Origin of the sequence: Barnesiella sp. B2-R-119 (genome assembly GCF_023656675.1) — a bacterium.
GTDB lineage: Bacteria > Bacteroidota > Bacteroidia > Bacteroidales > Barnesiellaceae > Barnesiella > Barnesiella intestinihominis.
The window spans coordinates 519,045-576,715 of the sequence record NZ_JAMOKL010000001.1 but is presented as its reverse complement, the minus strand read 5'-3'; the positions used below and the strand labels follow the sequence as shown (position 1 = coordinate 576,715).

48 protein-coding genes and 1 tRNA gene (1 of these 49 only partly in view) are annotated in these 57,671 nt (G+C 44.1%); 21 read left to right on the top strand and 28 right to left on the bottom strand.

Annotated elements, in window-relative coordinates:
• Positions 1-57: 57 nt before the first annotated feature.
• The 6 genes from NBH06_RS02115 to NBH06_RS02090 form a co-directional block, all read right to left on the bottom strand.
• The gene (locus tag NBH06_RS02115; protein ID WP_021891880.1) at positions 58-621 is read right to left on the bottom strand and encodes an FKBP-type peptidyl-prolyl cis-trans isomerase; all 564 of its coding nucleotides are present in this window, start codon (positions 619-621) and stop codon (positions 58-60) included.
• A gap of 48 nt (positions 622-669) precedes the next feature.
• Positions 670-1,368, bottom strand: coding sequence for a DUF4919 domain-containing protein (locus tag NBH06_RS02110; protein ID WP_021891879.1), 699 nt, complete (start codon positions 1,366-1,368; stop codon positions 670-672).
• A 203-nt stretch (positions 1,369-1,571) separates the two neighbouring features.
• Positions 1,572-2,240, bottom strand: coding sequence for a phosphate signaling complex protein PhoU (phoU, locus tag NBH06_RS02105; protein ID WP_021891878.1), 669 nt, complete (start codon positions 2,238-2,240; stop codon positions 1,572-1,574).
• Between the two features lie 525 nt (positions 2,241-2,765).
• Positions 2,766-3,317, bottom strand: coding sequence for a BamJ family beta-barrel-assembly machinery protein (gene bamJ, locus NBH06_RS02100; protein WP_008861087.1), 552 nt, complete (start codon positions 3,315-3,317; stop codon positions 2,766-2,768).
• Between the two features lie 16 nt (positions 3,318-3,333).
• Positions 3,334-3,912, bottom strand: a complete 579-nt coding sequence (locus NBH06_RS02095) for a LemA family protein (protein WP_008861086.1) — start codon at positions 3,910-3,912, stop codon at positions 3,334-3,336.
• Positions 3,913-3,929: 17 nt separating this feature from the next.
• Positions 3,930-5,474 (bottom strand): glycine--tRNA ligase, encoded by a 1,545-nt coding sequence (locus NBH06_RS02090; protein WP_046411998.1) that lies wholly within the window; start codon positions 5,472-5,474, stop codon positions 3,930-3,932.
• Positions 5,475-5,722: 248 nt separating this feature from the next.
• Here NBH06_RS02090 and NBH06_RS02085 point away from each other — a divergent pair, with 248 nt between their 5' ends.
• From NBH06_RS02085 to NBH06_RS02065, 5 genes are all read left to right on the top strand, one after another.
• Positions 5,723-8,365 (top strand): DNA gyrase/topoisomerase IV subunit A, encoded by a 2,643-nt coding sequence (locus tag NBH06_RS02085; protein ID WP_284703172.1) that lies wholly within the window; start codon positions 5,723-5,725, stop codon positions 8,363-8,365.
• A gap of 2 nt (positions 8,366-8,367) precedes the next feature.
• Positions 8,368-9,231, top strand: coding sequence for a DUF3316 domain-containing protein (locus tag NBH06_RS02080; RefSeq protein WP_250792544.1), 864 nt, complete (start codon positions 8,368-8,370; stop codon positions 9,229-9,231).
• Between the two features lie 13 nt (positions 9,232-9,244).
• Positions 9,245-10,267 carry a S41 family peptidase gene (locus NBH06_RS02075; RefSeq protein WP_195492309.1) on the top strand — a complete coding sequence of 341 codons (1,023 nt, stop codon included), beginning with the start codon at positions 9,245-9,247 and terminating at the stop codon, positions 10,265-10,267.
• Between the two features lie 85 nt (positions 10,268-10,352).
• Positions 10,353-10,434 (top strand) — tRNA-Leu (locus tag NBH06_RS02070).
• A gap of 205 nt (positions 10,435-10,639) precedes the next feature.
• Positions 10,640-11,923 carry a cellulase family glycosylhydrolase gene (locus NBH06_RS02065; RefSeq protein ID WP_250792542.1) on the top strand — a complete coding sequence of 428 codons (1,284 nt, stop codon included), beginning with the start codon at positions 10,640-10,642 and terminating at the stop codon, positions 11,921-11,923.
• A gap of 303 nt (positions 11,924-12,226) precedes the next feature.
• Here NBH06_RS02065 and NBH06_RS02060 read toward each other — a convergent pair whose 3' ends face one another.
• The 3 genes from NBH06_RS02060 to NBH06_RS02050 all read right to left on the bottom strand — a co-directional run bounded on the left by NBH06_RS02060 (position 12,227) and on the right by NBH06_RS02050 (position 17,010).
• Positions 12,227-13,672, bottom strand: coding sequence for a glycoside hydrolase family 125 protein (locus NBH06_RS02060; RefSeq protein ID WP_046411988.1), 1,446 nt, complete (start codon positions 13,670-13,672; stop codon positions 12,227-12,229).
• A gap of 76 nt (positions 13,673-13,748) precedes the next feature.
• A complete protein-coding gene (locus NBH06_RS02055; protein ID WP_250792540.1) occupies positions 13,749-14,687 on the bottom strand; it encodes an endonuclease/exonuclease/phosphatase family protein in 939 nt (312 codons plus the stop codon).
• Positions 14,688-14,724: 37 nt separating this feature from the next.
• Entirely contained in the window at positions 14,725-17,010 is a 2,286-nt protein-coding gene (locus tag NBH06_RS02050; RefSeq protein ID WP_250792538.1) for a GH92 family glycosyl hydrolase, read from the bottom strand.
• 272 nt (positions 17,011-17,282) lie between these two features.
• On the opposite strand from NBH06_RS02050, the gene ruvX reads away from it, so the two are divergent.
• The 4 genes from ruvX to NBH06_RS02030 are packed head-to-tail and all read left to right on the top strand — an operon-like array spanning position 17,283 to position 20,250.
• A complete protein-coding gene (gene ruvX / locus NBH06_RS02045) occupies positions 17,283-17,699 on the top strand; it encodes a Holliday junction resolvase RuvX (protein ID WP_250792536.1) in 417 nt (138 codons plus the stop codon).
• Positions 17,700-17,702: 3 nt separating this feature from the next.
• Entirely contained in the window at positions 17,703-18,269 is a 567-nt protein-coding gene (gene def, locus NBH06_RS02040) for a peptide deformylase (RefSeq protein ID WP_021891014.1), read from the top strand.
• A 29-nt stretch (positions 18,270-18,298) separates the two neighbouring features.
• Positions 18,299-19,984, top strand: a complete 1,686-nt coding sequence (gene ettA / locus NBH06_RS02035; RefSeq protein ID WP_040295831.1) for an energy-dependent translational throttle protein EttA — start codon at positions 18,299-18,301, stop codon at positions 19,982-19,984.
• Positions 19,981-20,250, top strand: a complete 270-nt coding sequence (locus tag NBH06_RS02030; protein ID WP_215664386.1) for a hypothetical protein — start codon at positions 19,981-19,983, stop codon at positions 20,248-20,250. The genes ettA and NBH06_RS02030 overlap by 4 nt, the downstream gene beginning before the upstream one ends.
• Before the next feature lie 258 nt (positions 20,251-20,508).
• Here the strand turns inward: NBH06_RS02030 and NBH06_RS02025 are convergent, their stop codons facing one another.
• Genes NBH06_RS02025 through NBH06_RS02015 form a run of 3 tightly spaced genes read right to left on the bottom strand, consistent with a single transcriptional unit; the run spans position 20,509 to position 24,083 of the window.
• Positions 20,509-21,696: a D-alanine--D-alanine ligase family protein gene (locus NBH06_RS02025; protein ID WP_008861073.1), complete on the bottom strand. Its 1,188-nt coding sequence runs from the start codon at positions 21,694-21,696 to the stop codon at positions 20,509-20,511.
• A 48-nt stretch (positions 21,697-21,744) separates the two neighbouring features.
• The gene (locus tag NBH06_RS02020) at positions 21,745-23,307 is read right to left on the bottom strand and encodes a UDP-N-acetylmuramoyl-tripeptide--D-alanyl-D-alanine ligase (RefSeq protein ID WP_250792534.1); all 1,563 of its coding nucleotides are present in this window, start codon (positions 23,305-23,307) and stop codon (positions 21,745-21,747) included.
• Entirely contained in the window at positions 23,304-24,083 is a 780-nt protein-coding gene (locus NBH06_RS02015) for an alpha/beta fold hydrolase (RefSeq protein WP_021891018.1), read from the bottom strand. Before NBH06_RS02015 ends, NBH06_RS02020 begins: the two co-directional genes overlap by 4 nt.
• A gap of 238 nt (positions 24,084-24,321) precedes the next feature.
• Here NBH06_RS02015 and ligA point away from each other — a divergent pair, with 238 nt between their 5' ends.
• The 6 genes from ligA to NBH06_RS01985 all read left to right on the top strand — a co-directional run bounded on the left by ligA (position 24,322) and on the right by NBH06_RS01985 (position 32,580).
• Positions 24,322-26,331: an NAD-dependent DNA ligase LigA gene (gene ligA, locus NBH06_RS02010; RefSeq protein ID WP_250792532.1), complete on the top strand. Its 2,010-nt coding sequence runs from the start codon at positions 24,322-24,324 to the stop codon at positions 26,329-26,331.
• A gap of 11 nt (positions 26,332-26,342) precedes the next feature.
• Positions 26,343-26,924, top strand: coding sequence for a DUF6913 domain-containing protein (locus NBH06_RS02005; RefSeq protein ID WP_046412224.1), 582 nt, complete (start codon positions 26,343-26,345; stop codon positions 26,922-26,924).
• Between the two features lie 33 nt (positions 26,925-26,957).
• A complete protein-coding gene (dapA, locus tag NBH06_RS02000; RefSeq protein ID WP_046412225.1) occupies positions 26,958-27,851 on the top strand; it encodes a 4-hydroxy-tetrahydrodipicolinate synthase in 894 nt (297 codons plus the stop codon).
• A gap of 262 nt (positions 27,852-28,113) precedes the next feature.
• Positions 28,114-28,359 (top strand): RNA-binding regulator, encoded by a 246-nt coding sequence (gene rbp / locus NBH06_RS01995; RefSeq protein ID WP_021891022.1) that lies wholly within the window; start codon positions 28,114-28,116, stop codon positions 28,357-28,359.
• A 281-nt stretch (positions 28,360-28,640) separates the two neighbouring features.
• Positions 28,641-31,631, top strand: a complete 2,991-nt coding sequence (locus NBH06_RS01990; protein WP_250792530.1) for an AAA domain-containing protein — start codon at positions 28,641-28,643, stop codon at positions 31,629-31,631.
• A gap of 1 nt (position 31,632) precedes the next feature.
• A complete protein-coding gene (locus tag NBH06_RS01985; RefSeq protein ID WP_008861065.1) occupies positions 31,633-32,580 on the top strand; it encodes a DNA-methyltransferase in 948 nt (315 codons plus the stop codon).
• A 116-nt stretch (positions 32,581-32,696) separates the two neighbouring features.
• On the opposite strand, the gene NBH06_RS01980 is transcribed toward NBH06_RS01985, so the two are convergent.
• The 5 genes from NBH06_RS01980 to metA all read right to left on the bottom strand — a co-directional run bounded on the left by NBH06_RS01980 (position 32,697) and on the right by metA (position 38,311).
• Entirely contained in the window at positions 32,697-33,110 is a 414-nt protein-coding gene (locus NBH06_RS01980) for a hypothetical protein (RefSeq protein ID WP_021891024.1), read from the bottom strand.
• A 29-nt stretch (positions 33,111-33,139) separates the two neighbouring features.
• The gene (locus tag NBH06_RS01975; RefSeq protein ID WP_021891025.1) at positions 33,140-34,843 is read right to left on the bottom strand and encodes a S1 family peptidase; all 1,704 of its coding nucleotides are present in this window, start codon (positions 34,841-34,843) and stop codon (positions 33,140-33,142) included.
• A gap of 90 nt (positions 34,844-34,933) precedes the next feature.
• The gene (locus tag NBH06_RS01970; protein WP_250792527.1) at positions 34,934-35,506 is read right to left on the bottom strand and encodes a Crp/Fnr family transcriptional regulator; all 573 of its coding nucleotides are present in this window, start codon (positions 35,504-35,506) and stop codon (positions 34,934-34,936) included.
• A gap of 61 nt (positions 35,507-35,567) precedes the next feature.
• Positions 35,568-37,397 carry a peptidase U32 family protein gene (locus NBH06_RS01965; RefSeq protein ID WP_250792525.1) on the bottom strand — a complete coding sequence of 610 codons (1,830 nt, stop codon included), beginning with the start codon at positions 37,395-37,397 and terminating at the stop codon, positions 35,568-35,570.
• The gene (metA, locus tag NBH06_RS01960; RefSeq protein WP_155012188.1) at positions 37,394-38,311 is read right to left on the bottom strand and encodes a homoserine O-acetyltransferase MetA; all 918 of its coding nucleotides are present in this window, start codon (positions 38,309-38,311) and stop codon (positions 37,394-37,396) included. Before metA ends, NBH06_RS01965 begins: the two co-directional genes overlap by 4 nt.
• Before the next feature lie 272 nt (positions 38,312-38,583).
• Between metA and NBH06_RS13515 the strand changes: the two genes are divergently transcribed.
• Entirely contained in the window at positions 38,584-38,715 is a 132-nt protein-coding gene (locus tag NBH06_RS13515; RefSeq protein WP_262483652.1) for a hypothetical protein, read from the top strand.
• 221 nt (positions 38,716-38,936) lie between these two features.
• On the opposite strand, the gene NBH06_RS01955 is transcribed toward NBH06_RS13515, so the two are convergent.
• The 6 genes from NBH06_RS01955 to NBH06_RS01930 all read right to left on the bottom strand — a co-directional run bounded on the left by NBH06_RS01955 (position 38,937) and on the right by NBH06_RS01930 (position 46,740).
• Positions 38,937-39,230, bottom strand: a complete 294-nt coding sequence (locus NBH06_RS01955) for a Dabb family protein (protein WP_021891029.1) — start codon at positions 39,228-39,230, stop codon at positions 38,937-38,939.
• Positions 39,231-39,245: 15 nt separating this feature from the next.
• Positions 39,246-40,862 carry an ABC-F family ATP-binding cassette domain-containing protein gene (locus tag NBH06_RS01950; protein WP_195342450.1) on the bottom strand — a complete coding sequence of 539 codons (1,617 nt, stop codon included), beginning with the start codon at positions 40,860-40,862 and terminating at the stop codon, positions 39,246-39,248.
• Positions 40,863-41,033: 171 nt separating this feature from the next.
• Positions 41,034-42,218: a T9SS type A sorting domain-containing protein gene (locus NBH06_RS01945; RefSeq protein ID WP_250792523.1), complete on the bottom strand. Its 1,185-nt coding sequence runs from the start codon at positions 42,216-42,218 to the stop codon at positions 41,034-41,036.
• Between the two features lie 260 nt (positions 42,219-42,478).
• On the bottom strand, positions 42,479-44,470 hold the full coding sequence (locus NBH06_RS01940; protein WP_250792521.1) for an AlwI family type II restriction endonuclease: 1,992 nt from the start codon (positions 44,468-44,470) through the stop codon (positions 42,479-42,481).
• Positions 44,471-44,473: 3 nt separating this feature from the next.
• Positions 44,474-45,412: a DNA adenine methylase gene (locus NBH06_RS01935; RefSeq protein ID WP_229033652.1), complete on the bottom strand. Its 939-nt coding sequence runs from the start codon at positions 45,410-45,412 to the stop codon at positions 44,474-44,476.
• Positions 45,397-46,740, bottom strand: coding sequence for a DNA adenine methylase (locus NBH06_RS01930; protein WP_250792520.1), 1,344 nt, complete (start codon positions 46,738-46,740; stop codon positions 45,397-45,399). Before NBH06_RS01930 ends, NBH06_RS01935 begins: the two co-directional genes overlap by 16 nt.
• A gap of 134 nt (positions 46,741-46,874) precedes the next feature.
• Between NBH06_RS01930 and trmD the strand changes: the two genes are divergently transcribed.
• Positions 46,875-47,549 (top strand): tRNA (guanosine(37)-N1)-methyltransferase TrmD, encoded by a 675-nt coding sequence (trmD, locus tag NBH06_RS01925; protein ID WP_008861052.1) that lies wholly within the window; start codon positions 46,875-46,877, stop codon positions 47,547-47,549.
• Here trmD and pgl read toward each other — a convergent pair.
• From pgl to gnd, 3 genes are read right to left on the bottom strand one after another with little or no spacing between them, the layout of a single operon-like run.
• The gene (pgl, locus tag NBH06_RS01920) at positions 47,538-48,272 is read right to left on the bottom strand and encodes a 6-phosphogluconolactonase (protein ID WP_008861051.1); all 735 of its coding nucleotides are present in this window, start codon (positions 48,270-48,272) and stop codon (positions 47,538-47,540) included. The genes trmD and pgl overlap by 12 nt on opposite strands.
• 16 nt (positions 48,273-48,288) lie before the next feature.
• On the bottom strand, positions 48,289-49,794 hold the full coding sequence (zwf, locus tag NBH06_RS01915) for a glucose-6-phosphate dehydrogenase (RefSeq protein ID WP_250792518.1): 1,506 nt from the start codon (positions 49,792-49,794) through the stop codon (positions 48,289-48,291).
• 21 nt (positions 49,795-49,815) lie between these two features.
• A complete protein-coding gene (gene gnd, locus NBH06_RS01910) occupies positions 49,816-51,273 on the bottom strand; it encodes a decarboxylating NADP(+)-dependent phosphogluconate dehydrogenase (protein ID WP_250792516.1) in 1,458 nt (485 codons plus the stop codon).
• A 169-nt stretch (positions 51,274-51,442) separates the two neighbouring features.
• Here gnd and NBH06_RS01905 point away from each other — a divergent pair, with 169 nt between their 5' ends.
• The gene (locus NBH06_RS01905) at positions 51,443-52,948 is read left to right on the top strand and encodes a potassium/proton antiporter (RefSeq protein WP_195632955.1); all 1,506 of its coding nucleotides are present in this window, start codon (positions 51,443-51,445) and stop codon (positions 52,946-52,948) included.
• Between the two features lie 8 nt (positions 52,949-52,956).
• Here NBH06_RS01905 and NBH06_RS01900 read toward each other — a convergent pair whose 3' ends face one another.
• Positions 52,957-53,862, bottom strand: coding sequence for a metallophosphoesterase (locus tag NBH06_RS01900; RefSeq protein WP_229090866.1), 906 nt, complete (start codon positions 53,860-53,862; stop codon positions 52,957-52,959).
• A 169-nt stretch (positions 53,863-54,031) separates the two neighbouring features.
• On the bottom strand, positions 54,032-54,544 hold the full coding sequence (gene fldA, locus NBH06_RS01895) for a flavodoxin FldA (RefSeq protein WP_195632959.1): 513 nt from the start codon (positions 54,542-54,544) through the stop codon (positions 54,032-54,034).
• Between the two features lie 268 nt (positions 54,545-54,812).
• Here fldA and purH point away from each other — a divergent pair, with 268 nt between their 5' ends.
• The 3 genes from purH to mreC form a co-directional block, all read left to right on the top strand.
• Positions 54,813-56,336: a bifunctional phosphoribosylaminoimidazolecarboxamide formyltransferase/IMP cyclohydrolase gene (gene purH, locus NBH06_RS01890; protein WP_195632961.1), complete on the top strand. Its 1,524-nt coding sequence runs from the start codon at positions 54,813-54,815 to the stop codon at positions 56,334-56,336.
• A gap of 26 nt (positions 56,337-56,362) precedes the next feature.
• Positions 56,363-57,382 (top strand): rod shape-determining protein, encoded by a 1,020-nt coding sequence (locus NBH06_RS01885; protein WP_008861043.1) that lies wholly within the window; start codon positions 56,363-56,365, stop codon positions 57,380-57,382.
• A gap of 103 nt (positions 57,383-57,485) precedes the next feature.
• Positions 57,486-57,671, top strand: partial view of a rod shape-determining protein MreC gene (gene mreC / locus NBH06_RS01880; protein ID WP_195632963.1) — the 5' end (the start) only. 660 nt of this gene lie beyond the right edge of the window; the window shows 186 of its 846 coding nt (coding positions 1-186); its start codon is at positions 57,486-57,488; the stop codon falls past the right edge of the window.

The following is a 57,671-nucleotide window of genomic DNA, read 5'->3' as shown; positions in this document are numbered from 1 at the left end:
GAGGGCGGGTCGCAGCCATGCACCCGCCCTCGCTCTTATGTGTCTGTTTGTTTTTATTTAATGACAACCGTCGCAGCAATCTCCACAGCCGTCACCGCAACTGCCATGATCGTGACCGCAACCACAACCGCAACTATGGCGGGGGTGAAGTTCCTCTTCCGTGGCATCGCGTACGAGCTTGACCGTACCTACGTAATGCAGATTTTCACCGGCTAACGGGTGATTGAAATCCATCAAAACTTTGTCGTCTGTAACTTTTAGTACGGAGCCGTTTATACGGTAGCCCTCCGATGTCATCATCGGCACGGTATTTCCTTCGAATACGGTTTGGTCGTCAAATTTTCCGTCTACCATGAAAATCTCCTTGTCTAACTCCATGACGTGTTCTTCGTTGCGTTCTCCGAAGGCCTCTTCACAAGAAAGTACAAAATCGAATTTGTCGCCTTGTTTTAATCCTTCGAGCCGTTTTAACATGGAAGGAAGAATATTTTGGTCCACTCCGAACACGAATTGGTCGGGCATTTCGTCGGTAGCGCGCATCATTAATGTTTCTTCCGGTTCGCCTGCGCCTGCGTACAGGTCGTAGGTCAGAACTACAAATTTACCGGGTTTTATTTCCATAATGGTTTTATATGATTAAATGATTAGTATAATTCGAATAGGGTTAGATTAACGCTCGTAGAATTTACGGTTGTATTCTTTGAGCAGTTTTTTTACATTGAAATAGAACCCTTCGATTTTAAGAGGGTTCTTCTCTATCGATATGTAATCGAAATAAGGCTCGACGAATGTAAATTCCGTAGCGGTAAATCCTTGTCGATTTACGATATTATATTCGTCGGCAGGATAAATGACAAACCAAGCTGTTTCGGGCGCTTTTCCGTCGCCGGTCGAAAGTATGGCTTGTATGATACCTTTCAGTCGGTATTCCCATAGGTTGGCTTCTTCTGTCTCTCCTTTTTGTCGAAGTCCGTAGATCAAGAAATTTATTTGTCGTAAATCGAAAGGTATATCGGATAAGGCGATTCGCGCGTATTGGATAAGCGAATCACATTCCGATTCGGTATGAACGGTCTGAGCATAAAGTTTTTCTATCCTTTCGGGAATCTCGACTGTGCGATAGGGATTGTAATCTTCTTGGCTGGCATATCCCAAGTATAAATGTCTGAAATCCTGCAACGTCATTGTCGTGTCGTTGCCGAGGTATTTTTTCATTAGGTCGGGATAATAATAGGGCGAGCGGCTATCTCGGACGGCATTTTCTATTTTCTCCATATCGGGAATTTCTACTGTGGCTGTCTCAGCAGAATAGATATGCATGGAGGAGATACCGAAGAAAAGTATGATAGCTATGATAAAATGTTTCATCTTTTTAATTATGTACTCGAAGTTTCTTATGGCTTCTGGTAAAAGAAACGGCTGTCATTACCTTGTCGGCTAACAAAAAAATTACGTCTCTGTTTTTACCTAAACAAAGATATTATTTTCTTCTGACAGTACCCCGCTTTTTTACTGTAAAAGATGATAAAAACATTTTATTTTGTCAGACCTTTCTCCTTCCTGCAATGTGATTAAGAACGTTTTCCGGCGTGCTTCAATATTTTTGCGTCCAAGTAAAATACGATTTCTTCGGCTATATTGTTGCAGTGGTCGCCAATGCGTTCGAGTCGTCGGATAATGCTGATGAGATTAAGGCACTCTATGGCTCTTTCGGGGAACTGTTGTAAATATTCGGCGATGATGGGGACTGCGGCGTGATTCAGTTCGTCCACCCGGTTGTCTTTGTTGAAGACGGCTATCGCTTCGGACGATTTTTCTTCGATAAGAGCATTTTCGGCTTGCAACATCATGGCTTTGACAATGTCGAGCATTTCTTTAATACCCGTTTTTTCGAATAGCTCCGATTCAATATTTACTTCGGGATAGTCGATAACGAATCGGGCTATTCCATCGCAAAAGTCGGCTATGCGTTCGAGGTTATTACTTGTCTTCATCATGGCCAATGTAAAGCGCAAATCCAAAGCTACGGGATTGTATAATCCGATGATGTCTTCGCAATCGCTGTCTATTTTCAGCTCGAATGCGTTCACTCTTTTTTCCCGGTAGGTTACCTCGTGCGCCAGCTCTTTGTCCATAGACAAAAGGGCTTCTCCTGCACGGTTCAGCTGAGAATTAACCAAGTCCCACATTTCGAGGACTTCTTTTTTCAGATCGTCGAGTTCTTTTTCGATGTATATCATTTTCGTAGATTTTTAAAAGTATGAAGATTCCTATTTATTGAAACAAAGAAACGTCATTCATGTTTCCTTTGTGTTACATTTGCTTTACAAAAATAGTGCAATTCGAGAAAAGAAATTCTGGCGATGTGCAGCTTATTTTCATATTTACATACAAATATAGCGAAAGGTGAGTGCAAAGGCAAGCGAAATTTACATTTCCGGCTTGGCTCTACCGAACTGCTCCTATGTTCTACAAATATACGAATAAGCGAGAGCGGAGCAAAACAAAGCTCGCTTTAATTTTATTCAGCCGAGCGAAAGTATCTTCGAGCTTCAACTCAAATATAGTGAAAGGTGAGTGCAATGGCAAGCGGAATTTACATTTCCGACTTGACTCTGCCGAACCGTATCCTATATTCTACAAAGATAGTGAAAAGAGAGCAGAGGAAAAGTGGCCTCGATTTTTTATCTTGAACCATATTGTAAAACGAGACGGCTGTTTTTTTAACAGCCGTCTCGTTTATAATAATAGGAAAGAGAATGCTTTTATTCGGTCACCGGTTTATCTAACCCGGGAATATCGACTAATTTCATGTCGAATACCAAAGTCGTGTAGGGAAGGATCAGAGACGACATATATTGAGCTCCGTATCCTAATGTTTGAGGAATAATCACACGGCAACTGTCTCCCACCTTCATTTGTTCGAGAGCTATGATCCAACCTTTGATGTTTTGTTTTACCTGTGTACGATAAATACTGTCGGTTCTCAGATAAGAAGAATCGAAAGGAGTTCCGTCATACAACATACCCTTGTATATCACATCTACCGTACTGGTTTGGTAAGGCGATTGGGCATCTCGGTTGAGACTCGTATCGTTGTAGTATTTCATCAATACATAAATACTGTGGTCCCAGCTTGGGACTACTTTGGTGTAAATGGGATTTCCTTTTTCATCTTTGGCTCCAAGTTGTTCGATGAACCATGATTCGTTGGTCTCTCGCCATTGCTCGTACTGCGTCCAATAGTCTTCTGTCTCCTTGCAGGCGACAATGCCTATCAAAAGGCAGATAAGTAAAAAAATAGGTAACTTTTTCATTGTATATTGCTATTCATTAAAATTCCACGGTGGGAGCTTGCGCAGCACTCGCTTCGGCTTTGAATTGAGGTTTTGCGTCGAATCCGAAAATCTTTGCCGTAATCAAAGCAGGGAATTTACGGATTTTTTTGTTATAGGCATTCACTGCGTCCGTGTAGCGAGAGCGTTCTGTCGCAATGCGGTTTTCAGTTCCTTCGAGCTGAGCTTGTAATTCCAAGAAATTTTGATTGGCCTTCAAATCGGGATAGTTCTCGGTGATTGCCAACAATTTTCCCAAAGCACTCGACAATTCTCCCTGTGCTTCTTGGTATTTTTGTAAATTCTCTTCTGTCAAGTTCGCCGGATCTACGGTAATTTGGGTCGCTTTCGATCGGGCTGCGATTACAGCTTCGAGCGTTTCGCTTTCGTGCGCTGCATATCCTTTAACCGTATTGACCAAATTGGGAACCAAATCGGCGCGACGTTGATATTGATTCTCTACTTTTGCCCATTGGGCGTTTATGTTCTCATCGGCTTCGACCATGCTGTTGTAACTGCACGAAGAAAGTAGTGCCGCTATGATCGTTGCTAAAATGGCTCGAACGAAGTATTTCATATTTGGATAGGAATAATTTATTCTACAATTTTCTTTAATAATGTTTTCAGGCTAACCTGTTCTCCAATTATGTTTTGGAGCTGGTCTACGGCCACCCGTTGCTGTTCCATCGAGTCTCGGAAACGTATGGTGACCGTATTGTCTTCGAGAGTCTGATGGTCTACCGTTACACAGAACGGTGTGCCGATGGCATCTTGGCGGCGATAACGTTTCCCGATAGAATCCTTTTCGTCGTATTGACATTTGAAATCGAAACGCAAATTGTCGATAATTTCACGTGCCTTTTCGGGTAGGCCGTCTTTGCGAACCAAAGGCATTACTGCAACTTTTACAGGGGCGAGCGCTGCCGGTAATCGCAACACTACACGACTGTCTCCTCCTTCCAGTGTCTCTTCACAATAAGCGGCAGCCATAATACTCAGGAACATGCGATCTACACCGATAGAGGTTTCTATAACGTACGGTGTATAGGATTCTCCTAACTCCGGATCGAAGTATTGTATTTTTTTCCCGGAGAATTTTTCGTGATTGCCTAAGTCGAAATTTGTTCTTGAATGGATACCTTCCACTTCCTTGAACCCGAAAGGCATTTCAAATTCTATATCGGTAGCGGCATTGGCATAGTGCGCTAATTTTTCATGATCGTGGAATCTGTATTTTTGGTCTCCCAATCCCAAAGCCTTATGCCATTTCAGACGGGTTTCTTTCCATTTGGCAAACCATTTTAATTCTTCTCCCGGACGTACGAAAAATTGCATTTCCATTTGTTCGAATTCCCGCATGCGGAAAATAAACTGACGAGCTACGATTTCGTTACGGAACGCTTTCCCGATTTGGGCGATTCCGAACGGAATACGCATGCGACCGGTCTTTTGAACATTCAGGAAGTTCACGAAGATTCCTTGTGCTGTTTCGGGACGTAAATAGACTTTCATCGAACCATCTGCGGTAGAGCCCATTTCGGTCGAGAACATCAGATTGAATTGACGTACATCGGTCCAGTTTTTGGTCCCGCTAATGGGGCAAACTATTTCGTAATCGAGTATGATTTGACGCAATTCGTTCAAATCTACATCGTTCATTGCTTGGGCATAACGAGCGTGCAGCTCATCTCGTTTGGCTTTGTGTTCCAAAACTCTTGGATTGGTCTCTCTGAAAAGTTTTTCATCGAAAGAATCTCCGAATCGTTTTGCGGCTTTCTCGACCTCCTTCTCGATTTTTTCGTCCATTTTGGCGATACAATCTTCGATAAGCACGTCTGCTCGGTAACGTTTTTTAGAATCTTTGTTGTCGATTAACGGATCGTTGAATGCATCTACGTGCCCGGATGCTTTCCAAATAGTCGGATGCATAAAGATGGCGGAGTCGATACCCACGATGTTTTCGTGCAGTAGGACCATACTGTCCCACCAATATTTTTTTATGTTGTTTTTCAATTCGACACCCATTTGTCCATAGTCATATACGGCAGCCAATCCATCGTATATTTCACTTGAAGGGAATACAAATCCATATTCTTTGCAATGGGATACCAATTTCTTAAAAACGTCTTCCTGTGCCATTTCTTTTGTATGTTATGTTGCTATCTTGTTTTTACTTTTATTATTTTCGAGCCGATTACTTTCTTAAATCAGACGATTTTAGAGCACAAAGTAAATGATTTTTTTCGATTAAATTTGTATTTTTGCAGGGGAATGTAGTTACACGAGTATTTAAAAATTAAAAAGAGTCACACTTTTGTGTGTGCTTTTCCCGTTTATAAATCCAAATACACTCTATGAGCGACGAAATAACGACACCGCAAGAAGATATGCCCCAAGATCGTTCCGCTGAATCCGAAGTTTCAGCGGAGTCTCATTCGGCCTACAAAGTACCTGTATCGGATAAGCCGGATATTAAATTCCAACTTTCGGGAATGTTTCAGAACTGGTTTCTCGATTATGCTTCTTACGTGATACTTGAACGGGCGGTTCCTCATTTGGCCGATGGTCTGAAACCGGTACAAAGGCGTATTCTCCATGCGATGAAATTGCTCGATGACGGGCGTTTCAACAAGGTAGCCAATGTCGTGGGACATACTATGCAGTTCCACCCTCATGGCGATGCTTCCATAGGTGATGCATTGGTGCAGTTAGGCCAAAAGGATTTGTTGATAGAGTGTCAGGGAAATTGGGGAAATATACTTACGGGCGATTCTGCCGCTGCTCCTCGTTATATAGAAGCTCGCTTATCCAAGTTTGCCTTAGATGTCGTATTTAATCCGAAGACTACCGAATGGAAGTTGTCTTATGACGGTCGCAAGAAAGAGCCGGTGACTCTTCCTGTCAAATTTCCTTTATTGTTGGCACAAGGCGTCGAGGGTATCGCTGTGGGGTTGGCTTCGAAGATATTACCTCATAATTTTAATGAGATATTACAAGCGGCTGTGGCTTATCTGCGGGGCGAGGAGTTTCATTTGTACCCCGATTTTCAGACAGGTGGATTTATAGATGTTTCTAAATATAACGATGGGGAACGAGGCGGCAGCGTGAAAGTACGCGCTAAAATCGAGAAGATCGATAATCGTACGCTTTCTATCGTAGAAATTCCTTATGGCAAGACGACATCGACACTGATAGAATCTATTCTTAAAGCCCAGGACAAGGGAAAGATAAAAATACGAAAGGTCGATGATAATACAGCCCAGCATGCCGAGATATTGGTTCATCTCATACCGGGCACTTCTTCCGATAAGGCTATTGATGCTTTGTATGCCTTTACCGATTGTGAAGTGAGCATTTCACCCAACTGTTGTGTCATCAATGAGGATAAACCTCACTTCATGACTGTGAGCGATTTGTTGCGTATCAGTGTCGAAAACACGAAAGAATTGCTGCATAAGGAACTACTTATACAGAAGGGTGAAGCGCAAGAGATTTTGCATTTTGCATCATTAGAAAAAATATTTATAGAGAAACGCATTTATAAGGATAAGGAATTTGAGGAAAGCCGTTCTATGGACGAGGCTATCGCGCATGTAGACAAGCGTTTGGAACCGTTCAAGCCTTCTTTTATCCGGGAGGTGACTTCCGACGATATATTGAAGTTGATGGAAATAAAGATGGCTCGTATCCTTAAATTTAATTCAGAGAAGGCAGATGAGTTGATCGCTGCTAAAAAAGAGCAAATCGCTCAAATCGATTATGATATAGACCATTTGGTCGATTATACAATCAAGTGGTACGACTCTTTGAAAGAAAAATACGGCAGTCGTTATCCCCGATTGACAGAAGTTCGTAGTTTCGATACCATCGAGGCTACCAAAGTGGTCGAGGCGAATGAAAAACTCTATATCAATAAAGAAGAGGGGTTCATCGGTACATCGTTGAAGAAAGACGAGTTCGTTTGTAACTGCTCCGATATAGACGATATTATTCTTTTCTACCGAGATGGAAAATATAAGGTAGTGAAGGTGAGTGAGAAAATGTTCGTAGGGAAAAATCTTTTACATATTGCCGTATTTAAGAAGAATGATAAACGTACGATATACAATGCGGTTTATCGGGACGGAAAGGCCGGATTGCATTATATGAAACGTTTTGCTGTGACCGGTGTGACTCGGGATAAGGAATATGATCTTACTCAGGGCAAACCGGGGTCGAGGGTTGTTTGGTTTACAGCGAATCCCAATGGAGAAGCCGAGGTTTTGCGGGTGACTTTTGTCCCGAAGCCTCGCATGAAAACTCTGTTTGTCGACCGCGATTTCAGTGAAATAGCCATTAAGGGCCGCCAATCTATGGGAAATATTCTTACTAAAAATGAGATTCATCGTATTTCTTTGAAAGAACGGGGCGGATCTACATTGGGCGGACGAAAGGTTTGGTTCGATCGAGATGTTCTCCGTTTGAATTATGATGGACGAGGAGAATATTTGGGCGAATTTCATGGAGACGATCAAGTGCTTGTCGTTTTGGAGAATGGCGAGTTTTGCACGACGACATCGGATGCCACGAATCATTATGACCCCAATATTTTACGGATAGAGAAATTTGATCCCGATAAAGTTTGGACAGTAGCTTTGTATGATGCGGCGCAAGGTTATCCCTATTTGAAACGATTTGTTTTTGAAGCAGGTAGCCGTAAACAAAGTTTCTTGGGAGATAATCCAGATTCCCGTTTGTTGTTGATTACCGATACGGCTTATCCTCGTATTGAAGTCGCATTCGGAGAGGGGGACTCTTTCCGGGAACCTATGGTTGTGGATGCCGCCGAATTTATCGCAGTGAAAGGTTTTAAAGCGAAGGGGAAACGGCTTACGACTTATTCTGTCGCGACCATTAACGAATTGGAACCGTTGAGGCAAGAAGACGATTCTGTCGTTGAAGATGACAGTAGTGTCGAAACGGATGCTCTTATGGATAGTAATGTCGATAAACCGGAAGATAGTGCTTCGGGACAAATGACTTTGTTTTAATTATGACGAAATGTAAGGCGATTTTACGTGCCATTTTAATGGGTATTACTTTTTCGATATTTTCTCCTTTATGCGTATCGGCACAGGAAAAAGAATCGGAGAAGCCGTTACGCCCGGTTACGTCTGTATTTACGGTCGAACTCGGAAGGCAAAGTGCTTTGGATACCTATTTGACACCTATCCGTTATTGGGGATTAGATGTGGCTTTGGGGTACGAACGCCTTCGGGCGGTTAGTTTTGCCCCGGAAAAGTGGTTTACCCGCCACAATGTTTCCGGTTCATTCGCCTCGATGACTAATCAATCGGGGAGCGGCTCTATGTTATCGTTTTATTTGGACTATTCGTTTGCGATGTTAAGGAGATGGCAGTTGCTCGATAGACTGTATGTGTCTGGGGGTGGAGAGGCCTCACTTACGTTGGGGGGATTGTATAATTTGCGTAATTCCAATAATCCGGCAACGGCGAAAGCTGCTATCGACTTGGGTGCTACCGCTATGGCCTCATATCATTTTTATATATCACGATTGCCGGTAACTCTTCGCTATCAGGTTTCATTACCGATAATCGGTACTTTTTTCTCTCCTGAATTCGGACAGTCCTATTATGAGATGTTCGGTATAGGGAATTGTAGCGGGATCGTCCATTTCGGAGCATGGCATAACCGGGTCGATGTGCGGAATTATATTTCGGTCGATCTTCATGTGGGAAAGCGGGCATTACGTCTGGGGTATCGTCAAGTAATGCGTACGACGCATATCAATAGTATAGACACACAAGTATTGACTCATACATTTGTGTTGGGAATTTCCGGTGAGATATTTCGTGCGGCTCCTTCGGATCGTCGGATAGTTTCGGTTTATTATTAATGGGAGATAGGATATGATACATAGGTTTTCAAAAATAGGACTGTTGGTTTCGATTTTATCGGTTTTCATGTTTCCGTCTTGCCATAAAGTGGAAGTGTTCGAAGATGATCCTTATGGTAATTTCGATGCTTTGTGGACTATTCTCGATGAACGATACTGTTTTTTTGAGTATAAGAATATAGATTGGACGCAAATACGAACCAAATATCGGAAGAAGCTGACATCGAGAATGACATCGGAGGAGTTGTTCAGTGTCTGTAACGATATGCTCATGGAGTTGAAAGACGGCCATGTGAATCTTATCGCCGCACATGATACCTCGCGGTATTGGGATTGGTTGTATGGTTCTCCCACGAATTACGACGAACGTATAATAGATGAGTATTATCTTAATTTCGACTATCGGTATACCAGTGGTATAAAATATAAGATATTGCCTCAAAATGTAGGATATATGTACTACGGCAGTTTTTCTAGTACCATAGGCGATGGTAACCTCGACCAGATATTGGCCTATTTATCGACTTCTACGGGATTGATTATCGATGTGCGCAGCAATGGCGGCGGGTCTTTGTCGAATGTCGAGACTTTGGTGTCTCGGTTTATTAACCGAAAGACGGTCGTCGGTTATATTTCCCATAAAACGGGATTCGGGCATCAGGACTTCTCTGAGCTTTATCCAATAGAATATTCTCCGTCGAGCCGGATTCGTTATCAAAAGCCGGTCGTTGTATTGGCCAATCGAGGTACATTTAGTGCGGGGAATAATTTTGTATCGGTGATGAAAGCTCTGCCAAATGTTATTGTCATAGGCGATTGTACGGGGGGCGGTAGTGGATTGCCTTTTTCGTCGGAACTTCCTAACGGTTGGAGCATTCGGTTTTCGGCTTCCCCGATATATGATATAGAACGGCAACATACAGAGTTCGGTGTTGAGCCGACCGAGGGTTTTAAGATGGATATGGATTCCGAACAGGCATCGAAAGGTCACGATACCATACTCGATCGGGCAATCTCTTACATAACAGGCTCTTGATGAAAGATTTGTTTTTCACCCGATAAACTTTGTGTCTTAATAATTGTATAGTTTGTAAACTTCTCGTATATTTGCACCGTCGTTTGCGGACGTGGCGTAATTGGTAGCCGCGCTAGACTTAGGATCTAGTGTCTTGCGACGTGTGGGTTCGAGTCCCGTCGTCCGCACAAAGCCTGTAAGAATTCTTACAGGCTTTTTTTGTTTTGTCGGGGATAAATTTAAAAACTCTGTATCTTTCCCGGTATGATGGCGGTAGGCTATCTATGAATAAAAAATAGAGACCGTCTCTAAATATTTTGGTTTGAGGTGGGTAAAGATTTTTTCTTTTATCGTCTTTATGTATATAGTAATATCATGAAAATTGGTTTAGTTATGAATGTGAAACTCTTGAAGAATTTAGCTTTTTTAGGCTTGTTATCGTTTTCGGTTTTCCCTTCTTTTGCTTTGTCGAAGATTATTCCCGATGGAACAATTCCTTATAATATGGGAGTTCAGTTGAAAGGCGATACCGATGGCCCGGAAGATTTAGATCGTGTACAGGAATTAGGTATGAAGTGGGTAAGACGAGGTTTTATTTGGGAATCTATCGAACGAGAAAAAGGTGTTTATGATTTTAGTCAGTATGATCGTTTTGTAAACGATTGTGAGAAGAGAGGTTTGAAAATTATTGGCTGTATGGCTTTTAGTAATAAACTGTACGGGCATGTGAAAGACGAACCGGCTCGTTCGGCTTATGCTGATTTTGCAGCTGAGTTGGTAAAACACTATAAAGGGCGAAATATTATATGGGAAATATGGAACGAACCGAATACGATGACATTTTGGGGTCGTCATGGGAAAGTCGGCAACTCCCCTCAGTATGCCCGGGAATATACAGATTTGGTACGGGCTGCCGTGCCGGCCATGAAAAAGGCCAATCCCGATTGTGTGATTTTGGCGGGTTCGGTTTCGAACATGTGGTCTGAGTCTTATAAATGGATGTCCTATTGTTTTGCAGATGGTATGTTGGATATCCATTGGGATATATGGTCGGTGCATCCTTATGGCGTGAAAGCCCCGGAGGATTACATGGAGGCGTATTTTCATACTCGCAATTTAATGAAGAAAGCCGGTGGAGATACCGGACGTCTTTGGATAAATTCGGAGCGGGGTTTCCCTTTGGGAAAGGCCGAGGGATATGCAGGGGGCGATCCTTCTCTTGCGTATGAATATCAAGCGTGGCACGTGATTCGGCAATACCTTGTTGATTTATTAGAGGGGTTGCCTGTAACCATTTGGTATGAATGGGGTGGAAAAGAGGGATTTGCTTTATACCGTGCAGGAAATATGACTCCCGCCTATAATGCTTGTAAAACCTTTGTGAAAGAGTTAAGCGGATACAAGTTGGATTGCCGAATGAAGACAGAGAACAAGAGGGATTTCGTACTCCGTTTTATCGACAAGAACGGCAATGAAAAGTTGGTTGCTTGGACGGCTCCGGGAGTGATGGAAAGTCCCGATAAGATAGTGCCTCATTCAATAAAGATAGCGGTGGGAGATGTTTCTCCCCGATTGGTCACAACCGATTTATATGGTCGGACCGATATTGTAGAGGTGTCGAATGGAGTTATAGAGCCACGCCTGACAGGGGCTCCGGTATATATTACTCTTCGATAAATAAGATGGAAATGATTGCTTGTTACGGTCGTCGGGGCATCTTTTGATTATATCGATGATTTTACTATGAGAGTAAAAATAAAAAAAATTGATTGTCTCCCGACAACCAATCTTCTTAACCTTAAATCTAATACCATGAAAAACACAGTGCAAATATACTGCTTTTATATGTTTTACAACATGTTTTCTGAAAAAATCATTCTTATTTTATGCTATTTTAATATTTTGGCTGCTGTTTTAAAGAAAAGAAATAAAAATGCCCCTGTATTACAGGGGCATTTTTATTTCTTTTGCGTTTTATTTTTATTGAATATCGATGCTATTCAATAAGTCTACTTTCCCTTCATTTACCAGTTTCAGAATTAATTCGCCGAAAAGTGTATTTTGCCAAGCGAACCAAGCCCGAGTGAAATTTTTAGGATCGTTTTTATGGAACGATTCGTGCATAAATCCTGTTCCGGCATCCGTTTTCATCAACATTTCTATGCATTCTTTTATTTCTTGATCGTTTTGACTGGTAAATGCCTTCATCATAATACTCATAGGCCATACCATATCATAACCGATGTGGGGGCCTCCTATGCCTTCGCCGGCACTGCCTTTGAAGAAATAGGGGTTATCTTCGCTCCATACGAATTTGCGGGTGTTTTGATAAATAGGATCGTTTATGTCCACATCACCCAAATAGGGCATTGCCAGCAGGCTGGGAACATTGGCATCGTCCATCAGCAGTTGGTTCCCGAATCCATCGACTTCGAAGGCATATATTTTACCGTATTTCGGGTGATTATAAACCGCATACTTTTGCAGGGCGGTTTCTACCTCTTGGGCCAGATCGGAACATTCTTTCGCCAGTTTCTCGTTGTGATTTACCTTCCGCAGGATTTCAGCAGATTTTCTCAATGAAGTTACGGCAAAGAAATTTGAAGGAACGAGAAATTGGAATGTCGTGGCATCGTCGGAGGGACGGAACGCAGAGATTATCAGTCCGACGGGTTTTACCGGATTCCCTAATCCATTATTAGTCATTGTATCGAGAGCTCTCTCTGTTTTACGTTGGAATTTGTAGGGGCCATTGCCTTCTTTCCGTTGCTGTTCTTTGAAAGTTCGCAGTACATTCGTAATGGCTTGTATCCATTCTTCACCAAATACACTGGTATCACCGGTAACTTTCCAATATTGATAGGCTAACCTAATGGGATAACACAGCGAGTCTATTTCCCATTTGCGCTCGTGCAGTTCGGGTTTCATATCTGTCATGTCGGACATCCATTCCCCTCCGGTAGGACCCATGTTAAATGCGTTTGCGTATGGATCGATATTGATACATTTGAATTGGCGGTTGATGACCCCTGCCAACATTTTCTTTAATCGAGGGTCTTGGTTAGCCAATTGCACGTAGGGCCATACTTGAGCTCCTGAGTCGCGCAACCACATGGCGTGTATATCACCGGTATATACGAAAGTATCGTCGTCCCCATCGAAATGTACGGTCGTATCGAGTGTGTTCGGGAAACAGTTCTCAAACATCCAAGCCAGCCGGGCATTTGTCAATAAGGATTTTACTCGTTTGATTTGTTCTTCTACGGCGTTGGATACGAACAAGCGTTCTTGCGGACGGTTGCTTGTGTATTGTACCCGGGTGTTGTCTTGCTGTGCTGTCGCTACACGAGCTGTGGCGGCATGGGTATAGGAGAATCCATATCCGAGAGCCAGACATAAGCAACTTACTTTTGCAATAGATTTCATAAAAAAATATACTGTATGTATGGTTAATAAATAAAAATGTGTATCAGTTATAATTGGGAAATCGACGTATATCGTTTTAGTTTTTATCACATACTTCCAACTTGACCATTACAGGGAAATGGTCGGACGGTATGCGAGATTCGTAACTTCTGATTGAGATTTCTTCGGGACAATCTTTTACCGAGGCTTTTTGATTGCCTTCTTTCATACGACGATAGCTGTCGGTGAGAACGCCGTATTTCAGAATATGGAATGTAGGCGTTACAAACACATGGTCGATTCGGCTTTCGGTGTAGTTGTCAGAGTCGAAACCGTTGAATGTGCCGTTGGTCGCATAACGCAAGTCGGCTACTTCGAATGCGTCGCAGAGTATTCCACTTTCTGTTAAAGCGAGGTAGGAGCGATGAGTCTGGTCTACATTGAAATCTCCGGTGAGTATAGCCGGTAGATTTTCGCCTATTTCTTTCATTTTTTGTTGTACGAGCAAAGCGCTTTCTACCCGGGCTTGTTTCCCTATATGGTCCATGTGGAGATTGAAAAAGAGAAATTCAAATCCGGTATCTTTGTATTTGAAATGTCCCCAAGTGCAGATTCTCGGTAAAACCGCATCCCAGCCGACGCTCGGTTTTTCGGGAGTCTCCGATAGCCAAAAGTCTCCGTGTTCCAACAATTCGAATTTATCGATTCGGTAAAAAATGGCTGCATGTTCGCCTTCCTTTTTTCCATCATTACGCCCCACGCCTATGTAATCATATTTCGGGAGACTCGTTTTCAAAGAGTCTAATTGATGCCTGAGCCCTTCTTGTGTCCCAAAAATATCGAATTCATGAAACTGTACCAATCCAGCTATGATGGGGCATCTATTCCCCCAACCGTCTCCTTGTAACGAATCGGCGCTGTTTGCGTTTCTCAGGTTATAGGAGGCTGCGGTAAATGTAGTTTTTTTATCGGGTTGACAACCACATAACAGTATGATTATTACGGATAGGATACCTATGCTATTCTTACAGTTCATATATGATATTGATTTGTATTTCCAAAAGTACTACATTTTATTCATTTGCCAAAGAGAAAGAATAAGGCGCAGCTTCTTTGGTTGAGCCTCGTTTCAAATTGGGTTCGTTGTCCATGAGGAATTGTATTTTCCCGCCTTCTACCAAGACGTTGTGCTTGAAATAATTGAGTGTGTGGTTCTTTCCGTTGAGTTTTATCGAACGAATATATTTGTTTGTTGCGCTATTGTTTTTGGCTTCGATGGTCAGGCACTTCCCGTTTTCCAGATGTAGCTTCGCTTCCTTGAATAACGGAGTCCCGATAATATATTGGTCTGTTCCGGGACAGACAGGATAGAATCCGAGAGCCGAGAATATGTACCAAGCCGAGGTTTGTCCGTTGTCTTCGTCACCACAATATCCATCGGGAGTGGCGGAATAGAGTTTTTCCATGATATCCCTCACCCGATGTTGCGCTTTCCACGGTTCCCCCGAGTAGTTATACAGATATACCATGTGTTGTATGGGCTGATTGCCGTGGGCATATTGCCCCATGTTCATTACTTGCATTTCCCTCATTTCATGTATGACTCCCCGGCTTTTGATTCCTAAGTAGCTGGGTATGACGAAAACCGAGTCCATCATGTGGTTGAATGCTTCGTTGCCCCCCATCAAGTCTATGAGTCCTTGCGGGTCGTGGAACACGCAAAAACTCCAATGCCAACTGTTCCCTTCGCAAAAATCGCCGCTCCAATCCGTGGCACTGAAACGAGGATTGAATTTTCCCCGATCGTCTTTTCCGACCATGAGTTTTTCCGACGGGTTGTATACATTTTTATAGTTTAGGCTTCGCTGTTTATAAATCTCTATTTCGCTATCGGGTTTTCCCAATTTCTTACCGAGGGTATAAATGCACCAGTCGTTATAGGCATATTCCAATGTGCGAGCGACGTTTTGCCCCACACCGATATTGTTGGGTACATATCCCAACCGGTTGTACGCTTCGAAAGCGACTCTTCCCGATGCCGTGCCTTTCAAGTGGCTGTTCGCTCCGTGTTTCAAAGCCTCCCATAACAGTTCTATGTCATAGCCTTGCAAGCCTTTGATATAGGCATCGGCGACAACCGAGGCCGAGTTGTTTCCAACCATACAATCCCGATGTCCCGGGCTGGCCCATTCGGGTAAAAATCCACTTTCTTTGTAAGCGTTGACTAATCCCTCTTGCATTTTTTCGTTCATCGAGGGATATATTAGATTTAACAGCGGGAATAGAGAGCGGAAGGTATCCCAGAATCCGGTGTCGGTAAATAGGTAACCGGGTAATATTTGTCCATTGTAAGGGCTGTAATGAATGGTTTCACCTTCGGCATTTATTTCGTAAAATGCTCGTGGAAAAAGAACCGACCGGTATAAACAGGAATAAAACGTACGCAAATTGTCAATGTCGTTGTCTTCAATTTCAATTTTGGATAATATTTCGTTCCAACGGTTCTTTCCTTCTTTTGTTAAACGGTTGAAATCTCCATCGCCGAGTTCCTGCAAATTCAATTCCGCCTGCTCGAAACTGATGAAAGACGAGGCTACTCGTGCGTGTATTTGTTCTCCTTTGTGTGTGGAGAAACCGATAATACCGCCTGCATGGTTCCCTTCGATTTCGGTTTGATTGGTCTTGATGGCATTATCGAGGGCCACGGCAGTGAATTGAAACGGTTTGTCGAAAGCAATGATAAAATAGTTCTTGAAATTTTCGGGAACACCCCCCGAATTCCGGGTGGAATATCCGATGATTTTATTCTCTTCGGGTATGATTTTTATATAAGAGCCCTTGTCGAAAGCGTCGACGATAACATACGAATTTTGCTCCTCGGGAAATGTGAAACGGAATAAAGAGGCTCGTTCCGTTACCGTCATTTCTGTGGTGACATCATGGTCGGCCAAATATACTTTATAATAGTAAGGTTTAGCTATCTCGGCTTTGTGGGAAAACCAACTGGCACGTTGGTTCTGTTCGAACACGACTCCTCCGGTTACCGGCATAAGGGCGAATTGCCCGTAATCGTTCATCCAGGGACTGGGTTGGTGGGTCTGTTTGAACCCTTTTATTTTGTCGGCATTGTATGTATATGTCCAACCGTCGCCCATATCTCCGGTTTGCGGAGTCCAGAAGTTCATACCCCACGGCATTGCAATAGCTGGATAGGTATTTCCGGTGGATAGTTCGAATTTCGATTGGGTCCCTACGAGAGTATTTACGTAATCTACGGGAGAATTGTTTGCGAGAACGGGTAGATAAAAAAAGATAGTGTTGATGAAGGATAATTTGAAAATGACAGAAAATTTGTTCATCTTATCATGTGTTATGTTAATATGATCGGTTCAATGCACATTCACTCGTAAGAAGCCGTAACGAATCCTTATTTTTTTGTTATTGGTGGTGTGGAATAAAATATGGTTCAAATATACGCATAAGTGAGTGCATCGCCAAATTTATTTGACCTCTGCACTCACCTTTTGCTATCTTTGAGTTGAAACTCGAAGATACTTCCGCTCGGCCGAATAAAATTAAAACGAGCTTTGTTTTGCTCTGCTCCCGCTTATACGTATCTTTGTACTCTAATATGGCAAGGATTCTTTCAATAGATTACGGAAAAAAGCGTACGGGCATAGCGGTGACTGATCCGTTGCAAATTATAGCAAACGGATTGACAACCGTGGCATCGTCGCAGTTGATCGATTTTCTCACGCAGTATATGCAGCGAGAGTCGGTCGAACGGGTCGTCGTGGGGCTGCCACGGCAGATGAATAACCAGCCGTCCGAGAGTATGCGCTATATAACCCCTTTTGTCAATCGGTTCAGAAAACTTTTTCCCAATGTGCCGATAGAGTTTTTTGACGAGCGGTTCACTTCGGTTTTGGCTCATCGGGCGATGATCGACGGTGGCTTGTCTAAAATGGCTCGGCGAAATAAGGAGCTGGTCGATGAGATAAGCGCGACGATAATTCTGAGGGATTATTTGGAAAGTAAAAAACAATAAGATATGGTACTACCTGTTTATCTTTACGGGCATCCCGTAATTCGTAAGGAGACCGAAGAGATCGATGCTTCTTACCCTCAGCTGAAAGAGCTGATTGAAAATATGTATGAGACGATGTATGCTACCGAAGGTATCGGGTTGGCAGCTCCGCAGATAGGACTTTCTATCCGATTGATCGTTATCGACGTAAATCCTATGGCCGAGTATTTCCCCGAATGTGCCGATGTGAAGCTGACCTTGATAAATCCGGTTCTCGAAGTATTGGAGGACGGGTCGAAGGAGACCCGAGAGGAGGGCTGTCTCAGTCTGCCCGGTATTCACGAACCGGTTCCCCGTATCGAGAAAATCCGATTGAAATGGCTCGATGAGAATTTTCAACCTCACGACGAGGTTATCGAGGGATATCTCGCACGAGTGGTTCAACACGAATACGACCATTTGGAAGGGAAGGTCTTTATCGATCGAATTTCTCCCATTCGCAAGCAATTGATAAAATCGAAGTTGACCAATATCATTAAAGGGAAAGTACGCTGCGATTATCGCGTGAAAGCGACTCCCTTGAAAAAATAAGTTTTACTCTTTAATTCTATCTTTTTTATATGGCAGACGATAAAAAAATCATATTCTCGATGGTGGGGGTGAGCAAGATGTTCCCTCCGCATAAACAAGTGCTCAAAGATATTTATCTCTCGTTTTTTTACGGGGCGAAAATTGGTATTATCGGTCTCAACGGTTCGGGTAAGTCTACGTTGTTGAAGATTATTGCCGGAGTGGAGAAATCGTATCAGGGCGAAGTGGTATTCTCGCCGGGGTATTCGGTGGGGTATCTCGAACAAGAGCCCAAACTCGACCCTGAAAAAACAGTAAAAGAGATCGTACAAGAAGGGGTGCAACCTATTCTCGACTTACTGGCAGAATATGAAAAGGTAAACGAGTCGTTCGGTGATCCCGACGTACTCGAAGACCCGGACAAGATGGAGGCTTTGATCGCTCGTCAAGCCGAATTGCAAGACCACATTGATGCCTCCGATGCGTGGAACATAGACAACAAATTGGAACGGGCGATGGATGCGCTTCGCTGTCCGCCTGAGGATCAACTCGTAAAATTCCTTTCGGGAGGAGAGCGTCGTCGGGTGGCATTGTGCCGTCTGCTGTTGCAACAGCCTGATATTTTGTTACTCGACGAACCTACCAACCACCTCGATGCCGAGTCGATCGATTGGTTGGAACAGCATTTGCAGCAATATCCCGGTACGGTTATTGCCATTACCCACGACCGTTATTTCCTCGACCACGTGGCCGGGTGGATTCTCGAACTCGATCGGGGCGAAGGTATTCCCTGGCAGGGAAATTATACCTCGTGGCTGGAACAGAAGACCAAACGTATGGAGATGGAGGAGAAACAGGCGAGCAAGCGGCGTAAGACTCTCGAACGGGAGTTGGAATGGGTTCGTATGGCTCCCAAAGCCCGACAGTCGAAAGGTAAAGCTCGCTTGAACTCGTACGATAAGCTATTGAATGAAGACCAAAAGGAACGAGAGGAAAAACTCGAAATCTTTATTCCCAACGGGCCTCGTCTCGGTAACAAGGTTATCGAGGCTCACGGAGTCGCTAAGGCTTTCGGTGACAAATTGCTTTTCGATAATCTCGATTTCGTATTGCCTCCCAATGGCATCGTGGGTGTGATAGGACCGAATGGAGCCGGAAAAACCACGCTGTTCAAACTGATTATGGGACAGGAGGCTTGCGACAAAGGAACTTTCGAAGTGGGCGAGACCGTGAAGATCGCTTATGTGGACCAGACCCACAAAGATATAGACCCTGCCAAGACAGTCTATCAAGTCGTTTCGGGTGGACTCGAAACGTTCCGCATGGGTGGTCGGGATATGAACGCTCGTGCCTACCTCTCCCGCTTCAATTTTACGGGAGCCGATCAGGAGAAACTCATCGGGGTGCTTTCCGGTGGAGAACGTAATCGTCTGCATTTGGCTATGGCTTTGAAAGAGGAGGGTAATGTACTCTTGCTCGACGAACCTACCAACGACATCGATGTAAACACTTTGCGGGCATTGGAAGAAGGTCTTGAAAATTTTGCCGGTTGTGCCGTAGTCATCTCGCACGACCGCTGGTTTCTCGACCGTATCTGTACCCATATACTTGCTTTCGAAGGCGATTCGAAAGTGTTCTATTTCGAAGGTTCTTATTCGGAATACGAGGAAAATAAGAAAAAGCGTATGGGCGATGTGGAACCACACCGGGTGCGTTATCGCAAACTTATGGAATGATCAATTTGTTTTTTATAGAAGAAGTGGCGGGTCGGGAGGTTCGCCGCTTTTGTTTTATGGGGATAGTGGCTTTTGTCTCTTTCCGAGGTTGTAAATGGATTATTTACCCCCTCTATATCGCTAACACAGCTCCCCGAATGCTACGGGACACGGCAGGAGAGAAAGGATATGTCCGATATAAACCGGTAGGTGAGATGTCGTTTTCAATACCTCCGTCACTACGTGCCACCTCCCCTATGGCTAATGCCACACAGGGGAGGAGTTAAAAAATGTTCGAAGCGTATTTAGCCCATTTCCCCTGCCGTGTCCCGTAGCCTTACGGGGTGTTTCCGAAGAAATATAGGGAGGAAGTGCCCATAGGGCGAGGAGGTAAACTCTTCAAGTAAACATATTATCTTTTTCAGCTTTTCTATTTCTTCGCTGTTTTTCTCTATACCGCTTACACAGAACCTCGTAATACTACGGGACGTGGCAAGAGAGAATAATCAATTACTTGTATATCAGTTAGCTTTGTGGCTGTCTCTTTATGGTTGTTTTGCGCCCATTTTCCCACCTTTCAGCCCTTTGCCGAGGTTGAAAATGTTTTGGTCGTAGCTGACGGTCTTCATGGAAGACTCGCGTTTGCGTTTCAAGGCGAGGTCTACTAATTTGTCCATAAGCTGGTCGAAGCGTATGCCGGAGGCTTCCCATAGGTAGAACGAGAGGGAACCGGGAATGGTGTTGATTTCGTTGACATAGATGTCGCCGCTTTTACCGTCGATCATGAAATCGACACGGGCGACCCCGTGGCAAGACAACACCCGAAACGTTTCGCCGGCAAGGAATTGTACCCGTGCGGTATCTTCGGGAGAGAGGTCGGCGGGAATACGTTTTTGTGTGGCTTGCATGCCTTTGTTGGATTTGCCTCCACCCATGTATTTGTCTTCGTAAGTGAGAATATCGCCGCTTTTGATAGGCTCCTCGCATACCGAGGTACGGTAATCGTCGCAGTCGCCCAATACCGAGCAGTTGATTTCTTTCAGTTCTTCGACCATATCTTCGATAACGATACGGGTAGAGTATTTTTCGGCGACATCTACTTTGGCGATGAGTTCTTCACGATTATCGGCATGCGATATACCTACGCTCGATCCTAAATTGGCCGGTTTCACGATGACGGGATATCCCAATCGGGTCTCGATTTCCTCGATGAGCTTATCGCGTTGGGCGAACCATTGTTTGTCGGTGAACCATACGTAATCGACGATGGGGATACCGCTCTTTTCCATAATCATCTTCATGGTTATTTTGTCCATGCCGTTGGCCGAGGAGAGTGTGTTGCAACCGGCATAGGGTATACCGATGGATTCGAGTATGCCCTCGAATATGCCGTCCTCGCCGTTACTGCCGTGCAGTACGGGAATGACTACGTCGAGTTTTGCCCATATATTGTTCCCGAAAAGGGCTCTTTTCTTGCGGTAGAGGTTGTAGTCGCCGTATTCGGGAATCATGTAAACCTCGGCGCACATGTTTTGCAGGGCAGCCATGTCGCGATAGTTTTTTACTTCGAGCAGGGCATCGCCGCTGAACCAACGTCCTTGTTTGGTGATGTATATGGGTATGATTTCGTATTTCTCTTTATTAAAAGCATTGATGGCTTGGAGAGCCGAGATAACGGAGATTTCGTGCTCGGTGGAGCGACCTCCGAAAAAAACACCTACGGTAGTTTTCATAATTTTTTGTGATAAACTGTATATCTGGTTTGTGATAATAATCGAAATTTATTTGAACGTATCGGGCAGGTCGTTTTCATAAAGGACGGTGTCGCCCGGTTGTGCGATTTGTGCGAGCCGGGCTTGTGCGTCGGCAAAAGTGTCGGCAACGAAAACTTTGTCTTCCGGATAATTCTTTTCTTGCAATCCTTTCAGAATAGCCTCTCGATTGTATCTGCCCACTACCATGACGTAATCGCATACTTCGGCTATCTGCTTGCCCAAAAGGTAGTTATACTCAACTTGTTTTTCACCCAACTCGATCATACCCGGTGTGATGATGATGCGTTTCCCCTGTGTCATGCGCCGGAGTACGTCGAGAGCCATGCGAGCGCCATCGGGATTGGAGTTGAAGGCATCGTCGATAATGGAGATTCCGCCCGGTGTCCGCTTCATGTTCAAGCGATGTTCCACCTGTTCGATTCGGCTCACTCCATATTGTATCGAGGGAACAGGCACTTGCAGATGGCGAGCCGTGATAACTGCCGCCATGAGGTTGGAGAGGTTGCACTCGCCGATGAGTTTCGTGCTCAGTTCTATGCGTTCTCCACCGCCTACCACAGTAAAGCGGGTGGCATCTGTATCGTAGCGAATATCCTCGATATGGTAGTCTGCACCGGTATCGGCTATCGTATAGCGTTTCACGGGGACGTTTTCGACCGGCCGATTGGCTATATAGGGGAAGTCGTTGTTGATAACGGCCAATCCCGAACTGGGCAAAGCGTCGACCAGCTCGAATTTGGTACGTTGTACATTCCCGATCGTTTTGAACGATTCGAGATGCTGTTCACCCACGGCGGTGATAATGCCTATTTGAGGTGCGACGAGATCGCATATTTCTTTGATATCACCGATCTGTTTAGCCCCCATTTCACAGATGAAAATGTTGTGGTAGGGCTTCATTTGTTCCCGTATGGTGCGGATTACCCCCATAGGCGTATTAAAACTGCCGGGAGTCATTAACACGTTGTATCGCTCGCAAAGTATGCGGTAAAGGTAGTGCTTGGTACTGGTTTTTCCATAGCTCCCGGTAATGCCTATGACAGTTAAGTCTTGCATTTGGGAGAGAATTTGTTTCGCTTCGTCGTAATATTTTCGGTTGATTCGCTTCTCGACAGGTTGCATGATGATGTTGGCAGCCATCATGAAATAGGGGGCTAAGATAGCTATCGCCAATAAGGCTCTGCTACCGTTGGAAAGAGTCGTTAAGCCGGCTGCGAGACCTGCGACAAGAAGCGAGAGCGACAATGCGGCGATGTATAAGCGGGTAGCTCGTTTGGTGAAAACCAAAGGTTTTTTATATTTGGTTTGTAAACCTTTTACGCTTTTTGCCAAGACCACTGTAATCGTGACGATTTGTACGAATGTCGGCAGGAAGTTGGTTGACAACAGCAGCAATAGAAACAAATCGGTCAAACGGGATACGGTGGCGAAAGACTCTCCTTTTAACCAACGGTTGTATCGGTCGTTTCGGTAGGAATTTTGTTGCAACATTTGCAACTGGAATTTCATCTCTATTCCTGTATAAAAGAGCAGTGCAAGGAATGTGACGAGAGTGAGTATTTCGTTCATGATTTTCTTTTTATGTCGTCTTGTAAAAAGTTTTGTAAGACGGTGTTAAATTCGTAGGGCTTGTCGAGGAAGCTGTAATGCCCGGCATCGTCGAATGCTACCAGCCCGGCATCGGGAATCAGTTTCTCCATGATGCGGGCATCTCGCAATGGGGTGGCGGTGTCGTTTTTTCCCCATAGAAGAAGAACGGGACACTGGATTTTCGGCAAAACCGCTTTAAGGTCTTCGTTGACAACTTTTACTATTATATTACGCATGATACCTGTCAACGCGTTATAGTCTGCCGAACCCGATTTGCGGCGATAATTCTCGATCGTTTTTTCGGCTTGTTTTTTCCCTATTACAAGTGGTAAGACTTTTTTCCACAGTTTGAACGAGTAGACTTTCAGGTAGTATTTTAATGGGCGTTTGGGTTTAATCCCGGCAGCATCAACCAAAATAACTTTATGGGTTTTGTTTCGTGAGGCGTATAAGATAGATACCCGTCCCCCGAAAGAGTGCCCGATAAGAATTGGGGCTTCTATATTTTCGTCTTTTATGAACGCTTCGAGCATTTGCGTATATTCTTCCACGCCCCATATCGAGGGCGGAGTGCTACTTCCGCCGAATCCGGGAAAGTCGAGATTGTATACCTTGAAATGAGGTGATAGCAGTCGTTCTATCGACTGCACGGTCGTGTGGTTGCACCCCCAGCCGTGCATGAGGATAACCGGATAACCGTCTCCTTCGATGTTATACTGTAAAGTAACTCCACACAATGATTTCGACTGTAACATTTTCCCTCTTTTGCATTCTAATGCAAAGATACAAATAAGCGAGAGCCGAGCAAAATAAAGATTGTTTTAATTTCGTCTTACCGAGCGGAAGTATTTTCGAATACTTGCCTCTGCGCTTGCCTTTCACTATATTTGTAGTAGGATTCGTTTCGGCATAGCCAAGTTGGAAATATGATTTCCTCTTGTCTCTGCACTCAACTTTCACTATATTTGCCCAAAAACAAAACCTAATGTCCCTATGGAATCTCCCCAAGAAAAGATAGAGCGTTTACGTCGGGAACTCGATGAGCATAATTATAATTATTATGTGTTGAACGCTCCCACGATCGATGATCGTACATTCGATGAAATGATGTATGAGTTGCAAGGGTTGGAAGAGACTTTTCCACAGTATTTCGATCCCAATTCACCGACGCAGCGTGTCGGGAACGATATAAATCGATCTTTTTCCCAAGTGGAACATCGTTACCCGATGTTGTCGTTGAGCAATACCTATTCGATAGAAGAAGTATCGGCATTTTACGAACGAGTTCGTTCGGGATTAATGGGAGAGGATTTTGAATTGGTGGGTGAACTGAAATATGACGGAACTTCCATATCGTTGATTTATGAAGGAGGCAGATTGGTGCGGGCAGTTACGCGTGGAGACGGTACGCGGGGCGATGACGTTACCGAGAATGTGAAAACAATCCGCAGTATTCCTTTGCAGTTGCGAGGCAACGACTATCCCGACTCGTTTGAGATAAGAGGTGAAATATTGATGCCTTGGGCTGTTTTCGATGCTTTGAATAAGGAGCGAGAGGAACAGGAGGAGCCTTTGTTTGCCAATCCTCGCAATGCGGCGGCGGGAACGTTGAAATCACAAAACTCGGCTGTAGTAGCGGCGCGGGGACTCGATGCTTATCTGTATTATCTGTTGGGCGAAAATTTACCGGCCGATACGCATTATGAAAATTTACAATATGCTCGGTCGTGGGGATTTAAAGTTTCGGATGCCGTTCGCAAACTTCACTCCGTAGAAGAGGTGAAAGAGTATATCAATTATTGGGACATGGAGCGGAAGAATCTTCCCGTCGCTACCGATGGAATGGTATTTAAAGTAAATTCATTGCGGCAACAGAAGAATTTGGGATATACGGCAAAATCTCCACGTTGGGCGATAGCCTATAAGTTCCAAGCAGAAAAAGCCCTTACGCGATTGAATTCTGTGTCTTACCAAGTGGGACGTACCGGAACCGTCACTCCTGTCGCCAATCTCGATCCGGTATTGTTGTCGGGTACTATTGTCAAGAGGGCGACTTTGCACAATGAAGATATCATAAATGCTCTCGATTTGCACATCGGAGATATGGTTTTTGTGGAGAAAGGAGGCGAAATTATTCCTAAAATTACAGCGGTAGATACCTCCGCTCGTTTACTGATAGGAGAAAAAGTACGTTTTATTAAAGAGTGTCCGGAACCTGAGTGTAGGACTCCGCTGAAACGTATCGAGGGAGAGGCTGCATGGTTTTGCCCGAACGAAAAAGGTTGTCCTCCGCAGATTAAAGGGCGGATAGAGCACTTTATCAGTCGCAAGGCAATGAATATCGAAGGTCTCGGAAGTGAAACGATAGGTCAGTTTTATAGTTTGGGCTTGGTGAGAGACGCTTCGGACTTGTATACTTTACAGCCCGATGTGATAGCCGGTTTGGAACGTATGGGAGAGCGATCGGCACAAAATATCGTCGATGCGGTGAAACAGTCTTGTTCCGTTCCGTTCGAGAGGGTATTATTCGCATTGGGCATTCGTTACGTGGGCGAAACGGTCGCCAAGAAGTTGGCGTTGGCACTTCATTCGATAGACCGTATTATCGAGGCGACTGCCGAGGACTTGATTCGGATAGGAGACATAGGGGTGCGTATCGCTCAAAGTGTCGTAGCTTATTTCTCTGATGAGGATAATCTCCGTTTTGTAGAACGGTTGAGACAATATGGAGTGCAGATGCAAATTACCGAAGAGCGACTTTCGGAGAGAACCGACAAGTTATCCGGTGCGACAATCGTTATCAGTGGCACGTTTACCCATCATTCCCGTGATGAATATAAAGCTCTTATCGAACAGCACGGAGGTATAAATACGGGTTCCGTATCGGGTAAAACGACATATATTCTGGCAGGCGAGAATATGGGCCCGGCTAAACTTGAAAAGGCGCGAAAATTAGGAGTTCGGATTTTATCCGAAGAAGAGTTTTTGGAGATGATTCAATAAATAGATAATCCATGTTATTTTCGTTTATTACTAAATGGGCGATCAAGCGTCAGCTAAAAAGAAGACAGAGCGATGGGTTTTGTCCTTTCGGAGGGGCTAAGCGTTTGGTATTGATGGCTCAGGGCAAAGATGTTCAATCTCTTCTTCCCGGTATTCAGGAGATGGTTCGGGCGGGTATTGATGTCACGTTGGTTATAGATACACATCGCAAAGACAAGGTATCGGTAGAGGTTCCCGGATGCAGTCCGATACTTGTTTTGCAGACTTGTTGGTTGTTAAAAAGACCGACTCGGGCTTTCCTGAGAAATTTTGACAATAACGATGGAGATGTGTTGATCGATGTGTCGATTTCTAAATCCTTACCTTTATTATATTTGGCCGTACGTTCCCGGTCTATTTTTAAAATAGGAGTACCCAAAGGAGAAAGCAATCCGTTCAATTTGCAAATTCTTTTGCCGGAGTCGTCTCCCCGGGGAGGAGTAGCCGAAGATGGTGATACCGGAGTAGGTAGGTCGAAACCGAATGCCGGCGAGTTGTTACAGAGTGCTCTTTTTTATTGGAAGAAAATTGGTGTAAAAGAGAATAATCTGTAATTTTGGAATCGATATTTAAGAGGATATAAAACTATGGCGAGAATCAATTTAAGCGGAATGGGAGTGGCACTTATCACGCCTTTCAAAGAAGACGAAAGTATCGACTTCGAAGCCCTTTCGCGACTTATTGAATATTTGATACAAAATGGAACCGATTATCTTGTCGTGTTGGGAACTACTGCCGAAACTCCTACATTGACCGAAGAAGAAAAAACGGAGATAAAAAGATTTGTAGTAGAACGTACGAAGGGCCGTATTCCTCTCGTCCTCGGGTTAGGTGGAAATAATACGAGGGGTATTATAGACCATTTGAAAAAAGACGATTTTTCGGGTTATGATGCCATTTTATCGGTGGTTCCTTATTATAATAAGCCCTCCCAAGAGGGAATATATCAGCATTATAGTGCAATCGCTCAGGCGTCTAAATTGCCGATTATTTTATATAATGTTCCGGGGCGTACCGGCGTGAACATGAATGCCGAAACGACATTGCGCCTTGCCAAAGAATATCCTAATATAATCGCCATCAAGGAAGCGTCTGGAAATATTACTCAGATGGACGATATTATTAAAAATAAGCCTGCCGATTTTATGGTCATTTCGGGAGACGATGGTATTACTTTCCCGTTGTTGACTTTGGGGGCCGTAGGAGTGATTTCTGTTATCGGGAATGCTTTCCCGAAAGAGTTCAGCAAGATGGTGAGATTAGCGTTGAACGGAGATTTTCACAATGCTTTGTCTATTCATCATCGCTTCACAGAATTGTTCAGCCTATTGTTTGTCGATGGAAATCCGGCCGGAGTTAAATGCTTGTTGAATGCTATGGGATATATCGAGAATAAATTACGATTGCCACTTGTCCCTACCCGTATTACGACTTATGAGAAGATCAGGGCTGTCTTGCAAAGTCTACACTATATTCCATAAAATTTTTATGAGAAACGGAATGTGAGCCTTGTTCGGTAATAAGTGAAAGATTGATATATTTTCCCAAGAAATGAGATTTCTGTAAAAATAATTGGGAAAATAGATGATATATCCGAAAATTATACTTTAATTTGCTCCCGTATCGAAGCTATATGTGCTTACACAGAGATTCTCTTCTGTGAAAAAACGGGAGATTATTTATTTTAAGTTCATAAGAGTATCCGATGCGGAAGTTTTAATTTTATTCATTTATTTTTTTCTTATGAACATTTATCTTGGAAACCTCAATTATGGGGTTAAAGAACAAGACCTTCAAACCTTATTGGAAGGTTTTGGTGCAATCGATTCGGTAAAAATTATCGTGGATCGTGAATCTGGTCGCTCAAAAGGTTTCGGCTTTGCCGAGATGTCTGATGACGAAGCTGCCAAACGGGCGATCGAAGAATTGTCTGGTAAAGAATTTGCCGGTCGTGCATTGGTCATTAAAGAAGCTCGTCCGAGAGCTTAAATTTCACAAGACTCTTTGTATTTAGATTTACAATAGATTCTTTGGTGCGCAATCTGAAAAGATTGCGCTTTTTTTGTAAAATCAGAATTTATTCCTTCCCCCTGTGTCGCATAGCGATGGAATATACAAAGACAATGCCCGCTAATTATAGACTAAGCCTATTTTATCGCAAAAGAATTCACGATAAAATAGATCGTATTTATTTGGGCTGGTGGGGTCGAATGGGTATTTTTGTACTGAAATAAAAATCGGTAATATTATATAGAAGAATAAAGGAGGAGATGCACAGCTCGGAAGTAAAGGAGGATACACACGATTCGTTTCGTCGTATTACCGCAGAGGTAATCTGTGCGGGAGAAAATGAATTGCGGGTTCGTGTTGCGGCTCCCTCTTTACTCGGGGAAATGCCGGTGTGGATTCATCGGGACGGGGTGAATAGTGAATTCGACGAAATCTTGTGCTTGTTGGAACCCGGTTCTAAATTGAATTTGGTAGACGTTATTATAGTCGATGGCGGATTGCTCCCTCGTTTTCTTATATTGGAACCCGATTATTTGGTTGATGCCAGTGCGTTAGCCGAGTGTGTGCAGGAATATGGAACGTGTTGGCAACGTTATTTTTGGAATCGTATACGTCCCAAGACGATAACGGATTCTATTTTGTTGGGTAATGCCGTTAATTTGATTTTTGATGAATTGATAACGGCGAAAGATTTTCGGAGTGTAACTTTCGATTCCTTAATGCCGAAAATTTTTGCTCGTTACCCGATAGAATTTGTCTCGGCAAAGTCGGTAGATAGAAGATTTTTTCAGAATCTCCATAGTCAATTCGAGACATTGAAACGTATTCTGAGTACGGATTTTTCTGCTTTGGGAATAGACCGCCGAAAAGCGATGGTCGAACCTTCTTTTATCTGTGAGGCTTTGGGATTGCAGGGCCGTCTCGATTTTTTACAAGTGGAAAACGGCCTCTGTGGTATTGAGTTGAAAGCCGGCCGCCCGCCTTATCCCGAAAACGATTTGTCGAAAGTGTCGTTTCCGCATCGGGCTCAGTGTGCTTTGTATCAGTCGATGATACAAAGTGTACTTGGTGTAAAATTGGAAAACCAGCATTTCTATTTGTTATATTCTCGAAATTTGAACCCGGAAGGTTGCTTGCGTCCGGTGAAAACATCGACGAGGGAATTGCAGAAACTTTTGAATTTGAGGAATAAAATTGTGTCTGTCGAACGGGATATATCTCGATATGGATATGTACAGGCTGAATGGTTGGTAAGTCGGCTGACCGCCGATAACCTCATTCCCCGGCCCAGTCTGTTTACCGAGCAGTATATTCGTCCCGAGATAGACTGTGGCCGCAGGAGATTGGAGCGACGAGACGATAACGATTTGGCTCTGCGATATTTCTATCGGTTTTATGCGTTTGTTTCGCGAGAACATTATTTGTCGAAAATCGGCTATCCTTCGGGTAGCGGAATTTCCGGCGTTGCTTCTTTGTGGCGAATGACTCGGGACGAAAAAGAGAGGGAAGGCTATATGTTTTCAGGACTGCGGTTGGTTCGAAATTGTGCGGCGGAAGATATTCCCGAAGTCGAATTTATTTTGCCGGGAAATACGCCGTCTCCCGATTTCAGACTGGGTGATATTGTTTTGTTCTATGTGTGCGATACCGATGCCGATAGAGTATCTACCCGACAAGTTTTCAAGGCGACGATCGCTTCTATGACGGCCGACCGTGTCGTGTTGAGATTACGGGATAACCAATCGTATGCCGAGGCATTGCCGATAGCTTCTTGTTATGCGGTAGAACACGATTATGTAGATTCTTCGTTTTTGTTACAGTACAAAGGTTTGTATGCGATGTTGGATGCCTCTCCGCATCGCAGGGGTTTGTTGGTCGGCGAGGCGGGAGAGTCGCCAGTCCGAAATATGTCTCGTCGATTGTCCTATGAATATGACAGTCCCGATTTATCCCGTATTTTATTAAAAGCTCTGCAAGCCGAGGATTATTTTCTGTTGGTCGGGCCTCCGGGAACAGGAAAAACTTCGGTGGCGTTGCGGAATATGGTGAGGGAGTTTTTGGCTATTCCGGATTACCAGATTTTATTGGTGGCTTTTACCAACCGTGCGGTAGATGAAATCTGCGATAAGTTGGAAACGATAGGTGAGGTCGATGATTATATTCGGGTAGGACAGACTCTTTCATGTGATGTCGCATACCGTTCTCACTTGTTGTCCGAGCGCATGAAGCAATGTCGGAATAGGGAGGAGGCGAACCGTTCGATACACTCTTGCCGCGTGTTTGTGGCTACCTTGTCTTCTTTGTCGGGGAAGATGGAGCTTTTTAATCTGAAACGATTCGATGTGGCTATTGTCGATGAGGCTTCACAGATATTGGAACCTCAACTCGTAGGGCTGTTATCTGCCAAGACCCCTACGGGACGGGATGCCATAGGTAAATTTATTTTGATAGGAGACCATAAACAGTTGCCCGCCGTTGTCGTGCAGTCTGCGGAAGAGTCTGTTATCACCGATGAACGGTTGCGTTCGGCCGGGTTTGTCGATTGTCGTATTTCTTTATTCGAGCGGCTGTACCGGCGATTGCCCGAAGGTTCTCCTTTTGCCGATATGCTCGATTGCCAATGGCGAATGCATCCCGATATTGCATCGTTTGCCAATACTTATTTTTATAAAGGGGCGTTGCGCGATGGAAATGCCCCCCATCAAATATCTTTACTGCCTTTTACGAATATGGGCGATGATAAGTGGGAAAGAGTAATCGCGACGAAGAGGACGGCTTTTTTCCCGACGAAGACTCTTTGTGCCGGGAAAAAATATAATAATGAGGAGGCTTGCAAAACCGCTGCCATTGTAAATGCTTTGTATAGATTGTACGAACGTAACGGGTTGGAGTTCGACGAACGGTCGGTGGGAATCATTGCTCCATACAGACATCAAATAGCTCGAATCCGCCAAGAACTCGATAAATTCGGTATTTCTGCATTCGATACTATTCGTGTCGATACGGTGGAGCGGTTTCAAGGTTCTCAAAACGATTGCATCATCTACTCGTTCTGTGTGAACGACGAGTCGCAATTGGAGTGGTTGCCGAGTTATACGGAAGAGTCGGGACAACTGATAGACCGGAAATTAAACGTTGCGTTGACTCGTGCTCGGCGTCAGCTTTTCGTTTTGGGAAATTCGCGACTGTTGTCTCGGAATCCGATTTACCGGATTTTGATAACGCATTTGGAAAATATATCGAGTGAATAGTATGAGAGGGGAAGAACGGAAACGTGCCGGTAGAAACAGAACATTGTCTGTTACGGGCGAGGAGGTGGAACAGTTGAGGGATCTGGTCTCGACTTTATCGGATATCGAGCGGGGAGAAAATGTACTCAATAAAATAATACATGCCGATTTGTTGGCGATTATCGATCGAATCCCGAACGGTTTCGCCGACTTGGCGATTATCGATCCACCGTATAATCTGACGAAAGATTTTCATGGCATGAAGTTCGAGGCTATGGATAACGGGGCTTATATCGGTTATCTCGAAACTTGGTTTTATAAAGTTTGCGAAAAGTTGAAGCCGGACGGTTCTCTCTATCTTTGTGGCGATTGGAAATCCACATCGGCTTTGCAAACTGTGCTTGAAAGAGCCGGTCTCTCTATCCTTAACCGAATAACTTGGCAAAGAGAGAAAGGTCGGGGAGCAAGGAATAATTGGAAGAACGGAATGGAGGATATTTGGTTTGCCGTGAAGGATCGTAAGAATTATTATTTCGATGTCGAGGCTGTGAAAATGAGACGCCGGGTAATCGCTCCTTATCGGGAGAACGGACAACCGAAAGACTGGGAGTGTACGGAACAGGGGAATTTTCGTTCTACTTATCCTTCGAACTTTTGGGACGATATAAGCATACCTTTTTGGTCTATGCCCGAGAATACCGACCATCCTACACAAAAGCCGGAGAAGTTGTATGCCAAATTAATTTTGGCTTCGTCGGAGGTGGGCGATGTTGTTTTCGACCCTTTTATGGGGAGCGGGACGGCAGCCGTCGTAGCGAAAAAGTTGAACCGGAACTTTTGCGGCATAGAGCTTAACGAAGAGTATTGCCTATGGGCGGCGAAGCGTCTGCTTCTTGCCGATGGGAACAAGACGATTCAGGGCTACCGGGACGGTGTGTTTTGGGAGAGAAATAGCGGGGCGATGGGGTGACCTTTTCGTGATGGTCGTTCGTTCATGGAATAGAAATAGCAAAAGTCCGATTGAAAATACCTCAATCGGACTTTTTATCGCATGCTTCGAGAGCGATCGAGTGCGTTTCTCTTTCTCTATTGGATAGGTTCTGCACTTAAACTAAGAGCCAACGTGCCTCCTCCGTACGAGATAATAGCTGCTAATTTGTATTCTGTGGTTGTCTTTTTATAAATCCCATAACCGTCTTCGTCCACGAATCCGGCAGCTGTCAGTTTGGCGCAATATTTGGTTTTAAGCGATTCTTCACATTTGTAATCCATTATGATATATTGTAATATTCCATAGGTATCGTCGTAGCGGTGGTTTTCCAATTCACCGTCGTACTCCGGGAAATTGGTGAGGAACGGATACTTTTTTACTTCTGCTGCCCATGTGGTTTCTGATAATTGACCACCCAGACTTTCGTCATCGTCTTTTTCTTTGTCGTCGCAGCCGATGAATGCCATCATCAGCAACATTAGCGGACATAGCCATAAAATCTTTTTCATATTGTATGTGTTTTGGATAAAGTGATTCGTTAAAAACTTATTCCTATCGAGAATGCCAATCCTGAAAGAGTTTTCGATTTGAGGCGAAATTCCTCGTCGTCGAAGGGCTTCATGCGTTTGCCTATATAACCTATGTTGGCGAATACATAATTTTGATAACCGAACTTGTAGGCTATTTCCACACCGGTTCCGAATCCGTAATCGATACCGGTTAAATCGGATCCGAAGTAAAGCCCGCCCAAAATTTTGGCATACGGGACGAGATAGATAGGGCCGCATTTGACAGGTAATTGTCCGCCGATATTAAGGTCGAGGTCGAAGACATTGTGCGAATGGGGCTTTACGATTTCATTAGCTCCTTCCCATTCTGTCTTTTCGGTTTTGACTTTTAGAAGAGAGGCGGTGACTTCGTAGGTCATGAATGTGAGTATGGTGCGTTTGAACGCTATGTTGTACGACATGTCGAACGCATCATTATTGAAAGGATAAACGAGCCCTATATAGATCGATGTGCCGAATCCGTAACTTTTTGAGATACCGTTAGGCTCGATTCGACTGGCTTTGATATTTTCCGCAGCGCTCAACCGCCAGCGTCCTTGCTCCATGATCCATCGGGTGGAGATGTTTTTGTTGCCTGTGGTATATATAGCCTCGGCGGTCCTGCCGATGGAATCGAGAGCGGCCACGGTCGAAAAAGTATAGTTTCTCCCGGAGAACTGGCGACAGATAATATCGGACAATCCTATACGGATACCCTCCAACGGTTGCCCTTGCTCGAAGCACGATTTCATGGCATCTGTGGCAGCATCGGAGGCTGCATTGACCAAATCATAAAACGTGTTGGCCGAGATGTTCGATACATACCGATATGAAACGAATGGCATGACTGCCTGATAGGACGATTGGGCTGCTTTGAGCATGGCCGATGCTCTATTCGTGACTTCTGTTCGGGTAAGCAGGGATTGCGGATCGGTGGAATAATTTTTCAGGAAATCGTCGATGGCGTGTACCGGAATAGCAAAATTGGTATTTTCCCGGTCGGATGCTTTCCACGTATTGATTCCTACCACGGCAAATCCTGCGGCTGCATTTTCATCTCTTATAAGTAAGGGCCCGCCGGAACTGCCGGCATCGACTTGTGCCGTGTGTTGCACCAAAGGCAGTTCTTTTCCGTTGGTCAGAGATTTGATTTGGGCACTGGCATTCGATACGATTCCTTGCCCCAGCTGCCAAGAGGGTTTGTCTCCCAATGCGGGGAATCCGGCGCTGAATACGGGTGTGCCGTCGGTTATGCTCTTGTCTGTTATATCGAGCGTGGGAATATTGACCTCTTCCGGCAGAGCGATGAAAGCGACATCGAAGTCATCGTGCACACCCACTACGGGGCATGTCGCGAATGTTTTGGAACTGTTGCCCGGTAAGGAAAATTCGACATCGACGGTTTCGGCTTGTTCTACCACATGACGGTTGGTGATGATGTATAACCGACCGTCTCGTTTATCCCGGTAGGCAAATCCGGTCCCGAACGACCCTTTCCCGTAATTTTGCAAAATGTCGGCTGCCGCATAGAATCCGTCTTTACGTAACGATTTGCTGAAATCGGTAAGGAATGTTTGGGTACTTTCACTGAAATTGGGTCGAACGATCGCTATGGATTCGCGTAGGTTCTCTGCTGTCGAAGTAAAGGAGATTGTCGCAAGAATCGATAGGAATAGCAAAGTTCTCTTTTTCATGTTTTGCAGTATTAAATATTCTGCAAAAAAAGAACATATTTAGAAGAAAATTCTTGAATGAATTCAAGAATTACCCCCCCCCTTTTTTAATTAACTATTTTTAACTATTTTATTTCGGATATGGCTGATGGTTTCGGGGGTGACGTTTAAGAAAGAGGCTATTTTACACAGCGGTATTTCTTGTTCTATTTTGGGATAACGGGTTGTCAGTCTCCGATATCGCTCTTCGGGAGTTTTGCAGTAACTTTCCAATAGGCGGGAATAAACCATTTCGTAAAGGTTTTCAGCCATGAGGCAGTTATAGCGTAGGGTTTCCATATCGGTGTTGTAGAAATCGTGCAATGCTTGTCGGTTTACAGAAAATATCGTGGAGGGTTTCAATGCGACGATGTTCACCTGTGAAGCCGAGTGTCGCATGAAAGAGGTATAATCGGCCACGAATTCGTCGGGGAAGACAAACCCCACGTAATGTTCCTTTCCATCATTGTCGATGTGAGTATAGGCGAATGTTCCATCTTTGATTAGAGCGGCTTGGGACGAATACTCTCCTTGTCTTGCAAAAAAATTACCTTTTCGATAATGTTGTAGCTCCCCGTGTTCTTCGAAGAATCGCTTTAATCGGTCGAAATCATTACTTTCGAGATAGGTGTTGAATTTTGTCATGTATCGAAATGATAAGGTTTTGCAAATATAGCCACTTTTTTGAACGATGTATAGGACTGAGCTATAAAATGTCTTTTTTGTACAAGGTCATTTCACATGCCGTACAGTCGAAATGCAGTTGAAGCTTTTGTCCTTTATACAATAGGGTGAGGGGGTCGGGAAATTTGCTGCCGGCGGGGGTCTTTTTGCATATTCCCAGCATATGACGGATACAGTGACGGGTGAACATGAGGGGAACTCCCTTCGAAGGTTTTATTTCGAAGGCAGGGTCTATGCGGGTAACCCCGTGTTCGCGATAGAATTGTTCGGCAAGTCGGTTAGATACGTTGCCGAGGTAAGATAGCTCTGTCTGGGGATAACATACGGTTTTGTCTTCCTCTTGTCGCTTCTCGGTTCGGTAGGCAATACGTCTGATACGGTCGAGGGATTCGACCGCTTTTTGCCTGAGCTTTGAAAGTACGGAGGCCGGTATGAAGAAATTGTCGGGCAGGTCGATGTCTATTTTCAGGGCCGAGTAGGCGGTCGTTCCCAATTTGCCGAGCTGTTTTTTTTGAGTTTCTTGCTGAGGGGTTCGGGCGGTTTCGTGGGGTGCGTCTTCCCGTATGGTCGTGTGATTGCCGCATTCGTCTTTCATGTAAAGGGCATATCCTCCGGGAACGGTATAGAGGGTTATCTCTACATCGATTCTTCTGTCGGCGGAAGGACGGGAGAGTCGTTTGTCAAACTCGAAATCGAAGTTCCGATACAGAACCGTGTGAGGGGTTATCTCGATTCGGGAGGCCGAGAAGATTCGGTTCCCTTCCACTCGATTTACCCGTACACCCTCGAATTCCCCTTTGTTATTGGCGAAGCATAGTCCGTCTCCGTTGTGTATGGAAGTGAGTCCGGCGATCGTAAATGTGTTTTTATCGGATTGTTTGACTTTTCCTACGTATTCACCCAAAGATTTCGGGGTGTCGGGCGAGGCGATAGGTTCGGGCGTTCTTCCGTCCAAAAAATAGTGGGTGAATCCTCGGTTGAAACTTTTTTCGAGCTGGGGTGTAAATTCTATCGAAGAGTGTCCGGTCGAGGCTGTACGGTATTCGGGACGGCGTTTGAAAATCTTGTCGAGTTCCTGCCTGTAATAGGCCGTACAGTTTTTTACGTAGGCCATGTCTTTGAGTCGTCCCTCTATCTTGAAAGACGATACACCCGCATCGAGAAGCTCCTCCAATTTGTCGCTTTGATTGAGGTCCCGAAGAGAGAGCAGATGCTTGTCTTTGGCGATGACATTGCCTTTCCCATCTATGAGGGTATAGGGAAGCCGGCAGTATTGGGCGCATTCGCCCCGGTTGGCACTGCGTCCGCACATCGCTTCGCTAAGATAGCATTGTCCGCTGTAACTGACGCACAAGGCTCCATGCACGAAAACTTCGAGCGGGACTTGTACCGATCGGGCTATCTCGTTGATTTGCCCCAGTGAAAGTTCGCGGGCCAGTACGACTTGTGAAAATCCGCATTGTTCGAGGAATTTTACTTTCTCGGGTGTGCGGTTGTCGGCTTGGGTGCTGGCGTGCAGAGCTATGGGGGGAATGTCGAGCCGGGTGATACCCATGTCTTGGACAATGAGTGCATCGGACTCTATTTTGTATAATTCGTGAATGAGTCGTTCGGCGTCGCGCAGTTCGTCGTCCCGTAAAATGGTATTCAATGTGATGTACACCCGGGCATCGAATCGATGGGCGAAGTCGATGAGTCGGGCTAAATCGGCGATGCTGTTACCTGCGGTGGAGCGTGCCCCGAAGCGAGGTGCCCCGATATACACGGCATCGGCGCCGTGGAGAATCGCTTGCTGCCCGATTTCGACGTTTTTCGCCGGGGCCAATAGTTCTATGCGACGTACGGTTTTCATTGTATATCGTTCAGGTTGTAGGGCGTTTGTTGATATACGAAATAGTTCAACCAATTCGTGAAAAGCAGGTTGGCATGTCCCCGCCAGTTAACGATCGGATTGTTATCGGGATTGTTGTCGGGATAGTAATTTCGGGGGAGGGCAATGTCGAGGCCTTTCGCCAGATCGCGGCGATACTCGATGTCGAGCGTGAGAGCCGAATATTCGGAGTGCCCCGTGATGAAAAACTCTCTGCCGCAACGAGCCATGACCATATAAACTCCCGCATCCTCCGACTCGGAAAGGATTGTCAGGGATTTATCCTTTTCGATATCGGCTCGGCGTACCTCGGAATATCGGCTGTGAGGAACGTAAAACAGATCGTCGAATCCTCTGAAAATAGGATTTCGCTCGTCGTATTTATGATGGGCGAATACTCCGAAAAGTTTTTTATCCAACGGGTATTTGGGGATTCCGTAAAAATGGTACAGCCCGGCCAAAGCAGCCCAACAAATATAGAGAGTAGAGGTGACGTGTTTGTGCGCCCAGTCGAAAATCTCGACTAACTCGTTCCAGTAATCGACCTCCTCGAATTGTAATTTTTCGACAGGGGCACCTGTGATAATCATGCCGTCGTAGTTTTGACTGCGTATTTCGTCGAAGTCTTTATAAAATGTATCGATATGTTCGAGCGGAGTATTCCGGGAGATGTGTCCCGAAACGCTCATGAAATCGAGTTCGATTTGTAAAGGCGTGTTGGAGATGAGGCGTAATAGATCGGTTTCGGTAACTATTTTTAAAGGCATGAGGTTCAATATGAGCAACTTCAATGGACGAATGTCTTGTGCCGAGGCACGCAAATCGTCCATGACAAATATATTTTCGGCCTTTAATATTTCGACTGCCGGTAATGATGAAGGTATTTTTACGGGCATATTTTGTTATTATTTTAATCGAACAAAATTATAAAAAAATGAACGGTTCGGAAAATCTTTCTTGAAATAGTAATAAATTTTTGATAGTTAGATATTTATGGTTTGGTTTTAATATTGAAATAAGCGAATGGAAATATATAATTCATAAAAAAGCAATATATTTTTTATGTTATAAAACATATTTATTGCGAATTTGTTATTATATTTGTAGCGTAAAAAGAGTAAAAAGAATCCGTTTTTCACAAAGGGTGGAAAACAAAAAAAGCTGAATTATGATGAAAGAACAAATGACAGTAGAGATGCTTCGGTATCAGATAGCGAAGTATCGAGTAATGGGAAATGGCGCCATGTGCCAAGAGTTAACAGCCTTATTACAAAAAAAATTGGCAGCTGCGGTTGCCTGATTTTAGAAGAAAGTACAAGCCGTGATAAATGAATACGGCTTGGTAAAATACATCAAGAGCGAAAACCGATCAGGATTTTCGCTCTTGTTTTTTTATAGTACTCTCCTTCTCCCTTGCTGTGTCCCGTAGTTTTATGGGGAGTCGCGTTAACGATATAGGGAAAACATCTAAGAAACAGTGGTTTCTTAGGAGAGGGTTAAGAAGAATAGCTTAGAAATTTATCAGTATGTGTAATCCACGCATGCCCTGTCGGCTTTATGTCCGGCGAGGAGTGCGGCAGCGGCTACATGGGCCGGGTGTTTTGCGTAGGTTTCTACATCTTCCATTTTTTCTACGACCGCAGTAAGTACGATATCCCAACTTTCGGACGGGTTTTCATTGATGCCCACTTCTATACTTTTAAGCACGTCGATAGTTAGGGGCAGAGCCATCAAAGCATCTTTGAATTTATTCGCTACCTCTTTGCGTTCTGCCGGAGTGCCGGTCAGTTTGAAAGTTACAATATGTTTTATCATACCGAAAATATGTTTTTATAAATTGTAGAGTCGTTCGCGGGCGGCTTGCACCTTTTCATCGGTGATGTAATCGTCGTAGTCCATCATTTTGTCGATGATACCGCCGGGAGTCAGTTCAATGATACGATTGCAGACGGTCTGTATAAATTCGTGGTCGTGCGAGGAAAGCAGCACATTACCCTTGAATCCTTGCAGCGTATTGTTGAAAGCCTGTATCGATTCGAGGTCGAGGTGGTTGGTGGGGGAATCGAGTATCATGGTGTTGGCATTTTTCAACATCATACGGGCGATCATACAACGCATTTTCTCGCCTCCGGACAATACGGATGCCTGTTTGAGCAACTCTTCTCCCGAGAAGAGCATACGACCGAGAAAGCCTTTGAGATACAACTCGCTGGTGTCCTCTGAGAATTGTGCCAACCAATCGATCAGATTCATGTCCGTATTGAAAAACGAACTGTTATCGAGCGGCAGATAGGCCGTGGTGATGGTTTGTCCCCATTCGTAGGTTCCCGCATCGGCTTTCGCTTCGCCGTTGATGATTTCGAAAAGAGCTGTCATAGCACGAGGATCGTGAGAGATGAAAGCCACTTTGTCGTCTTTTTCGATGGAGAAGTTCACGTCTTTGAAAAGCAAAGTCCCTTCGATCGATTTTTCGAGTCCTTTGACTTCGAGAATTTTGTTACCCGGCTCCCGTGACGGAGTGAAAATGATACCCGGGTATCGGCGGGAAGAAGGTTGTATCTCTTCGATATTGAGCTTTTCGAGCATCTTTTTACGGCTGGTCGTCTGTTTCGATTTGGCGACATTGGCACTGAACCTCTGGATAAATTCGAGCAATTCTTTTCGCTTTTCTTCGGCTTTCTTGTTTTGTTGCTGTTGTTGACGCAGAGCCAACTGGCTGGATTCGTACCAGAAACTGTAATTCCCGGCGAAAAGTTGTACTTTGCCGAAGTCGATATCTACGGTGTGCGTACATACCGAATCGAGGAAGTGCCGGTCGTGCGAAACGACCAATACGGTATTTTCGAAGTTGGCGAGGTAGTTTTCGAGCCACATCACCGTTTCGAGGTCGAGGTCATTGGTGGGCTCGTCGAGCAGCAAGTTGTCCGGGTGACCGAACAATGCTTTTGCCAACAATACCCGTACTTTTTCCTTACCGCTCAAATCTTTCATGAGCATGTAGTGTTTGTTTTCCTTGATACCCAGTCCGCTAAGCAGGGAAGCTGCATCGCTTTCGGCATTCCAACCTTCGAGTTCGGCGAATTTCTCTTCGAGTTCGGCTGCGCGGATACCGTCCGCATCGCTGAAATCGGGTTTGGCGTACAAGGCATCTTTTTCCTGCATGATGTCCCATAGAACGGTATGCCCCATCAGCACGGTATTGATGACGGTAAATTCATCGAACGCAAAGTGATCCTGACTCAATACAGAGAGGCGTTCACCCGGCCCCAGAGTCACAGTACCGTGAGAGGGTTCGAGTTGATTGCTCAAAATACGCATGAGGGTCGATTTGCCGGCTCCGTTAGCTCCGATAATGCCATAGCAGTTTCCCGGAGTAAACTTTAAATTAACCTCTTGAAAAAGAACTCTTTTACCAAATTGAATACCTAAATTGTTAACCGTTATCATCTTTTACCTTTTCGTGTTTGCCGGGTGGAACGGGGAGAGAGACGAATATCGCTCGATAGTGCCGAAGCCCGGTTCTTGTTTTTTCGATTGGCAAAGGTAGCTCTTTTTTTCGAGATATGAAAAGTCCTGTTTTTTATGAGGTTTATTCCGGGACAGGATAGTTTTTCTATATCATATCGGGGAGGAAGGGCTTTTGACGATAATTTTACGGTTGACTTTTTTCCCGGTAGAGGTCAATCCGTTTATGATGTAGATACCGGGTTGCAGTTCGGTGAATATGTCCCGATGGTTTTCGGTAAATCGGCCGATGATTTGTCCTTGCAGGTTAAAGATAGTTCCCGATTCGATAAATTCGTCCTGTTCGATTTTCTCGATACCCATGTGGTCGTTCATACGGAAATATAGAGTTTGGGTCATTAAAATTTTGGAACCGTTAAATCCCCAAACTGTTATTTCGTAGTTGGTATCGATATATATTTTGTCGAAGGTGTACGTGGTATAACTATTGTTGATGTTGTCTTCGAGGTTGTCTTCCCAAGTGTTATCTCTGTTTGTGTCGACGATTTTTATCGTATAGGTTTCTGCATCCCAAGCATGAAATCCCACAGTCAGTGTGCAAGATTGTGCATCCTGTACCTTTACATCGAGAATATCGATCTTCGGCTGGTCGGGGTATGTGCGGATAAAGAAAGGATAGTTGATTTCATAGGTTATTCCTCCATATTGGGTTTTGCAGTAAATATTGCAAATGACATCACCGTCATCGTTCCGTTTGTCCATATATTCCACAGTGGGTATTTCGATTGGGAATTGGGGACTTTCGCCGGTCGCGATGATTTTTGGACCTCCCTCTTTTTGGGCGATTTCGAAGCTCCATTGGAAGTTTTCTGCCGGGAAATAGGTGAGGCATTCAAACTGGTATTTACGATTGGGTTCGTAATAGACGATGCCCGATCGGGGAATCTCGTTGTTGTTAACTTGGATTTTACTTAAAAAATCGTGGGAGTTGAAAGTCAATATTTCCGACTTTGCTGCAAATTCTCCGTAACTTGTTATTACAAACTCATAGTCAGTGTCGGTAAATAGCGAAGTTATGGTATATGTTATGTAGCTTTTATCTTCGTAGTCTTTCGGGTTGATATTTTCGTTGGTGATGTAGAGCAAATCGGGGGACCTTATATCCAAAGAATAGAACGGATCGTCCCATGACTTAAACCCGATGGTGAGATTACAGCGGTAGGGTGAGATGAGTTCTATACCAACAATATCTATGGTATGTTTTTCGGTTGCGTCGACGGTGAAAATCTTCCCTCCGAGTAGAATCAAAACGACGAATATAAATGCCTTTACTCTCATGGTTTCTATATATTTGTAGAATAGGTATAGCCAATTCGGAAATAAAATCTCCGTTTGCCTTTGCGCTCGCCTTTCACTATATTTGTAGAATATAGGATGCGGCTCGGCATAGTCAAATCGGAAATGAGATTTCGGTTTGCCTCTGCACTCACTTTTCACTATATTTGTGAGTTTTCAAATATAAAAATTAGATTTAATAGATACAAATTTTATACTGTGAAATGCACAATAATTGAGTCCCTTTGTTCATAAAGAGTGATTCAAAAAAGTGTACCTAATATCCCTGTGGAGGGTTTCTTCGGTTGTAGAGAGCGCATAATGTTGTTTTCATACCATGTTTTGGGAGGCTCATTGTTTTGGTGAGCGCACTCGAATAGCGGGTATAATTGGTCGTAAGTCATCGAATTTGCGATGATGTTTTTTAATTCGGCGATATTCAAAGGAATGATTTTCATTCCGTTAATGCACTGCTCTCCGTCGCTTGAATAATAGGGCATTTGTTTCCGCCCCCGGAAATCCGAAATAACGTTTAGATGCAGGAAAGGGGTGACAAACAAGGCGTAGGCTTCCTGCCGATTGTTGCGTAAGAGAAAGTCTCCCAAATGCCGGGAGACCGGTTCCATCTCCATGCGGCGTTGTGCGTTGGCCTCGGCAAGGGTCGCTTCGATAAGCAGTGTGTGCTCCGGGTAACCGGGAGTGGCATTGTATCGATAGGTAATGTCTTCCATACCACCGGCGGCGTGTGTTTTCGGAAGCAAATCGGCATCTAACGACAGGTTGAAGTAATCCAGAATGCGTCCTTTGCGATTGCTTACCTTGTACCAGACGATACCGACGATGTATTCGAAAATGGTGGGCACATCGGCGTTGTCGGTGACGAGCCTGCGGATATTGATGTCGTTGCGGGTTTCGAAGTCGGACAACAGTTCCAACAGGACATGGTCGGGAAAACGGGCATCGATGAGCCGGTTGAAACGCTCGTGGCGCTCGTCGTCGAGAAAGGCGCGAATGTCGCTGAGCGATTGCGGGGCAAGGCCATACTTGTCTGCCAGTTTACGATGCAGGTCGGATTCTTCGATATCATAGCGAGGTATGATTTTTTCGATGTCGCAATCGAGGGGCAGGAGCGGTGAGGTCGTGAAAGCGATTTCTTCGAGATTTTCGGCACAAAGGTCGAAAAAACATTTCGGTACGGGGGAGAGTTCTACCCTGTTGTCTTTGAAAAGAATGGTATCGGTCGTCCCGAAATATCGGCGGTTCAGATCGAAATAATCAGACAAATTGGCTTTTACCTTGAAGAGATGCATCAATCGGAAGAATCTGTCTTTCAATTCAAATTCGTTTCGGCAATTCAAGATGGGAACATCGTTGAGCGAGGCGGATAGTAATTTCTTTATTTTTCCCCTGTTCGTCGTTTTGAAAAGGAGGTTGCACCACAACGCACCGATGCGAATGTTCCGGCAGGCTTGTAACAAATCGAGAATGGATTGAGCGTTGTTTCTATCCAATGACTCGATAGTGCGGTAGAGCGGGTAGTATGTGCTGTCGTATTGACGACTTTTGCGGTTGATTCCCGCTTGGCAAATCACATGTTCGGATACCGGTCTCTCCAAAAGATATAGCCTCGCTTCCCGGTAATTCTCCATCGTCAAGAGTGTATCGACGATGATTTCGTCGATTGTGATATCTCCTTTTCGCAATCGTTTTATGCAATCGACGATTGTTCTGAATTTTCGGGAAGTGGTAATGAGTGGCAGCAGGTAGGTGAACTCTTCTTGTGTGAGATATTCCAGCTGTTTCAAAGCGAGAACCAGTACGACGAACGGTCGTACGATTTCACCGTCTACGTCGTTGCTCGTTTTGAGCATCTGTTTGAAATAAATGTAGCTATCGGCCGGAATTTGCAGCAGATTATTCGGTCGGAAATCTCCGTTGGAGGTGATTTGTCGTAATGATTCTCCGGCGGCAGTCGGTCTTCGTTCGTTATCGATCAATCCCAAATCAATCAACCCCGATGTTTTTTCCCGGGCATCTTTGGGTTTGTTGGGTGCATCGCCGGTAAGAAAATCGTTGTCTTTCATGAAGTCGTAGTACAAAGATTGTATCTCGTCGTTCCCCGACCAAACGACATCGGTATGAACCTCCCAAAACTTGGAAAGAAGAGTCAATTGTCTTTCGATTTTTTGATTGAAATCGGCAGTCCTAAAACTCGTGGTTCCCATCGACCAACAATAGCTTTTATATGTACACATACTTCATTCGAAATTAGTGATTAGTACTTCTGTGGAATGTTTGCTCCTGTCTTTTTTGTGATAACTCGAATTGCTGTAATTGTAATTCAAATCGTGACGGATATACATGGGATTCCGTTCTAACCATTCGGTCAATATCGTGTTTTCTTTGTCTCCGTTTTTCAGAACGTTCGACAAGGCGAATTTTATTCCTCTGTCGTTCGCCCGGTCGAGGTAAGTGAGCAGTTGTTTTTCGAGCCGGGCGTTCCAGCCGTTATTTTCGTTGTAGGTGGCGCAGGTTATCAAATAAGGGGGATCAGCATAAATGAGACTGTGTTCGGACAGCCCATCGAATGGAATTCTCCGAAAATCGTTGGACGACAGTTCGATATGGGGATTTTTGATGGCTTCGGCAAAATGCCTCACTTTGTTCCTCATGTTGTTATTGAAGTCGCGTTTCCCCACCGGAAGATTGAATTCTCTTTTTTCGTTGAACCGTATTTGATTGTTGAAAGCAAACACGATGAGGGTGAACAGCATGAAGAAATAACGGTCGTTCCTCCTTTTCATATTATTCAGCTCGCTACGCAGCCGGTTATATCCTTCCTTGTTATATGTACCCAAACCTCTCGCGCTTTCGCATTGGTAAAACGCATATCCGTTCGTGCGACTGTCCGACAGGCCGTACCGGTCAATGATGCCGTCGATTATCTCTAAAATCTGTTCGGTGGGGTATTGCCGGAATAATCTGAAAATGCGTATGACGTTCTTGTCCGAATCATTCAAGACGATTCTCTCTGCCGATGTGTTGATTCCTACGTTACCGCCACCGCAGAACAGGTCTACCAACACATCGATGTTTGCGGGAAACAAGGGCAGGATTTGCGGTAATAGCCTGAATTTTCCACCTGTATAATTGAGAGGTGATTGTATCCGGTTCGGAAAGTCTAGTGATTGTCGCATACACATATAAATAGGCGTTCTTGATGGTTTTTAATATTCGACTTTCCCGTGGTAAATGGTCTGTGGTCATGGGAAAAAACTTGTACTCGGCCTTTGGCTTCGAGTATACGCATGATGTCGGTATCGTCCATTTTTGCATTGGATCGCCCATTCCCTTTTTTTGCCATGTTGTTGTATGACAGTACAATGTATCTCGTGTGTAGATTGTCGACGAGGTCGGCGAAAGCATCGACCGCCTTCATGGTACAAAAGTCGCTTTTCTTGTCTTTTTGGTTGAATTTTCCGGCTACTCCTTTTACCTCCGGTTTTTCCCAACGGACCAGATTTTCATAGAGATGGTAGGCATCGCAATACTGGCGGGAATTATAGGGCGGATCCATGTAGACGATGTCGGCATGCAGTGTTCGAGCCAGCGTGTTGCTGTTTTCTTGGTAAATTGCTACATTGTCATAGCTTCGAGCGTCTATTAACCGGAGGGTGAGGGATTTTTTTTCTATCTCCTTTCCTTGTATGTAGGCATCGAAATGTCCTACGGTGTTGGCTATCCGATCCATATTGTAAATGAGGGTGGAGAGTAGAATGTTATATTCTTTGTCTGTGAGTTCTCCTCGACGGTCTTCTATGTTCTGGCGAACATATCCTATGAGTTTCGAAACTCCATAATCGAAATATTTACCGCCGAAGTTTATTGAAAAATAATTGTCCTCCAAAGAGTTGCAATCGGTGTGATTATACTCGTCGAGGATTGTACATAATTTATCCCTGTTCCATTCTCCTTTTTCGAAGAAACCTTGATAGATGACTCGGTTGGCACAAAGCAAATCGTTGAATATCACTTGGTCGTAATAGGGTATTGCTTTCCCGGCCACAGCGCCGGTCCCGGCAAAAATATCGCAGAACGAATGCGCATCGGGGCATTCCCGCCGAATAGTTTCCATGATCCAATCGGTCAGTTTGGTTTTGTTTCCAATGTAACGGCGGCTTTCCAGCCCGATGGGGCGAGATATGAACGAGTTCATGAAGAACGAGATGTATCGCTCTCCGAGTCGGGCTTTTTCCTGAGCGACTTTCAGGGCTTCGATGGTATGGTCGGGATACTGCTCGCTTATTTCTAAAATTTTATCGCTTACTAATTGCAGGACTAGCAGGTTACAGTCGAGCCCGTAAGTTTCCGCTAATTTGATGAGTAAGCTCTCGGAAGGCATTCGTTTCCCATTTTCGACACGGCTCAACAGAGTCAAATCGATATTCGATTCGATAGCGACCTGTCGAAGTTGTAACCCACGTTCTTCCCGTATAGTTTTCAATATTTTACCTATGGTATGCATGTTATCTGCGTTTGACAACGTATGGCAAAATTACAAAACAAATTCGAGCAGCACTTAACTTCTGGGATAAAAATTTTCTCTATTTGTGAAACCCGTTAGAAAAGGCTACTTTTGTCGGCAAATTGAGAGCTATGATGCGCATTGATATTATTACCGTATTGCCAGAGTTATTGCAAAGCCCGCTGAATTATTCTATTCTGAAAAGAGCCCAAGATAAAAAGTTGGTCGAGATCGTGGTTCACAATCTGAGGGATTACTCGTTGGATAAACATCGGCGAGTCGACGACTATCCATTCGGGGGAGAGGCCGGTATGGTCATGCAGATAGAGCCTGTGGATCGGGCTATCACTCAATTGAAAAGCGAGCGGAATTACGATGAGGTGATTTTTACAACTCCCGACGGAGAGCGATTCGACCAGCCTATGGCTAACCGTTTGTCGATGGCGGGTAATCTCATTATTCTGTGCGGTCATTATAAAGGTATCGATTACCGCATACGGGAACATTTCGTGACGAAGGAGGTGACGATAGGAGATTATGTCCTCACCGGGGGAGAGCTGGCCGCTGCGATCATGTGCGATGCTATCGTGCGTCTTATACCGGGAGCTATCGGTGACGAGCAGTCGGCTTTATCCGATTCCTTTCAGGACAATTTATTGGCTCCGCCCGTTTATACGCGCCCGGCGGAATATAAAGGTTGGAGAGTTCCCGATGTGTTGCTTTCGGGACATCAACGTAAAATCGACGAATGGAAACACGAGCAGTCACTCGAACGTACCCGACGCTTACGCCCGGATTTATTGGAATGACAACTCTTTGCTATTGAGTTCTATCTCGGTGAATATAGTTGCTCGTGAAGTGTGTGAAAGTATGTATGTAGCAGGGGTAATCGTTTGATCTTTTCTGGCTACTAACCGATGGAGCAGTTCTTTTTTTCGTTCTCCCACCAGAGCGATAAGGATTTCACGGGATGCTAAAATGACTTCTCCGGTTTGAGTAATTCGTCTTTGTCCGGTTGCCGGGTGTCGTGACACGGCGTAAAGGTCGTCCGATTTTAATAAATCGGTATCGTTATTGAATATGGATGCGATGTGCTCGTCTTCGCCGATGCCGAGCAGGGTACAGTCGAATTGTGGTACTCCGTTACTGTCGGGCAGCATTTCTGCGACCAATCGGGAGTATCTTTCGGCTTCTCGGTAGGGAATATCTTCTCCTTGTATTCTGTAAATGTGGTTCGGATTTATACCTACGGGTTTGAAAAACAGTTTTTCAGCCCAATGATAATTGCTTTCTTCGTTTTCAGACGATACGCATCGTTCATCTACCCAAAAGAAATGTACGTTTTTCCACCGTTTGGGATCATTATATTGATTTTTCCATATTTCGAAAAGTGAGCGAGCTGTCTCTCCTCCCGATAGGGCCAAGTAAAAAGGTTTCTTTGTACGTGCGGCAGCCGATATGAGTAAGGCGTTGGTGAGGGCTATCAGCGATTTAGTTGCGTCTGGATAGAATTGTACGATGGTTTGATTCATGATGTTGTTTATTATGTTATGGGTTGGGGGTGCAAATAGGTGCTTCGAGCACATACGGGTGAGAATATATATGGGTAATCTCGCGAGGTATCGGGCTACCGGCCGGATAAAATACGAGATTCTCTTCTTTTTCTTTTTCCCAGTGGTCGATGAGAGGGGCCAGATAGTGCCAGCTCAGTTCCAGAGCATCGCTTCGCGAATATAGTAGAGCGTCGCCTCGCATGGCATCGAGAAGAAGCCGTTCATAAGCATCCGGTAATTTATTCGGGATAAGTGAGTTGTAGAAAAAATCCATGCTCACTTGCTGTACCTCGAAGTTGGTTCCGGGCTGTTTTAAACCGAAACGTAACCGAATGCTTTCGTCGGGTTGTAGAGTAATGATGAGTTGATTGCAAGAGTCTCCGCAACATTGTCCCGGAAATAATGCCTGTGGCGTGGAACGGAAATGTATGATGATTTCAGACCTCTTTTCGGATAATCGTTTCCCCGTATAAATATAAAATGGAACATGAGCCCATCGCCAATTATCTATGTATAATTTTAGGGCGACAAAGGTTTCTGTCGTCGATTGCTTATTTACGTTCGGTTCTTCTCGGTATCCGGGAAGTTTTGTCCCGTTTAATTTCCCTTCGGAGTATTGTGCACGCAGTGTGTTATGCGCTATATCGTCGGGAGAGAGTGGACGTAATGACCGGAATACTTTACTGATTTCATTGCGAATTGCTTCGGTTTCGAAAGAGGAGGGTGGTTCCATAGCGATAAATGCCATGATTTGCATGAGATGACTTTGTACCATGTCTCGCAGAGCACCGGCCGAATCGTAGTAATTACCTCGTTGTTCCACTCCTAAGGTTTCGGTGGCCGTTATTTCTATATGGTCTATGTAATTCCGATTCCAAAGAGGTTCCCAAATGCTGTTGGCGAAGCGCAGGACTAAAATGTTTTGAACAGTTTCTTTTCCCAAAAAATGATCTATACGGTAGATTTCTCGTTCGGGGAGTATTCCGCATAATAATTTGTCGAGTTGTTTCGCTTCATCTTCGTTGCTTCCATACGGCTTTTCTATAATGATTCTCCGCCAACCGTTTTTAGAGATGTTTTGTTGTTGGGCTTGTATGCAGATGGGGATAGTTGCATACATCTGAGGCGGCGTAGCAAGATAAAACAACATGTTGTCTTCTATGCCGGCGGCATTGCGCAATTGTTCTATTTCTCTGAATAAAGCGACGTATGCATTGCAGTCGGTAGTATCGCAAGAGATATAGTATATTTCTCTAAGAAAGTTTTTTAGATAAGGATTATCCGTGGCATAGGTCTTTCCGTTCCCAATGATAGATGAATGCAAGGATTGTCGGAATTCTTCTGTACTTTGTTTTGTCCGGGAAACACCTACGATTAAAAATTTGTCGGGAAGAAGTTTCCTTTCGAATAGCTCGAATAACGAGGGTATGAGTTTCCGATGGGTTAAATCACCTGATGCTCCGAAGATAATCAGAATTTGGCTTTCGGGTATTTTGTTCATATCGAAATTTTTTGTTTGTTTTTATAGAGAATAGTTGCCGGAGGTCGTTCCGTCTCCGTGTCGGTTCCAGTCGGTGTGAAAAAACGTACCTGCCGGAGCATCGATTCTTTCATACAAATGAGCACCGAAATAGTCTCGTTGCGCTTGTATCAGGTTGGCCGATGATTTTTTACATCTAAAACCGTCGAACCATGCTAATGCCGAGGCTGTCCCGGGTATGGCTATCCCTGCTGCTATGGCCGTTTGAACTACTTTCCGCCAAGACGGGAGACATAAAATTATTTTTTCCCTGAAATAAGGTATGAATAGTAAATTTTCGTATTCGTTCGTCGGTTTGTAAGCCTGAGCTATTTCGTAGAGAAATCGAGATTGTATGATGCAACCCTTTCTCCATATAGTCGCTATATCGGCGAGGTTGAGCTGCCAGTTATGTTTTTCGGACATGTTGCGCAATAAATCGAGCCCTTGTGTATATGCGATGATTTTGGAGGCGTAAAGAGCATGATGTATGTCGTCTACGCTAAGCTCGAATATCGGAGCCGGATTAGTTTCGGGGTATAAACGATGTGCTTTGTTTCGCTCTGTTGTGCGATTCGATAAGAGTCGGGCAAAAACCGACTCGGCAGTAACAGATAGCGTGGTTCCGCTGTCGATGGCAGCCTCTATGCTCCATTTTCCTGTTCCCTTTTGTCCCGCACGGTCTGCTATTTTGTCGATTAGGGATTTACCGTCGGTATCTTTATATCGTAATATGGGTGCTGTTATTCCTATCAAATAACTGTCCAGAACACCTTTGTTCCATGATTCGAAAGTTTGGGCAGTGGCTTCATGGTCTCCTTTTTGCAAAATATTCAATAGGGAATACGCCTCGGCTATCAGTTGCATATCTCCGTATTCTATACCGTTGTGAACTGTTTTTACGAAGTGTCCCGAACCGTCGGGCCCGATCCATGAGCAGCAGGGAGTCCCGTCGTCGAGATGCGCAGCTATGTTTTGTAAAACGGGTAATATTTCTTTTTTGATTTCGTCTGATCCTCCCGGCATAATCGATGGCCCGTGGAGAGCTCCTTCTTCTCCGCCCGAAATACCGCAGCCTACAAAAAATATTCCTTTTTCCCGCAATTCGTTTTCACGACGTTGAGTATCTCGATAATCCGAATTTCCGCCGTCTATGATTGTATCGCCTTTTTTGAGAAAGGGAAGTAATGTTGTAATCATTTCGTCTACGGGGTGTCCGGCTCGTATCATAAGTAAAATTTTTCGAGGGGATTTCAATGATTCGATAAATTCTTTGGGCGAGTGTGTACCGATGAAATGTTTGTTTTTCCCTTTATTGGCGAGAAATGAATCTACCGCTTGCGGACTGTTTTCCCGCAATCGATTATATAATGATACCCGATAACCTTTTTGTTCGAGGTTGAGGGCTAAATTTTCACCCATAACAGCCAGTCCTACGAGGCCTATGTCCGATTTTATCATGTTTAGGAAGATTTTGTTTATTAAAGCTATTATTGATTAAACACTTTTCTCTTTTTTTTGTTCATGAAAAATGATGGTTTCTGTTTACTTGCCGAATTGTGAAGAATTGGTAAAATCACATTTTTTATGTATATTTACCTCGTTTTTGAAATATTAGTAAATAAACTCTATGGTTATCAGTCCTGAAAATATATTGTTGGTAGGAGCCATTTTATTGTTCCTGAGTGTCCTTGTCGGAAAAACAGGAGCGAAATTTGGTGTACCGGCGTTGCTATTGTTCCTCGGTGTGGGAATGCTTGCCGGTTCAGACGGTTTCGGTATTTATTTCGATAGTCCGCAAATAGCCCAGTTTATAGGTACGGTTGCACTTTGTATCATTTTGTTTTCGGGTGGAATGGATACACACTATCGGGAAATAAAACCAATTTTAGCTCCGGGTGTGACTTTGGCTACGTTGGGAGTTTTAATGACAACGATTATAACAGGATTATTCATTTATTCGTTGTCCGATCTTTTGCCGGGTAATTTTCAGTTAGGATTGTTAGAATCCATCCTGTTGGCTGCTGTTATGTCATCGACAGATTCGGCATCCGTTTTTTCTATTTTGCGTTCGAAGGGGATTTCTTTGAAAGAGCGTTTGCGGCCGACTCTCGAATTGGAGAGCGGTAGTAACGATCCTATGGCCTATATGCTTACGATACTTTTGATTCAGGTTATTGAGATTGGAGTTATCGATTGGCCTCATTCCATCGTTTTGCTTTTTATGCAACTGTCGATAGGTGCGGCTGCTGGATTTGCGTTGGGGTATGCTATTGTTTGGATTATAAATCGTATCAATGTCCCTAATGAATCGCTTTATCCGGTATTGTTGTTCTCTTGTGTTTTTTTCGTATTCGCTTTTACCAATCTTTTGCAAGGGAACGGATATTTGGCTGTCTATATAGCAGGGTTAGTCGTTGGAAATCGGAAGTTGGTGCACAAGCGTAGTTTGACTACATTTTTCGATGGTTTTACTTGGCTTTTCCAGATAGTCATGTTTTTAACACTCGGATTGTTGGTGAATCCTTCGGAGTTGCCTGCTGTTGCCGGAGTGGGATTGTTGGTTGCCATATTCATGATTGTTGTCTCGCGTCCGATATCTGTATTTGCATGTTTATTGCCTTTCCGTAGGTTTACGACTCGGGCTCGTGTTTATATTTCATGGGTAGGGTTGAGGGGTGCCGTCCCTATTATTTTTGCGACCTATCCGCTTATGTCGGCAGAAATTCCTAATGCTCGTATGATTTTCAATATCGTGTTTTTCGTGACCATTGTCTCTTTGTTGGTACAAGGAACTACGGTAAGTGCGATGGCCAGATGGCTGGGATTGGTGGGGAAGAGCGAGGAAAAAGAAATCTTTAATGTCGCTTTACCCGATGAAATAAAATCGGCGATGAGCGAGATAGAGTTGACGGACGAGGCTTTATCGGGAGGTAATAAACTAATGAATCTTTCATTGCCGGATAATACGTTGGTCGTTATGGTCAAGCGCGGAGAACAATATTTTGTTCCCAAAGGACATACTCATTTACAGAGTGGAGACCGTCTTCTGGTGATTTCAGATAACGATGAGGAGCTACGTAAAAGCTATGAAAGTTTGGGAATCAGCCGTTATACCATGCGAAAGAATCGTTAGCAGTTATCCTATTGTCGGGATAATTTGAACGAGTATGAAGATGCTCTCCCTTGCCCTTTTACAAGTAGGTGATCTTGGGAAATTTCGACGATAGCATAGGCATTTTGGTTTTCTGTTTCAACCATTCCTTCCAGTGTAATCAAAGGGATATTTTTGTAATATCCGAATGCCCCGGCGTGGTGATGGCCCGAGAAAGCTGCCTTTACACAAGAATACTTGGATAGGGTGTCGACTATTTCATTGCCGTTCAATGCCGAAAAATCGCTTTGTGGATATAGCGGGTGATGAGAAAAAATTAAGACCGAAAGACCCTTTTTCTCGCATTTCTTTAATAGTCGATCGAGCCATTTCATTTGCTTTTCGCTTATTCCTCCGTTCCATTCATAAGCATATTTGCCTTTGATTTGTTTTATCTGTTCTTGCATCCTGTTCCATTCATTCTCTTTGGGTGTTCCCGCTATATTGGCGTATGAAGCGATTTCGTTGGTATTTAACATGATAAATACCCAGTCCCCTTTTTTGAACGAATAATATTCAGATGGCATATCCAGCTGCTTGTAAAGGACAGAGTTGTTTGTAATGTCTTTGTAGTCGTGATTTCCTGTGAGGTGATAAATTTTATGATTAAGTTGGGACAGATGCTGCTTTATTACTTCTAAATCGGAGTTCTTCCTGTCGGTAATATCACCTAAATTAATAGTGAATTGAACTTCTTGTCGGTTGAAATACTCGATGCATGTATCTAATTTTTGTAGAGCTTCCCGATAATAACGGGTATTTTGGGACGGACAATCAGCATACTGGGTGTCGGCGAATAATCCGAATTTAATGATTGATGATGTATCTTTATTTTGAGCTACCGCCAAGTTTGTGGAGAAACATAAGCAGGTAAGTAATCCAATCAGTTTGTTCATAATCGAGCGTTTTTCCGAATATAATTGCATGTTATGCCCTACTTTTTAAAAGTCGTAATATTTGGAGCAAATGTATAATTAATTTTATGGGCAGGCAACTATTTATATCACAATTATTGAGGCGGGTATCGATACCCGCCTCAATAATATATTTGAGATAAGAGGGTGATTACTGTGTTACAATATATTCCGATTGTAGAAGCTCTACCCAATGATTGAGCCTGTTTTCTGTTTTTTCGGGTTCGTTTACATCGTCGATAAGTAATCCTATGAATTTGCCGTTGATAAAGGCCGTCGATTTGTCGAATGTATAGTCTCCTGCTTCGAAAGCTCCGTAAAATGTTGCTCCTGTTTTTTGTAGTCGATGGTAAATTGTGCCGACGGCATTGCAAAAGGTGTCGCTCATAGATTGGTCTCCGCAACCGAATAAAGCAATGGTTTTATCTTTGAGATCGAGGGTTTCGATTCCGTTGAGGAAGTCATACCAGTCGTCTTGAAGATCTCCGCTTCCCCATGTCGAAGAACCCAATAATAATAGCTCGTATTGTCCTATTTCCGAAGGCTTGCTTCGTGCGACATCGTGTATGTCTTCTTTTTTTACATGCATTAGTTCGGCTAATCGGTAGGCTACACTTTCTGTAATTCCGGTAGTTGAGCCGTAAAATATTCCTATTTTTTCCATAAGCATTTTGAATAATTTATATTTGAGTTTATGTTTTTGATTCGTCGTATATAGGCAGAATAGTTAAGACATCATTTTTTTAGACCTATGCGGTGTAGGAAAACGAAACGAATAAGAACACTGTTTTGTTCATAAAACGAAGGATAACACCGTTAGAAAGAGCCGAATAGAAAAGATTTATTTTTCCATGAAAACTTTCATGAATTATACAAGGCTAAACCTATATATTTTTGTATTTTTGTAACCGAATTATATAGTGCGATGCTTTATGCTTGAAAATAAGAAAATTAAAACAGCTCTTGTCTCCGTTTTTCATAAAGATGGTTTAGACGAAATTTTGAAACTTTTACATGCCGAAGGAGTTAATTTTATCTCGACCGGTGGTACGCAATCTTTTATTGAGTCGTTGGGGATTCCTTGTGGTTCAGTAGAGAATCTGACCGGTTATCCGTCTATTTTGGGAGGACGGGTTAAGACTCTTCACCCCAAAGTGTTCGGTGGTATATTGAACCGTCGGGAAAATGAAGTCGATCAGCAACAAATCACTCAATATGAAATCCCTTCTATCGATTTGGTTATCGTGGATTTATATCCGTTCGAGGAAACCGTGGCTTCGGGTGCAGATGAGAGTGCTATTATCGAGAAGATAGATATAGGCGGTATCTCTTTGATAAGAGCGGCAGCTAAAAATTATAAAGATGTCGTTATCGTCGCGTCGAAAGCTCAGTATGCTCCGTTGTTGGCTATGTTAAAGGAGAAGGGGGCCAGCTCTTCGTTGGAAGATCGTCGTTGGTTCGCCAAAGAGGCTTTTGCCGTATCTTCGGGATATGACAGTGCGATATTTAACTATTTCGACGGAGACGAGGCTTCGGCATTCCGCTATGCGGGAAATCATGCCAAGACTCTTCGATATGGTGAAAATCCTCATCAGAAAGGAGTCTTCTACGGTAATTTCGAGGAAATGTTCGATCAACTTCATGGAAAGGAAATTTCCTATAACAATTTATTGGACATAGATGCGGCGGTATCGTTGATTTCGGAGTTCGACGATACGACATTCGCTATATTGAAACATAATAATGCCTGCGGTTTGGCATCTCGGGAAACTTTGGTGGAAGCCTGGAAAGCTGCTTTGGCAGGAGATCCGGTTTCGGCATTTGGAGGGGTATTGATAACGAACCGCCCGATCGATAAAGAAACTGCCGAAGAGATGCATAAAATCTTTTTCGAAGTTTGTATCGCACCGGGCTATACGGCTGATGCGCTCGAAGTTCTTGAACAGAAAAAGAATCGTATCATTCTCGTGCAGAAACCGTTCAAAGCGTCGAATCGCCAATTCCGTTCGTTGCTGAACGGGGTGTTGGTACAAGATCGCGATTTGTATCGGGAAAAGCCCGAAGAGTTGAAGCAGGTTACCGAGAAAGCTGTTACTCCGGCTGAGGTGGAAGATTTGTTGTTTGCCAATAAAATTGTAAAACACAGTAAATCGAATGCAATCGTGCTGGCTAAAAACCGTCAGCTTTGTGCGAGCGGTATCGGTCAGACTTCGCGGGTAGATGCTTTGCGTCAAGCCATAGAGAAAGCTCGTTCGTTCGATTTCGATTTACAAGGGGCTGTAATGGCTTCGGATGCATTTTTCCCCTTTGCCGATTGCGTGGAAATAGCTCATGGGGCTGGGGTGACTGCTGTAATTCAACCGGGTGGATCGGTTCGTGACAACGATTCGGTAGAATATTGCGATAAAAACGGCATGGCTATGGTAATGACCGGTATACGGCATTTTAAGCACTAATATAAATTATTTAATCAATAACCGATATGGGATTGTTTTCTTTCACACAAGAGATTGCCATAGACTTGGGCACAGCCAATACGGTGATTATCCACAACGATAAAATCGTGGTGGACGAACCTTCGGTGGTTGCGCTGGATAAACGTACGGACAAGCTGCTGGCGGTCGGTGAAAAAGCTCGTTTGATGCATGGTAAAACCCATGAAAATATACGCACGATCAGACCTTTGAGAGACGGTGTGATAGCCGACTTCTATGCTGCCGAGCAGATGATTAGAGGTATGGTAAAGATGGTTAGCTCCAAAAGTCATTGGTTCTCGCCTTCTTTGCGTATGGTAATAGGTATTCCGTCGGGAAGTACCGAGGTTGAAATTCGTGCGGTGCGCGACTCTTCGGAGCATGCCGGAGGACGAGATGTATATATGATTTATGAGCCTATGGCTGCCGCGATAGGTATAGGACTTGACGTTCAGGCTCCCGAGGGAAATATGATTGTGGATATCGGTGGTGGTACGACCGAAATTGCCGTTATTTCGTTGGGTGGTATCGTGTCGAACAATTCGATACGGGTAGCCGGTGACGATTTGACGAACGACATACAAGAGTATATGGGGCGTCAGCATAATGTGAAAGTGGGAGAACGTACGGCCGAATTGATCAAAATCAATGTGGGTTCGGCTTTGACCGAATTGGATAATCCTCCCGAAGATTATGTCGTACATGGTCCGAATCGTATGACGGCGTTGCCTATGGAAGTCCCCATTTCTTACCAAGAGATAGCTCATTGTATCGAGAAGTCTATCTCGAAAATCGAGGCTGCCGTGTTGAATGCATTGGAACATACACCGCCTGAATTGTATGCCGATATTGTGCGTAACGGTATTTGGTTGGCCGGTGGAGGCGCTTTATTGAGAGGATTGGATAAACGGTTGACCGATAAGATAGGAATACCGTTCCACATCGCCGAAGATCCGTTACATGCCGTTGCGAAAGGTACAGGCGTCGCATTGAAAAATATCGACCAGTTCTCTTTCCTCATTCGGTAACAGAAAAGATACATCGACAGACTTTGTCGTTTTTTAGAATAGACGAGTTACAAAAGTGAAAAAAAAAACTTTTGTAACTCGTTGTGGTAGAATTAATAAGAAAATGCGCAACTTAATCAATTTTTTATTGAGGCATAGCTCATGGATAGTTCTTGCTATTTATGTAGCGATAAGTTGCGTGTTGTTGTTTGGACGAAACCCTTACCAGCGCAGTATTTATCTCTCGTCGGCCAATCAAGTGGCATCGGCTGTTTATGATTTGCAATCGGAAGTAACTTCATATTTTGGA

Coding starts and splice junctions, on each gene's coding strand:
- NBH06_RS01955 (WP_021891029.1), bottom strand. CDS start 39,230: ATGATAAAACATATTGTAACTTTCAAACTGACCGGCACTCCGGCAGAA.
- NBH06_RS02060 (WP_046411988.1), bottom strand. CDS start 13,672: ATGAAATCTATTGCAAAAGTAAGTTGCTTATGTCTGGCTCTCGGATAT.
- gnd (WP_250792516.1), bottom strand. CDS start 51,273: ATGATAAAATCGGACATAGGCCTCGTAGGACTGGCTGTTATGGGTGAA.
- NBH06_RS02110 (WP_021891879.1), bottom strand. CDS start 1,368: ATGAAACATTTTATCATAGCTATCATACTTTTCTTCGGTATCTCCTCC.
- trmD (WP_008861052.1), top strand. CDS start 46,875: ATGCGCATTGATATTATTACCGTATTGCCAGAGTTATTGCAAAGCCCG.
- NBH06_RS01945 (WP_250792523.1), bottom strand. CDS start 42,218: ATGAGAGTAAAGGCATTTATATTCGTCGTTTTGATTCTACTCGGAGGG.
- ligA (WP_250792532.1), top strand. CDS start 24,322: ATGGAATCTCCCCAAGAAAAGATAGAGCGTTTACGTCGGGAACTCGAT.
- purH (WP_195632961.1), top strand. CDS start 54,813: ATGCTTGAAAATAAGAAAATTAAAACAGCTCTTGTCTCCGTTTTTCAT.
- ruvX (WP_250792536.1), top strand. CDS start 17,283: ATGGCAAGGATTCTTTCAATAGATTACGGAAAAAAGCGTACGGGCATA.
- NBH06_RS02055 (WP_250792540.1), bottom strand. CDS start 14,687: ATGAACTGTAAGAATAGCATAGGTATCCTATCCGTAATAATCATACTG.
- zwf (WP_250792518.1), bottom strand. CDS start 49,794: ATGAACAAAATACCCGAAAGCCAAATTCTGATTATCTTCGGAGCATCA.
- NBH06_RS01930 (WP_250792520.1), bottom strand. CDS start 46,740: ATGCATACCATAGGTAAAATATTGAAAACTATACGGGAAGAACGTGGG.
- ettA (WP_040295831.1), top strand. CDS start 18,299: ATGGCAGACGATAAAAAAATCATATTCTCGATGGTGGGGGTGAGCAAG.
- NBH06_RS02095 (WP_008861086.1), bottom strand. CDS start 3,912: ATGAAATACTTCGTTCGAGCCATTTTAGCAACGATCATAGCGGCACTA.
- NBH06_RS02020 (WP_250792534.1), bottom strand. CDS start 23,307: ATGAACGAAATACTCACTCTCGTCACATTCCTTGCACTGCTCTTTTAT.
- NBH06_RS02005 (WP_046412224.1), top strand. CDS start 26,343: ATGTTATTTTCGTTTATTACTAAATGGGCGATCAAGCGTCAGCTAAAA.
- NBH06_RS01900 (WP_229090866.1), bottom strand. CDS start 53,862: ATGAACAAACTGATTGGATTACTTACCTGCTTATGTTTCTCCACAAAC.
- bamJ (WP_008861087.1), bottom strand. CDS start 3,317: ATGAAAAAGTTACCTATTTTTTTACTTATCTGCCTTTTGATAGGCATT.
- NBH06_RS01990 (WP_250792530.1), top strand. CDS start 28,641: ATGCACAGCTCGGAAGTAAAGGAGGATACACACGATTCGTTTCGTCGT.
- NBH06_RS01980 (WP_021891024.1), bottom strand. CDS start 33,110: ATGAAAAAGATTTTATGGCTATGTCCGCTAATGTTGCTGATGATGGCA.
- NBH06_RS02015 (WP_021891018.1), bottom strand. CDS start 24,083: ATGTTACAGTCGAAATCATTGTGTGGAGTTACTTTACAGTATAACATC.
- fldA (WP_195632959.1), bottom strand. CDS start 54,544: ATGGAAAAAATAGGAATATTTTACGGCTCAACTACCGGAATTACAGAA.
- NBH06_RS01905 (WP_195632955.1), top strand. CDS start 51,443: ATGGTTATCAGTCCTGAAAATATATTGTTGGTAGGAGCCATTTTATTG.
- pgl (WP_008861051.1), bottom strand. CDS start 48,272: ATGAATCAAACCATCGTACAATTCTATCCAGACGCAACTAAATCGCTG.
- NBH06_RS13515 (WP_262483652.1), top strand. CDS start 38,584: ATGATGAAAGAACAAATGACAGTAGAGATGCTTCGGTATCAGATAGCG.
- NBH06_RS02085 (WP_284703172.1), top strand. CDS start 5,723: ATGCCCCAAGATCGTTCCGCTGAATCCGAAGTTTCAGCGGAGTCTCAT.
- NBH06_RS01985 (WP_008861065.1), top strand. CDS start 31,633: ATGAGAGGGGAAGAACGGAAACGTGCCGGTAGAAACAGAACATTGTCT.
- dapA (WP_046412225.1), top strand. CDS start 26,958: ATGGCGAGAATCAATTTAAGCGGAATGGGAGTGGCACTTATCACGCCT.
- def (WP_021891014.1), top strand. CDS start 17,703: ATGGTACTACCTGTTTATCTTTACGGGCATCCCGTAATTCGTAAGGAG.
- NBH06_RS01950 (WP_195342450.1), bottom strand. CDS start 40,862: ATGATAACGGTTAACAATTTAGGTATTCAATTTGGTAAAAGAGTTCTT.
- NBH06_RS01940 (WP_250792521.1), bottom strand. CDS start 44,470: ATGTGTACATATAAAAGCTATTGTTGGTCGATGGGAACCACGAGTTTT.
- rbp (WP_021891022.1), top strand. CDS start 28,114: ATGAACATTTATCTTGGAAACCTCAATTATGGGGTTAAAGAACAAGAC.
- NBH06_RS02090 (WP_046411998.1), bottom strand. CDS start 5,474: ATGGCACAGGAAGACGTTTTTAAGAAATTGGTATCCCATTGCAAAGAA.
- NBH06_RS02030 (WP_215664386.1), top strand. CDS start 19,981: ATGATCAATTTGTTTTTTATAGAAGAAGTGGCGGGTCGGGAGGTTCGC.
- NBH06_RS01965 (WP_250792525.1), bottom strand. CDS start 37,397: ATGAAAACCGTACGTCGCATAGAACTATTGGCCCCGGCGAAAAACGTC.
- NBH06_RS02080 (WP_250792544.1), top strand. CDS start 8,368: ATGACGAAATGTAAGGCGATTTTACGTGCCATTTTAATGGGTATTACT.
- NBH06_RS01935 (WP_229033652.1), bottom strand. CDS start 45,412: ATGCGACAATCACTAGACTTTCCGAACCGGATACAATCACCTCTCAAT.
- NBH06_RS02025 (WP_008861073.1), bottom strand. CDS start 21,696: ATGAAAACTACCGTAGGTGTTTTTTTCGGAGGTCGCTCCACCGAGCAC.
- NBH06_RS01885 (WP_008861043.1), top strand. CDS start 56,363: ATGGGATTGTTTTCTTTCACACAAGAGATTGCCATAGACTTGGGCACA.
- NBH06_RS02115 (WP_021891880.1), bottom strand. CDS start 621: ATGGAAATAAAACCCGGTAAATTTGTAGTTCTGACCTACGACCTGTAC.
- phoU (WP_021891878.1), bottom strand. CDS start 2,240: ATGATATACATCGAAAAAGAACTCGACGATCTGAAAAAAGAAGTCCTC.
- NBH06_RS02075 (WP_195492309.1), top strand. CDS start 9,245: ATGATACATAGGTTTTCAAAAATAGGACTGTTGGTTTCGATTTTATCG.
- metA (WP_155012188.1), bottom strand. CDS start 38,311: ATGCCCGTAAAAATACCTTCATCATTACCGGCAGTCGAAATATTAAAG.
- NBH06_RS01970 (WP_250792527.1), bottom strand. CDS start 35,506: ATGACAAAATTCAACACCTATCTCGAAAGTAATGATTTCGACCGATTA.
- NBH06_RS01975 (WP_021891025.1), bottom strand. CDS start 34,843: ATGAAAAAGAGAACTTTGCTATTCCTATCGATTCTTGCGACAATCTCC.
- NBH06_RS02065 (WP_250792542.1), top strand. CDS start 10,640: ATGAATGTGAAACTCTTGAAGAATTTAGCTTTTTTAGGCTTGTTATCG.
- NBH06_RS02050 (WP_250792538.1), bottom strand. CDS start 17,010: ATGAACAAATTTTCTGTCATTTTCAAATTATCCTTCATCAACACTATC.